This window comes from Hymenobacter duratus (genome assembly GCF_014698995.1).
GTDB classification, from domain to species: Bacteria; Bacteroidota; Bacteroidia; order Cytophagales; family Hymenobacteraceae; genus Hymenobacter; species Hymenobacter duratus.
In genome coordinates this window covers 343,532-401,202 of record NZ_JACWZZ010000003.1, presented here as the reverse complement: position 1 = coordinate 401,202, position 57,671 = coordinate 343,532, and the positions used below count along the sequence as shown (strand labels likewise).

At 59.3% G+C, this 57,671-nt stretch carries 46 protein-coding genes (2 of these 46 running past the window's edge); 24 read left to right on the top strand and 22 right to left on the bottom strand.

All coding sequences use genetic code 11. From position 1 onward, the window contains the following. A protein-coding gene (locus IC231_RS15180) for a DUF58 domain-containing protein (RefSeq protein WP_211539094.1) crosses the window boundary here: on the bottom strand, positions 1 to 550 show its 5' portion. Its footprint begins 347 nt before the window's first position; only the first 550 of its 897 coding nucleotides appear in the window; the start codon lies at positions 548 to 550; its stop codon lies off the left edge, out of view. Positions 551 to 624: 74 nt separating this feature from the next. Here IC231_RS15180 and IC231_RS15175 point away from each other — a divergent pair, with 74 nt between their 5' ends. Then, positions 625 to 996: a DUF4296 domain-containing protein gene (locus IC231_RS15175; RefSeq protein WP_190785342.1), complete on the top strand. Its 372-nt coding sequence runs from the start codon at positions 625 to 627 to the stop codon at positions 994 to 996. Between the two features lie 31 nt (positions 997 to 1,027). On the opposite strand, the gene IC231_RS15170 is transcribed toward IC231_RS15175, so the two are convergent. The 6 genes from IC231_RS15170 to egtB form a co-directional block, all read right to left on the bottom strand. Beyond that, complete coding sequence (locus IC231_RS15170) at positions 1,028 to 1,366, bottom strand: tRNA-binding protein (RefSeq protein WP_190785341.1); 339 nt, start codon at positions 1,364 to 1,366, stop codon at positions 1,028 to 1,030. A gap of 27 nt (positions 1,367 to 1,393) precedes the next feature. Continuing rightward, a complete protein-coding gene (locus tag IC231_RS15165; protein ID WP_190785340.1) occupies positions 1,394 to 1,951 on the bottom strand; it encodes a DUF922 domain-containing protein in 558 nt (185 codons plus the stop codon). Between the two features lie 92 nt (positions 1,952 to 2,043). Next, the gene (locus IC231_RS15160; RefSeq protein ID WP_190785339.1) at positions 2,044 to 3,417 is read right to left on the bottom strand and encodes an MATE family efflux transporter; all 1,374 of its coding nucleotides are present in this window, start codon (positions 3,415 to 3,417) and stop codon (positions 2,044 to 2,046) included. An 86-nt stretch (positions 3,418 to 3,503) separates the two neighbouring features. Further along, positions 3,504 to 4,586, bottom strand: a complete 1,083-nt coding sequence (locus IC231_RS15155; RefSeq protein WP_190785338.1) for an aminotransferase class I/II-fold pyridoxal phosphate-dependent enzyme — start codon at positions 4,584 to 4,586, stop codon at positions 3,504 to 3,506. Positions 4,587 to 4,598: 12 nt separating this feature from the next. Beyond that, the gene (egtD, locus tag IC231_RS15150; RefSeq protein ID WP_190785337.1) at positions 4,599 to 5,642 is read right to left on the bottom strand and encodes an L-histidine N(alpha)-methyltransferase; all 1,044 of its coding nucleotides are present in this window, start codon (positions 5,640 to 5,642) and stop codon (positions 4,599 to 4,601) included. A gap of 66 nt (positions 5,643 to 5,708) precedes the next feature. Beyond that, positions 5,709 to 7,034, bottom strand: a complete 1,326-nt coding sequence (egtB, locus tag IC231_RS15145) for an ergothioneine biosynthesis protein EgtB (protein WP_190785336.1) — start codon at positions 7,032 to 7,034, stop codon at positions 5,709 to 5,711. A 257-nt stretch (positions 7,035 to 7,291) separates the two neighbouring features. Here egtB and IC231_RS15140 point away from each other — a divergent pair, with 257 nt between their 5' ends. From IC231_RS15140 to IC231_RS15110, 7 genes are all read left to right on the top strand, one after another. Further along, the gene (locus tag IC231_RS15140) at positions 7,292 to 7,540 is read left to right on the top strand and encodes a KGG domain-containing protein (protein WP_190785335.1); all 249 of its coding nucleotides are present in this window, start codon (positions 7,292 to 7,294) and stop codon (positions 7,538 to 7,540) included. A gap of 136 nt (positions 7,541 to 7,676) precedes the next feature. Beyond that, entirely contained in the window at positions 7,677 to 8,765 is a 1,089-nt protein-coding gene (locus IC231_RS15135) for an o-succinylbenzoate synthase (protein ID WP_190785334.1), read from the top strand. Between the two features lie 191 nt (positions 8,766 to 8,956). Beyond that, entirely contained in the window at positions 8,957 to 10,126 is a 1,170-nt protein-coding gene (locus IC231_RS15130; protein WP_190785333.1) for an aspartyl protease family protein, read from the top strand. A 113-nt stretch (positions 10,127 to 10,239) separates the two neighbouring features. Beyond that, complete coding sequence (locus IC231_RS15125) at positions 10,240 to 11,403, top strand: lysophospholipid acyltransferase family protein (protein WP_190785332.1); 1,164 nt, start codon at positions 10,240 to 10,242, stop codon at positions 11,401 to 11,403. Positions 11,404 to 11,536: 133 nt separating this feature from the next. After that, positions 11,537 to 12,523 (top strand): alpha/beta hydrolase, encoded by a 987-nt coding sequence (locus IC231_RS15120; protein WP_190785331.1) that lies wholly within the window; start codon positions 11,537 to 11,539, stop codon positions 12,521 to 12,523. Between the two features lie 202 nt (positions 12,524 to 12,725). Then, entirely contained in the window at positions 12,726 to 13,235 is a 510-nt protein-coding gene (locus tag IC231_RS15115; RefSeq protein ID WP_190785330.1) for a phasin family protein, read from the top strand. Positions 13,236 to 13,427: 192 nt separating this feature from the next. Continuing rightward, positions 13,428 to 15,116: an ABC1 kinase family protein gene (locus IC231_RS15110; protein ID WP_190785329.1), complete on the top strand. Its 1,689-nt coding sequence runs from the start codon at positions 13,428 to 13,430 to the stop codon at positions 15,114 to 15,116. A gap of 51 nt (positions 15,117 to 15,167) precedes the next feature. Here IC231_RS15110 and IC231_RS15105 read toward each other — a convergent pair whose 3' ends face one another. From IC231_RS15105 to IC231_RS15055, 11 genes are all read right to left on the bottom strand, one after another. Further along, on the bottom strand, positions 15,168 to 15,680 hold the full coding sequence (locus IC231_RS15105; protein WP_190785328.1) for a hypothetical protein: 513 nt from the start codon (positions 15,678 to 15,680) through the stop codon (positions 15,168 to 15,170). A gap of 113 nt (positions 15,681 to 15,793) precedes the next feature. Beyond that, positions 15,794 to 16,294 carry a helix-turn-helix domain-containing protein gene (locus IC231_RS15100; RefSeq protein WP_190785327.1) on the bottom strand — a complete coding sequence of 167 codons (501 nt, stop codon included), beginning with the start codon at positions 16,292 to 16,294 and terminating at the stop codon, positions 15,794 to 15,796. 101 nt (positions 16,295 to 16,395) lie between these two features. After that, positions 16,396 to 17,262 (bottom strand): glycoside hydrolase family 16 protein, encoded by an 867-nt coding sequence (locus tag IC231_RS15095; protein ID WP_190785326.1) that lies wholly within the window; start codon positions 17,260 to 17,262, stop codon positions 16,396 to 16,398. An 83-nt stretch (positions 17,263 to 17,345) separates the two neighbouring features. After that, a complete protein-coding gene (locus IC231_RS15090) occupies positions 17,346 to 18,230 on the bottom strand; it encodes a glycoside hydrolase family 16 protein (RefSeq protein WP_190785325.1) in 885 nt (294 codons plus the stop codon). Positions 18,231 to 18,279: 49 nt separating this feature from the next. After that, on the bottom strand, positions 18,280 to 19,539 hold the full coding sequence (locus IC231_RS15085) for a PKD domain-containing protein (protein ID WP_190785324.1): 1,260 nt from the start codon (positions 19,537 to 19,539) through the stop codon (positions 18,280 to 18,282). A gap of 103 nt (positions 19,540 to 19,642) precedes the next feature. Further along, on the bottom strand, positions 19,643 to 21,133 hold the full coding sequence (locus IC231_RS15080) for a RagB/SusD family nutrient uptake outer membrane protein (protein WP_190785323.1): 1,491 nt from the start codon (positions 21,131 to 21,133) through the stop codon (positions 19,643 to 19,645). Positions 21,134 to 21,155: 22 nt separating this feature from the next. After that, entirely contained in the window at positions 21,156 to 24,323 is a 3,168-nt protein-coding gene (locus tag IC231_RS15075) for a SusC/RagA family TonB-linked outer membrane protein (RefSeq protein WP_190785322.1), read from the bottom strand. A gap of 587 nt (positions 24,324 to 24,910) precedes the next feature. Beyond that, entirely contained in the window at positions 24,911 to 26,998 is a 2,088-nt protein-coding gene (locus IC231_RS15070; protein WP_190785321.1) for a 7TM diverse intracellular signaling domain-containing protein, read from the bottom strand. 28 nt (positions 26,999 to 27,026) lie between these two features. Then, a complete protein-coding gene (locus IC231_RS15065; protein ID WP_190785320.1) occupies positions 27,027 to 28,895 on the bottom strand; it encodes a cellulase family glycosylhydrolase in 1,869 nt (622 codons plus the stop codon). Between the two features lie 404 nt (positions 28,896 to 29,299). After that, positions 29,300 to 29,845 (bottom strand): hypothetical protein, encoded by a 546-nt coding sequence (locus IC231_RS15060; RefSeq protein WP_190785319.1) that lies wholly within the window; start codon positions 29,843 to 29,845, stop codon positions 29,300 to 29,302. 80 nt (positions 29,846 to 29,925) lie between these two features. Further along, positions 29,926 to 31,662, bottom strand: a complete 1,737-nt coding sequence (locus tag IC231_RS15055; RefSeq protein ID WP_190785318.1) for a phospho-sugar mutase — start codon at positions 31,660 to 31,662, stop codon at positions 29,926 to 29,928. Positions 31,663 to 32,289: 627 nt separating this feature from the next. Here IC231_RS15055 and IC231_RS15050 point away from each other — a divergent pair. Beyond that, a complete protein-coding gene (locus IC231_RS15050) occupies positions 32,290 to 32,439 on the top strand; it encodes a hypothetical protein (protein WP_190785317.1) in 150 nt (49 codons plus the stop codon). A gap of 97 nt (positions 32,440 to 32,536) precedes the next feature. Here the strand turns inward: IC231_RS15050 and IC231_RS15045 are convergent, their stop codons facing one another. Then, positions 32,537 to 34,273, bottom strand: a complete 1,737-nt coding sequence (locus IC231_RS15045) for a T9SS type B sorting domain-containing protein (protein WP_190785316.1) — start codon at positions 34,271 to 34,273, stop codon at positions 32,537 to 32,539. A gap of 846 nt (positions 34,274 to 35,119) precedes the next feature. Further along, entirely contained in the window at positions 35,120 to 36,253 is a 1,134-nt protein-coding gene (gene hppD / locus IC231_RS15040) for a 4-hydroxyphenylpyruvate dioxygenase (RefSeq protein ID WP_190785315.1), read from the bottom strand. 241 nt (positions 36,254 to 36,494) lie between these two features. Between hppD and IC231_RS15035 the strand changes: the two genes are divergently transcribed. From IC231_RS15035 to IC231_RS15025, 3 genes are all read left to right on the top strand, one after another. Then, positions 36,495 to 36,896: a hypothetical protein gene (locus IC231_RS15035; RefSeq protein WP_211539092.1), complete on the top strand. Its 402-nt coding sequence runs from the start codon at positions 36,495 to 36,497 to the stop codon at positions 36,894 to 36,896. 98 nt (positions 36,897 to 36,994) lie between these two features. Continuing rightward, the gene (locus IC231_RS15030) at positions 36,995 to 37,342 is read left to right on the top strand and encodes a DUF952 domain-containing protein (protein ID WP_190785314.1); all 348 of its coding nucleotides are present in this window, start codon (positions 36,995 to 36,997) and stop codon (positions 37,340 to 37,342) included. A gap of 76 nt (positions 37,343 to 37,418) precedes the next feature. Further along, positions 37,419 to 38,192 carry a hypothetical protein gene (locus tag IC231_RS15025; protein ID WP_190785313.1) on the top strand — a complete coding sequence of 258 codons (774 nt, stop codon included), beginning with the start codon at positions 37,419 to 37,421 and terminating at the stop codon, positions 38,190 to 38,192. A 77-nt stretch (positions 38,193 to 38,269) separates the two neighbouring features. Here IC231_RS15025 and IC231_RS15020 read toward each other — a convergent pair whose 3' ends face one another. Together IC231_RS15020 and IC231_RS15015 are read right to left on the bottom strand one after the other, a co-directional pair. Beyond that, entirely contained in the window at positions 38,270 to 40,168 is a 1,899-nt protein-coding gene (locus tag IC231_RS15020; protein ID WP_190785312.1) for an ABC-F family ATP-binding cassette domain-containing protein, read from the bottom strand. 87 nt (positions 40,169 to 40,255) lie between these two features. Continuing rightward, a complete protein-coding gene (locus IC231_RS15015; protein WP_185889475.1) occupies positions 40,256 to 40,489 on the bottom strand; it encodes a hypothetical protein in 234 nt (77 codons plus the stop codon). 136 nt (positions 40,490 to 40,625) lie between these two features. On the opposite strand from IC231_RS15015, the gene murI reads away from it, so the two are divergent. From murI to IC231_RS14955, 12 genes are all read left to right on the top strand, one after another. Beyond that, on the top strand, positions 40,626 to 41,447 hold the full coding sequence (gene murI / locus IC231_RS15010; protein WP_190785311.1) for a glutamate racemase: 822 nt from the start codon (positions 40,626 to 40,628) through the stop codon (positions 41,445 to 41,447). 85 nt (positions 41,448 to 41,532) lie between these two features. Continuing rightward, positions 41,533 to 42,216 carry a hypothetical protein gene (locus tag IC231_RS15005; protein ID WP_190785310.1) on the top strand — a complete coding sequence of 228 codons (684 nt, stop codon included), beginning with the start codon at positions 41,533 to 41,535 and terminating at the stop codon, positions 42,214 to 42,216. 91 nt (positions 42,217 to 42,307) lie between these two features. Next, a complete protein-coding gene (locus IC231_RS15000; protein ID WP_190785309.1) occupies positions 42,308 to 43,483 on the top strand; it encodes a glutathionylspermidine synthase family protein in 1,176 nt (391 codons plus the stop codon). A 574-nt stretch (positions 43,484 to 44,057) separates the two neighbouring features. Beyond that, entirely contained in the window at positions 44,058 to 44,606 is a 549-nt protein-coding gene (locus tag IC231_RS14995; RefSeq protein WP_190785308.1) for a CsgE family curli-type amyloid fiber assembly protein, read from the top strand. Between the two features lie 49 nt (positions 44,607 to 44,655). Further along, on the top strand, positions 44,656 to 45,081 hold the full coding sequence (locus tag IC231_RS14990; RefSeq protein ID WP_190785307.1) for a curli production assembly/transport component CsgF: 426 nt from the start codon (positions 44,656 to 44,658) through the stop codon (positions 45,079 to 45,081). A 57-nt stretch (positions 45,082 to 45,138) separates the two neighbouring features. Further along, entirely contained in the window at positions 45,139 to 46,527 is a 1,389-nt protein-coding gene (locus IC231_RS14985; RefSeq protein ID WP_190785306.1) for a CsgG/HfaB family protein, read from the top strand. A gap of 242 nt (positions 46,528 to 46,769) precedes the next feature. Beyond that, entirely contained in the window at positions 46,770 to 47,522 is a 753-nt protein-coding gene (locus IC231_RS14980) for a hypothetical protein (protein ID WP_190785305.1), read from the top strand. A 128-nt stretch (positions 47,523 to 47,650) separates the two neighbouring features. Beyond that, positions 47,651 to 48,238, top strand: a complete 588-nt coding sequence (locus IC231_RS14975; RefSeq protein WP_190785304.1) for a hypothetical protein — start codon at positions 47,651 to 47,653, stop codon at positions 48,236 to 48,238. 193 nt (positions 48,239 to 48,431) lie between these two features. Next, positions 48,432 to 48,803 (top strand): curli-like amyloid fiber formation chaperone CsgH, encoded by a 372-nt coding sequence (gene csgH, locus IC231_RS14970; RefSeq protein WP_190785303.1) that lies wholly within the window; start codon positions 48,432 to 48,434, stop codon positions 48,801 to 48,803. Between the two features lie 154 nt (positions 48,804 to 48,957). Continuing rightward, complete coding sequence (locus IC231_RS14965; protein WP_190785302.1) at positions 48,958 to 50,508, top strand: carboxypeptidase regulatory-like domain-containing protein; 1,551 nt, start codon at positions 48,958 to 48,960, stop codon at positions 50,506 to 50,508. 631 nt (positions 50,509 to 51,139) lie between these two features. Beyond that, entirely contained in the window at positions 51,140 to 54,607 is a 3,468-nt protein-coding gene (locus IC231_RS14960; RefSeq protein WP_190785301.1) for a T9SS type A sorting domain-containing protein, read from the top strand. Between the two features lie 702 nt (positions 54,608 to 55,309). Continuing rightward, positions 55,310 to 57,671 carry the 5' portion of a choice-of-anchor D domain-containing protein gene (locus IC231_RS14955; RefSeq protein WP_190785300.1) on the top strand. Its footprint extends 1,373 nt past the window's final position, so 2,362 of the gene's 3,735 nt are visible here — the first part of the coding sequence; its start codon is at positions 55,310 to 55,312; its stop codon lies off the right edge, out of view.

Genomic DNA, 57,671 nt, shown 5'->3' with positions numbered 1-57,671 from the left:
GCAGCACGATACTGCGGCGCTTGAGCAGGCCCAGTGCCTGTTTGATGCCGGCTGCCACTCCCGTCTGTTTGGATTTGGGCGTCAGCTCAAACAGCCGTTTGATGAGGGAGTAAGCGTGCCGGATGCCCTTGCCCGCGGCCAAATACATTTCCTTCTGGTCGGAGAAGGCCAGAATGCCCAGCTGTGCATCCTGGCGGGCCGCAGCCAGCGCCAGAATGCCGCATATTTCGCGGCCAATATCCAGCTTACGGCGGCCAGCGGCCCCCACCTGCTGGGAGGCACTCACATCAAACAGCAGCAACACCTGCTGTTCCCGTTCTTCCTTGTAAGTCTTGATGAAGGTGCCGTGGCCTTTGCTCGATACCGCCCAGTCAATGGCCCGCACTTCGTCGCCGTACTGGTACAGGCGCACATCGTCGAATTCGAGGCCGGTGCCCTTGAATACGGAATGGAAATTGCCCTGCAGCTGCGCGTCCACTGCCTTCAGCATCCGGATTTCTACCTGCCGCAGCTTGCGCACGAGCTGTTGAAACGGAGTGGGCGTGGGCACGTTCATAATGGCTAAACTACGTGAATCATGGCATTATTGCGGCCGGGACAAAACGGAACCCTTACTTTTGCATCGTGAAACCCCTGCTACCTCGTGCTTTCCCGTTGGTACTCAGTCTGCTGCTGAGTGGCTTGTTTTCTGGCTGCCAGACTTCCGAGGAAGTGGTGCCGCCCCAGCCGCTCATGCCCCGGCAGCAGCTCGTGCGCGTGCTCGCCGACCTGCACACGCTCGAAGCCCGTGTAGAAGCCGCCGGCCTGACGCCCGACTCGGCGCGGGCTCTGTACCTGCAGCAGCAAAAGGCTATTCTGTGGCGCCGCGAAGTCAGCGACTCATTATTTCAGCAGAGCTACCGCTACTACGCCAGCCACGGCAAGGACCTGGATGAGATTTACAGTGTGGTGATTGATACGCTGGCCATGCGGCAGGTGCAGCTGGGCGCAAAGTGAGAAGCCCGCGCCGGCAGAGGTGCGCAACAGGTTATATCAACCGGCTGCCGTTGGGAACGGGACCAGCCAACGCAGCCAGGACAATGTCGCCGTGCGCGTCGGCGGCCCCCGTCACCAGCACTTCCGACATGAATTTGCCGATTTGCTTGGGCGGAAAGTTGACCACGCACAGCACTTGCCGGCCCACCAGCTCGTGTGGCTGATAGTGGCGCGTAATCTGGGCGCTGGAGCGTTTCTGGCCAAGCTCAGGGCCTAAGTCGATGAGCAACTGATAGGCCGGGCGGCGGGCTTCCGGAAACTCGCGGGCTTCCAGAACGGTGCCGACCCGTACATCAACCCGCTCAAAATCGGCCCAGGTAATGTGCTCCATATCAAATATCAGACGTGTACTGGACTATTATTTGGACGCAAACGACTCCAGCAAGGCCATGCGCTGCTGTACCTGGCTTTCCCAGAACTTCTGCTTGGCTTCGTTCAGGCCGTGGTTCGTTTCCTGGTCGTAGCGGCCTTCCTCGCGCTGCCAGGCCGTGAAGGCCAGTTTGGTGAAGTTGTTGAAGGCCGGGTTCAGCTTCTGGCAATCGAACTTCACTGTGGTGAGCTTCTGGCGCAGCATCCGCGCATGCAGTTCCGTTATGTCGAAGTGCAGCTGCTCGTGGCGCAGCAGCGCCGGCGAGGCCCGTTTGGCGTCGCGCACCCACGATTCCTGTGGCAGAAAAACCGCCTTGACGGTAGAGCGAAACACGAAGTCGGTGCAGCCCACCTGCACATCAATATTGCCGGCCGTGAGGGCCTCCAGGTGCTCAGACGGCATCGGCCGGCTCTTGAAATCGGCCCAAACCAAGGGCCGGTTAGCCGACCACGTTATCATTTCGGGTTGGGGCTTGGGGGAAGTCTGGGAAGGCGCGGGCGTCTGAAATGACAGCAGCAGTGGCAGAAGAAAGGAGCAGAAAGCCATGTTCAAATATAGGTGAGCCGGCCCATAAAAAGCCTTGGCTTAGCAGGTACACCAATTCCGGATGGCTCGTTCCCCGCACATAAGCACTAGGTTCAGCGGGCTGCCAGCGCAGCCGCTCGATCCTGCGCAACCGGAACTATACTGTGCTGGCGGAAACGCCACAGCAGCAGGCCCGCTACCAGCGAAAGGCCCGTCAGCAGGCCCAGCCACACGCCCAGACTTCCCATGTTCAGTATAAAACCCAGCCAGTACCCCAGCGGCAATGCTACCACCCAATAGGACAGCAGTGCCACCACCGAGGGCAGCTTTACATCTTCGAGGCCTCTCAGTGCGCCTAGCCCCACCACCTGCAGGCCATCGGAAATCTGGAAGGCAGCGGCCACCAGCAGCAAAGTGGCAGCCTGAACCACCACGGCAGCATCATGGTTGTAGAAGTGCGGGATAAAGTGCCGGAAAGCAACCAGCAGCAGGCCCATGGAACTCATAAACAGGAACGTGAGCAGATACGCCGCGAAACCCGCCTGCCGTGCGCCATGCGCGTCGCCGAGACCTCGCATATTGCCTACCCGGATGGTAGCTGCCGCCGCAATACCGCTAGCCGCCATATACGTTACCGAGGCCACGTTTATGGCAATCTGATGCGCAGCCAGCGAGGTGGCTCCCAGCCAGCCAATCATGATGGCTGAAAAGCTGAACGCGCCCATTTCAAACATCATCTGCACCCCAATGGGGGCGCCCAACCCCAGAAGGCGGCGCAGGGTAGCCCCGTCAGGCCGAAGCCAGTGGGTAGCGGCTTCGCGGTAGGGGCGTAGGCGTGCTGCCCGCAACACATAGGTGCCCATGAGCAGTGCCATCAGCACGCGGGCAATGAGCGTGGCCCAGGCGGCTCCCATCATGCCCAGCTTCGGGGCGCCAAGGTGGCCGAAAATGAAGGCGTAGCATAGGATGGCATTCACCACGTTGGCCAGCACCGAGAGGTACATGGCCTGCCGCGTAAGGCCCAGCCCTTCGGCAAACTGCTTGAACCCCTGGAACACCATGAGCGGCAGCAGCGACAGGAACAGCACCCGCACCCAGGGCGCGGCCAGGGCCACCACTTCTGCGGGCTGATGCAGGTGATTGAGCAGCGGCGCAATGAGCAGGCCGGCAGCCGCCAGCACCAAGCCAGCCACCGTGCTCATCCAGACTCCCGCCACCAGCAGCCGACCCAGTTGCGGCACGTCGCGTTTGCCATCGGCAGCGGCTACCAGCGGCGTAATACCCATTGAGAGGCCCATGCCCAGCACCATTACCACCGTGCCCACGCTCACGCCCAGGCTCACGGCGGCCAGTGGTACCTTGCCGGTCTGGCCTACCATCACGGAGTCGCAAACGTTTACCAGTACGTGGCCCAGCTGGCTGAGTACAACCGGAAAAGCGAGCTGAATGGTGGGTTTGAGGTGGGGACGAAGGGCAGTGAACGGCATGGCAAAAAGGCAAAACGAGCCGCAAAGGTACGGTAGTTATACCGGGGCCGGACCAGTGAGCCGAAAAGACCGGCTGCCCTGCCAGCTCAACGCAGCACGGTGGCCAGCCGCCTCAGTGCTTCCTGCAGATCCTCCGAAGCAACGGCATACGACATCCGCACGAAGCCGGGAGCCCCACAGCTGGTACCATCTACCACTTCCACCCCGGCCGACAGCAGGCGGCCCACCAGGTCAGTGGCGGCTTCAGGTAGCGGCAGGTGTGGCTGCAGATAAGCCCGCAGGTCAGGAAAGGCGTAGTAGGTACCCAGGGGGATGTGCGGCAAAGCCCCAGGCAGCGTCGCCAGAAAATCGAGCATCAGCTGGCGGTTGGGGGCCAGCTGCTGGCACAGAGCGGCACTAATGACAGGATTTTCAACCGTCTCCAGTGCCGCCAGTTGGCTAAGGACTGCCACCGCGCCCCCAGTGGCAAACAGACGAGCGGTGCAGGCCTCGGCTACCGAGCGCGGCGCCGCCAGATAGCCGATATTCCAGCCTGCCAACGCGTGCGACTTGGAGAAGCCGTTCACCACGATGTGCCTTGGCGCATCTGAACAGGAAAGGAAGGACGGCACCTCTTCTGCCTCAAACCGGATGCCGTCATATATTTCGTCGGCCAGCACGAATAGCTCCGGAAACTGCGCAGTTACGGCCAGCAGCGCCTCCAGCTCCGGCCGCGTATACAGGCGGCCGGTCGGGTTGTTGGGGTTAGAAAACAACAGCACCCGGGTGCGTGGCGTGAGAGCAGCGCGCACGGCTTCCGGCCGCAACGCATAGTTATCGGCGGGGCTGAGGGGCAATTCGCGCAGGAGGCCCCCGGCTTGCTTCACCAGCTCGGCAAAGCCGAACCAGTTGGGCGTGAGCAGCAATACTTCGTCGCCGGGCCGCAGCACGGCCGACAGGGCCAGGAACAGCGCGGCCTTGGTACCCGGCGTAACAACTATTTCGTGGGTTGCCTTTTCATCTGTCCGGAGCCCGGAATAGCGCAAGCGTAGCGCATCACGCAATTCCGGCAGGCCGGAGGTAGGACTAAGGGGCAGCGGCGGAGCCGCCAGATGCTGGTTCAGGCGCACCAAAACAGCGGGGGGAGTCGCGAAATTACCGTAGCCGGAAGCAAGGCTGATGGGTGTCATAGCAGGCTGCCGCTAAGCCGGGCGCAACACCACGTCGGCGAAATACTGCCGCTCATCGGTGAAGAACTCAGCCAGGGCCAGACCGGCATCAGCGGCAAGGCCTTCAATCAGAGGGCGCGTGAATTTGTAGGAGTTTTCGGTGTGTATCGGCTCCCAGGCAGCAAAGATGAACGTCTGCTTAAGGGCTGCCACGTGCACCTGCTGCGCCTGCGTGGGCATCAGGAACGAGCGCACGGCCCCGGAAAGCGGGTCATAGTCGGTGTAGTGCTGCCAAGTAGCAAGGTCGAAGTCCGCCTGCAATTCCCGGTTCAGGCGCGTAAGCAGGTTCAGATTGAAAGCAGCCGTCACGCCCTGCGCGTCATCGTACGCGGCCCGGATAAAACGCGGGTCTTTCTGCAGGTCAAACCCAATTAGGAGCCGGTCGTCGGCGGAAAGTGGAGCCGCCAGCTCGCGCAGAAACGCCTGCCGGTCGGCGGGCAGGAAGTTGCCGATGTTGGAACCCAGGAACAGGACGGCTTTGCGGCCGGGCCGGTCGGCCATCAGGCGCAGCGCCGTGCCGTAGTCGGCCACTATCGGTTCTACCCGTAGCTCCGGCAGCTCCTGGCGCAGGCTGCCGGCCAGCCCTTCTACCGCCGCCGCCGAAATATCAACGGGCACATACGTGAAGCGGGCCCCGGTATCCAGCAGGTGGCGCAGCAGGATCTTGGTTTTGAGTCCGTCGCCGGCACCCAGTTCCAGCAGAAAAAAGGGCTCCTCCGCTGCCGCAGGCCGCAGGGCCGCGCCCAGTGCTGCCTGATGATGGGTCAGCAGCGAAAATTCGGTGCGGGTGGGGTAGTACTCCGGCAGCGCCATAATCTGCTGGAACAGCCGGCTGCCCTCATCGTCGTAGAAATACATCGACGACAGGGTTTTGGGGGAGCGGCTAAGGCCCGCCGCGACATGCTTTTTCAGCTTTTCCAGCTCGTCCTGGCTTGGCACTGATTGAGAAGGAGCGGGCTGGGACGACGACTGGCGGGCAGCGGTAGCGGAAGACGCGGGAGAGGGCAGAGAGGGCATAGATAACGGGAAGTCAGAACAGCCAGGCAATCAGGCAGCAGGAGGCAATGGCAGGCGCCGGATGTTTCAGCGGGCCAGCCGGATGCCGGTAAACTGCCAGCGTTTGTCGGCGTGGAAGAAATTGCGGTAGGTGAGGCGGATGTGGCTGACCGGCGTGGCACACGAACCACCGCGCAGCACCATCTGGTTGATCATGAATTTGCCGTTGTACTCGCCCAGCGCTCCGGCCGCGCGCACATAGCCGGGGTACGGATGGTAGGCCGAGTACGTCCATTCCCAGGCGTCGCCGAGCAGCTGGTGGCAGCGCGTTGGGTCGGCATCGGCGGGCAGCGGCTGCGGGTCCAGCAGGTTGCTCTCGAGGAAGGTACCGGTGCTGGGGGTAGCTCCGAAATGTCGGGCTGCCACCTCCCATTCCGGCTCAGTCGGCAGGCGGGCTCCGGCCCAGTGGGCATAGGCATCGGCCTCGTAAAAGCTGATGTGCGTGACGGGTGCGGCCAGGTTCACGGGCTGCAGGCCGTGGTGCGTAAAACGGTGCCAGCGGCCTTCGTGCAGCATCCAGTAGAGCGGGGCCTCCCATTGCTGCGTCTGTACCAGGTCCCAGCCCTCGCCCAGCCAGTAGCGAAAATCCCGGTAGCCGCCGGCTTCCATAAAGTGCAGGTACTCTCCGTTGGTCACAAGCCGGTTCTGCAGCTCAAAATCCGCTGTCAGCACCTCGTGCGGTGCCTGCTCGTTGTCGAAGCAAAACCCCGTGCCTTCATAGCCGATCCGCGAAATACCGCCCGGCACCGGCAGCCAAGCCGCTTCCGGCAGGGCTGCCTCTTCCGGCTCAGCGGAGGCCGCGTCTGGTGGTGCCGATGTGGCCGGATTCAGATAGGCCGGGGCCAGCGGACTGGTGCTGAGAATATATTTGATGTCGGTAGCCAGCAGCTCCTGGTGCTGCTGCTCGTGCTGCAGGCCCAGCTCCATCAACTCATGGAAATCAGCCGGTAGCTCATCGGCCAAGGCCAGCAGCTGCTGCATCTGCTCGTCTACATGGGCGCGGTAGCAGTACACGTCGGCCAGCGCCGGCCGGGAGAGGGTGCCCCGGTCGGCACGGTTTACGCGGGAGCCCAGCGAGTTGTAGTAGGAGTTGAACAGGAAGGCATAATCCGGGTGGTATACCGTGTAGCCCGGCAGGTACTCTTTCAGAAGAAACGTCTCAAAAAACCAGGTGACGTGCGCCAGATGCCATTTCGGCGGACTCACATCAATCATCGGCTGCACCACCGTATCCTCGGGCAGTAGTGGCCTGCACAGGGTTTCGGTGCGCTGGCGCACCATCTGGTAGCGCTGGACCAGCGAGAAAACAGTGGCCGGAGCCGCCGTAGCAATAGCAGAAGTAGGGGAGGGCATGGCGTAGAGGGGGAGGCGTGTACAAGTAACTGGATTTTTCGCCCCGGGGTTTTTTACTTCCAGAAGTTCAGTTCGCGACAAGCCCACGAAGCTCCTCCGTATTTGCCGCAGCAGGGTAGGGGGAAATACGGGGAGCTCCTCCGTAGAAAGTGGTATTTTGGGCAAATAGGGCGCATTTCGGCGGGTTGATATCGGCCATTGTGCAGCGGGTTGCGTTTCTTCCGCCATACTCCGTTCCACATCTCAACTCCTTCGCTATGCAAACCAGCTCACCCACAGCCAAGCGCCCAGCCAACCGCACCAACGCTGCCGAAACCAAACCCAAGCGTGCCCGCGGCTTCGCCGCCATGGACCCCGAAACGCAGCGCCGCATTGCCAGCGAAGGCGGCAAAGCCTCGCACCAGAGCGGCCGGGGCCACCGGTTCACCTCGGAGGAAGCCCGGGCTGCCGGCCGCAAAGGCGGACAGGCCACGCGCCGGCCGCTGCAAACCAGCCAGGCCGCTTAGCCCCGCGCTTTTCCACACACTACGTAACTGCCCCATCCGGCTGCGCCCTGCCTTCTGGCAGCGCCCGGGTGGGGCAGTAGTGCGTCCGGGCAGCCGCTTTCCCCGATATTGCGGCCGTTATTCTGCTTCGGTTTCTATGCTCCAGCTGCACTACTCGCGCCGTACGCTGCGCTTCAATTTTCCGGCCCGCACGTCGCGCGGCGCACTTTCAGAGCATGTGGCCTGGTACCTGCACCTCACCGATACGCAACGCCCCGGTCTGGTAGGGCTGGGCGAGGCTGCGCCGCTGGCGGGGCTCAGCCCCGACCACCGGCCGGACTTTGAGCCTCAGCTGGCCGCAGTATGTGCGGCTCTGAATCGGGCCGCGTTACCCGCCGACACTGCTGCCGAACTGGTGCTGGAACTGGTGCCGCCGGAATGGCCGGCCCTGCGCTTTGGGCTGGAAACGGCCCTGCTCGACCTGCACAACGGCGGAGAGCGGGTGCTGTTTGAGAATGAGTTCAGTCGGGGTGAGGCCGGGGTGCCCATCAATGGCCTGATCTGGATGGGAGATGCCGCCTTCATGCGGGCCCAGATTCGCAAAAAGCTCACCGAAGGCTATTCCTGCCTCAAGCTGAAAATAGGCAGTCTGGATTTCGCCACGGAGCTGCAGCTGCTGGCCGAAATACGCGCCGAAGCCGGCCCGAGTGAGCTGACGCTGCGGGTAGATGCCAACGGTGCTTTTGCGCCCGCCGAAGCGCTGGGTAAGCTGGAGCAGCTGGCGCGCTTCGATTTGCACTCTATTGAGCAGCCCATCCGGGCCGGGCAGTGGGCTGCCATGGCCGATGTGTGCCGCCACTCGCCGGTGCCGGTAGCGCTGGACGAGGAGCTGATTGGCGTCACGGAGCCTGCCCGCCAGGCAGCGCTGCTCAGCGAAACCCGGCCCGCCTACATCATTCTCAAACCAACTCTGGTAGGGGGCATGGCGGCGGCGCTGGAATGGTGGCAGCTGGCCGAAGAGCACGGAATCAGCTGGTGGCTGACCTCGGCGCTGGAGTCCAATATCGGCCTGAATGCCATCAGCCAGCTGGCGGGCGAGTATGCGCTGCCCAACTTCCCGCAGGGCCTGGGTACCGGCAAGCTGTATCACAACAATCTGGAGGCCCCGCTGCATATCCGGCAGGGCCACCTGCATTTCGATCCGCTTGGGGGATGGCAGCTGCCGGTGCCCGGCCAGCTGGAGTAAGCAGGCGGCCGGAGAAGTGGCGGAAAGGTAGTTTTTTGGCTATATTTCCCAGCTCGCCTGTTCTCCCTATGCCCGCCTGCTGGTTTTGTGTTTTTCGTCTGTTCCGGTGCTTTCGGCCAGTAGTCTGGCTGCTGATTTGTGCCGCAGCCGGCGGGTGGCCGGCTACTGCTCAGGCCCAGCTGCAGACCCCGTTGCCATTTCGTTTCGCAAGCCCACGGCAGAAGCGGGCCCGCCTGCCGTTTGAGTTTCAGCGCAACCTCATCATCGTGCAGGCCTCGCTGAACGGGAAAGGACCGTTCAACTTTTTGCTCGATACAGGCGTCAGCATCTCCCTCATCACCGACCCCAACCTGGTAGCCCCTCTGAGCCTGCGCCGGGGCGAAACGTACCGGGTAGCAGGCGTGGGCGAGGAGGGCGCGCTGGAGGCATTCATGTCGGATAGCGTGCGCGTGGAAATGCCCGGAATCGTGGCCCCGGCGCTGTCGTTTCTGGTGTTGTCGGCTGATGTGCTCAACCTTTCGGGCTATGTGGGCATGCCCATACACGGCATTCTGGGGTATGACGTGTTCCGGAGCTTTGTGGTGGAAATAGAGCCAGACGCAACCTCGCTGCTGCTCCACACCCCGCTTTCCTACCGCCCCCCCAAGGGCCGCCGCTGGACCTCGGTGCCGCTGGAGATAGAAGCGCGCAAGCCGTATATCCGGGTGCCAGTCGGCCTCTCCGATTCGCTGCTGCTGCCCCTGAAACTGGTGCTGGACACCGGCGCCGGCCACGCCCTTTCCATCGAAACCGGCTCCGATGCCCGCCTGAGCCTGCCCCCAAACCGGCTGCGGGCGCAGCTCGGGCAGGGGCTGAGCGGCACTATCAATGGTTACATAGGCCGCGTGCAGAACATGCAACTGGGCCGCTACCGGCTCAACAGCCTGCTGACCTCCTTTCCTGACGCCGACAATGGCGCCCAACGGGCCGAAGTGCCGCGCAATGGCAATGTAGGGCTGGAGCTGCTCAAACGGTTCGATATGGTGGTGGATTACACGCATAACAAGCTGTGGCTGAAGCCGAACAGCCTGTTTCGTGACCCTTTTGAGCATGATATGTGCGGCATGGAGCTACTGGCCACGGGCCGCGACTACCGGCGCTACATTGTGCTGAAGATACAGCCCAATTCGCCGGCCTCCACCGCTGGCCTGACCCCCGGCGACGAGTTGATGTCCATCAATCTGCTGCCCGTATCTTCCTTTAGTCTCACCGAAATCAGTCGGATTTTTCACTCGGAGGATGGCAGGGTGTTGTTTCTGCTGTTTCAGCGGCCCGATGGCGAGTTGTACCCGACCCGGATCAAGCTGAAACGGCAGATTTAAGGTGGCTGCCGGGCAACGCAAACTTGCCCCAGAGGGTAAAATGTCTACATTAGAAGCCCGTCGGTACCCGGCGCACCCAGTTGCTCTCACCTTCCTGCCCACCTGCCTGCCCGATGTCCACGGCTTCCACGCCTCCTGCGCTACCTCAGCCGCCGCCCACTATTCGGGCCAACCAGCATATCTATTCCGACTATTTCGAAGAGGACTTTGTACATACGCTCGACAACAATATTCTGCAGCTGCTCGACCGGGTGTGGTTTCGGTCGCGCTTAGTTGGGTTCGAGAACTTTCCGGAGCGCAACAACCCCGAGCGGCCGCTCATCTTCGCGTCCAACCACTCGGGCATGGCTTTTCCCTGGGATGCCATTGTGGCGCTGGCCCACATGTGGCGCACGCTGCCTGCTCAGCAGGGCCTGCCCCGGCCGCTGTCGGCGCCGCTGCTCTCGCAGTCCACCCTGATGAATCCGTTTCAGGTGAAGGACTTCTGGAAGAAATGCGGCTGCGTGGATGCCACCACCCTCAACTTCGAGACGATGATGTACTATCAGGACCACAACCTGATGCTGTACCCCGAGGGCGTACCCGGCATCGGTAAGGGGTTCAACAAGAAGTACGAGTTGCAGCGGCTGGCCAGCAGCATGGTGCGCCACAGCATTGCGCACCGCACCGATGTGGTGCCGTTTTACACCATCAACGGCGAGTATCTCAACCCCTACGCCTACAGCTGGGAATGGCTCAATAACCTGAGCAAGAAAATCGGGATTCCCTTTATTCCGCTCGGGCCCATCGTGCTGCTGGTGTTGCTGCAGCCCTGGTCGTTTTATATGGCGTATCCGGCCCAGCTCACGTTCGTGCTGGGCTCCCGCATCCGGCCCTACGAAATGACCGACAAAACGCCTGCTGAGCTTACCCGCGAAGACTACACGGCCCTTTCGGAGCAGGTGCGCCAACGTATGCAGACGGAAATGGACGCGGCAGTGGCCAAATACGGGCAGCAGCCCTACCGCTGGCGCGAACTGTGGCAGCGGATGAAGGAGAACTGGCGCTATTTCCCGTTTTTTCTGCCCGTCGCGTGGCCGGCGCTGTTTCAGGAGTTCGAGCGCCAGTACGTACGCCATGGCCGCCGCAACTTCAAAATGCAGCTCGACAAGCCCGGCGCGTGGCTGCGGATGGTGTGGAACAACCCGTTCACGCTGGCCTTCTTCATCCCGATTCTGGGCTGGATTCCGATTGCCATTCGGGGCTACAGAGGCCACCGCATCGGCAAAAAGGTCTGAGTTTATTGCTCAGCCGCTCTGCCATCCGGCATCTTTTTCGCTCCAATACGTTATAAGCTAGCCCGTAAGGTCTTCGCCGTACGGGGTTAGTTGCTGCTCCGTTCTCATTCTGCCTTCCCACCAGTTCCTGTCCATGCCATCTGCTCAGCATTTGCTGCTCAAGCAGCTCCTCACCGCCGCTACCGGCCCGCTTGCCCGCCGGCGTCCTCAGCTGGCTGCCATGCGGCTGGCGGCTGAAGCGGCTTCCGTTTTCCAGTTTGTGCCCTGGAACGTATTTCTGGAAGACACCAGCGTGGAGGGCATGCCCGCCGAATGGCTGCGCCCGGCTGGGGCACCGGCCCACCGGGTGCTGCTCTACCTGCACGGGGGCGGCTATGTAATGGGCTCCCTGAATACGCACCGTGCCTTGGTTGGGGCATTGGCCCAAAGCTGCCAGCTGAATGCGCTGGCCATCAACTACCGCAAAGCGCCCGAGTATCCGTTCCCGGCTGCTCTCGACGATGCCCGCCTGGCGTATGACTGGCTGCTACGCAATGGCTACAAACCACAGGATGTCATGATTGCCGGCGACTCGGCCGGTGGGGGCTTGGCGCTGGCTCTGCTCATCAGCCTGCGCGATGCCGGACAGCCTTTACCTGCCGCCGCCATCTGCCTTTCTCCCTGGACTGATTTGGCCCTGCCGGTAGCAATGCTTCGCCAGATATGCCGCGAAGAAAGCCAGATTCTGGAAGCCCTAGAAATCAGAGGCTGGGGACCTTTGTATGCCCAGGGTACACCTCTCCGCCATCCGCTATTGTCGCCGGTGCAAGCAGCGCTCCACGGGTTGCCGCCGCTGCTCATCCAGATTTCCGACGCAGAGGTGCTGCACGACGATGTGCTGCATTTCAGCCGGAAGGCGCACGCTGCCGGAGTGCCGCTCACGCTGCAGGTGTTTGAAGGGCTGGTGCATTGGTGGCACCTGTTCTGGCGCTTTGTGCCGGAGGCCCGGCAAGCATTGGATCAAGCTGGTAGCTTCAGCCGTGGCGTGTGGGCCGCGCAGGCGTCGGCCAGGCTGGCCGTGCAGGTGGCGGGCCGCCGGGCTCGGCCGGCTTCCGGCAGTTCGTTGCGTGCCAGGCACTGAACTGGTTTACCCGTCCCGAAGCCCAACCTCTGAAACTTCGGCAATGGTCCAACGTAAAATTTCTATCCTCAGAGCCAACTATATAGCTGTCTTTTCGTAGGTTTGTGTCAAGTAGTCGGCTTGCATACTACTTTTCCCGGCGGGCGGGTCCGCAGTGCCGGTTTTGCTTACTCCACCTTCTTTTCCCAAACTCCACAGTCTCATGGAAGATCTATTTAAAAAGTTCGTCAACGCCGGTGTTGGCTTTGTTTCGCTCACTACTGATCGGATGCAGAAAACCATCGACTCACTGGTGAAGGAGAGCAAGCTGTCGGAGAAAGAAGGCGCCAAGATTATGGATGAGCTGAAGAAAAACGGCGAAACCAAGCGCAAGGAGCTGGAAAAGCAGTTCCAAGGTCTTGCTTCAAAGATGATGAAGTCGGTGGGAGTAGCGCCTAATTCGGAAGTAGAAGAACTGAAGCGTAGCGTGAAGGGTGGCTCAAAGTCGTCGGCTTCTTCTGCTTCGGCTACCAAGAGCAGTGCTAAGCCAGCCGCCAAAACCACGGCTGCGGCCAAAGGTGCAGCGGCCAGTGCAACCAGCAAAGCGGCCTCCACTGTGAAAAAAGCAGCTGACAAAACCAGCACTACGGCTGCCAAAACGCAGAAGTCGGCTGCCGGCTCGGCTGGCGCCGCCAAAAAAGAAGAGAACAAAGCGGCCGGTTCAGCGGCCTAATACAGCCGCCGCTGCCCTTTCGCAGTTGTAAGACTGATAAAACCCCCGCCCGTGTTTTTCGGGCGGGGGTTTTTACTCTTAGATTGTACGGATTTTGCTGCGCCCGGTGGCTCTTACCTCTACTTCAGTGCGGGCGCTACAGTGGCTGCCCGTGAAAATTCTTTCGGCAGCGCAAACCAGTAGTAGCAGTTCATGTTCAAGAACACGATTTCCAACCTGACCCGTATCCGACAAGTGGCGGAAGTGCTAATCCGCTACGGTTTTGAGGATGCCGTAACGACCACGCCGCTCCGGCGGCTGGTGCCGCGCAGCCGGCGGGTGTCGTGGCAGGAAGGGGAACAGGCCGTGTTTGAAACGACACGCTGGCAGCGTATCCGGATGATAATTGAGGAGCTGGGCCCCACTTTCATCAAGCTGGCGCAGGCCATGAGCAACCGGGCCGACCTGTTGCCCCAGCCCCTCATCGACGAGTTTGAGAAGCTGCAGAGTAATGTGCCGCCCTTCGATGTGCAGGTAGCCAAGGCCATTATTGAGCGGGAACTTGGCCAACCTATTGATGAGGTGTTTTCTGAGTTTGATGACGTGCCGCTGGGCTCGGCCAGCATTGGGCAGGTACATCGGGCACGGCTGCTGAGCGGTGAGGAGGTAGTAGTGAAAGTGCAGCGCCCCGATGTGCAGGAGAAAGTGCGCTCCGACTTGGCTTTGCTGCACGAGCTGGTGCGCCTTACGGCCGGTTTTCTGCGCAAACAGGGCCTTGCCAACCCCCAGGATGTGGTAGATGCTTTCGAGCGGAGCATGACCAAGGAACTGGACTATACCTCAGAAGCACGCTCTATGGAGCAGTTTCGCAAGCTCTACGAAAGCTACGAAACCTTCTACATCCCGAAGCCTTATCGGGAAATGAGTACCGCCAAAATCCTGGTGATTGAATTTGTAAGCGGCTGCAAAATCACGGATAAGCCACAACTGCTGAACTGGGGTCTGAGTCCGGAACAGGTAGCCGAAACCGGCATGGATATCTACCTAACCCAGATATTCGAGTTTGGTATCTTCCACGCCGACCCGCACCCCGGCAACGTACTGGTACGCCCCGATGGCACGCTGGTACTCATCGACTTCGGGATGGTGGGCAAGCTGACCAAGCAGCAGAAATATGCCTTCGCGGGCGTGTTTATTGGCATGGCACGGCAGGACCCGCGCAGCATGGCCCTGAGTTTCCGCCGGCTGGCCCTCACGTCGGATATTCCGGATATGCGGGCCTTCGAAACGTCGCTGAGTGAGCTAATAGAGGACTTTGCCACCCTCGACGTGAAAGATATGAGCATGTCGGATCTGGCCGATGCGCTGCAAAATGTTATCTATACCTACAAGCTGCAGGTGCCGGGCGCTGTGTTCCTGATTCTGCGGGCCCTCGTGATTCTGGAAGGCATTGGCAAGGTGCTGCACCCGCGCTTCAATACTTTTGAATTTGTGCGCCCCTATGGCGCGCGCATCATAGCAGAGCAGTATTCAGCGGATAATATTCTCAGCGAAGCCCAGTATACCGGCACGCAGCTGCTCGCCCTCATCCAGACGCTGCCCGCCGATATCCGGCAGATTATGCGCAAAGTCTCGCGCGGCGACCTGCGAGTGCGCGTGGAGCTAAGCGGTTATCAGCTGCTGCTGCGCAAAGCCGATCAGCTGGTGAGCCGGGGCATTCTGGCGGCCATTTCGGTAGCTCTGATTCTGTTCGCGGGCATGAGCCTGCTGGGCCGCTACCCCGCTGGCCAGATGCCCTACTTCCGGGGGCTACCCGTCGTGACGTGGTATAGCCTCGGGCTGGCCGCGTTCCTGCTGCTCATTCTCTTTATTCTGGGTACCAAGCGGGAGCGTCGGGAGTAGCTACTGCATAGCTAGTGCCAACAGTTTCGACGAGTGGCCTACCGGTTTAGGCTAAATCTGACCGTACACTTTAGCTTCCACCTGAAGTGCAGCAGCTAACGCATCGGTAAGGCCCAGAGCAGCTTCGTATTCCTCGCCCTGCTGAATCACAACTCCTTGGGGAGAGTTGGGGAGTGAAAACATGACAACGTAGCGCTTCGCTTGGTCAGTACGAATACGACCGGGCCTGCCAGAAGTAACGAGGTCTGAAAAGTACTTCATGGTGACGTGTTGGACCTCGGGCAACGGCTCCCAGTCACCCATCCTCAAGCCGAGGATAGATGTGTATAAGCGGTATTGGCGAGTCTTCAGGTCTAGCTCAATGCCTTTGTGTTCAGTGGCAGCAAGTATGGCGAGAATCAGTCCTCCACCTCCAGAAATAATGGCGCCTACATAGAGTAGATATGCTCCCCCTGATGCCAGAACGAGAGCTAACAAGGAGTTAGCAGTACGACGTAGGATAAATCTTGCTGAAGTAGGGGCCAGCGTAGTACTGGCTTTGGCTACCACAAGTGACTCTGACATAGAAGTAGAAAAATAAGAACAGCCCATCCTGATTAGCTAGGATGGGCTGTGTAAAGTAAATAGGAAAGCGTAGATCTTCTCACTAAGTAGGTGAGAGGACAACATCTATCACTTTAGAGCATAGAACCGGACACAACCTGTGAACGGGTGCTAGCGCTAGGTTCTGCCGTAAGAGACAGCAGCACCTGCAGCCGCTGCAGCGCTTTTCCCACCGTGACCGGGCAAATGGATTTGGCGTAACCCTTGTCGACTAGGTAAGTAGCCAGCTGGCGCAGGGTCCAGCGGCGGACGGGAGCCGCCGGCCGGCGCGACAGGAGTGCCAGCAAAGCGGCTTCAACGGCAGGCGTGAGCTTGGTGGGGGCGCCACCCTGGGGCTGCGTGTTCAGATAAAACGCGAGGCCCTGGCGCTGGAATGCCCGGCGCAGGGCATACACCCGGCCCTCGGTCATGGCCAGCCGTTGAGCGGTTTCGGCTGCTGAGTATCCTGCGTGCCAGTCCAGAATCGTTTGGGCCCGGTTGATCTGGCGGCGCACCAGCTGCTCCTGGCGCAGATAGTGCTGCAGTACCTGCTGCTCCGCCGCCGACAATCGGAAAAACTGTTTTTGACGGCCCATGATATGAGTTGATGAAGTACACTGCTCCCCAGGCGTGCTCCGTTGCCGGAGCCGTGGTAGAGTGTGCAACGTGTAGAAGTGAGGGTGTGACGCGGGGTGCGCTACTGCTGTTTCATCTTATAAAAACGCACGTAGTCAACCAGCATCTGCTGCGGAAAAGCTGCTTCGTCAATGCCTTTCTTGCCACCCCAGTCGCCACCTACGGCCACATTCAGCAGCAGATGAAACGGATGGTCCCAGGGCCAGGCTTCCCAGCCAGTATGCTCGTTGCGGCTCGTGAAGTAGAGCTTGCTATCAACGAAGACTGAAATGGTTTCCGGTGTCCATTCCATGGCATACACGTGGTAGGCCGTAGTGGCGGTGGGCACACTAATGGAGTCGGTTTTCTGGTTGTTGGTGCGGAAGTAATATTTTTTGCAGTGCGTGGACGCCTGCACAATGGCGGGCCGGTAGCCCACGTATTCCATGATGTCAATTTCGCCGTTGGCGGGCCAGCTTTTGTCGCCGTATTTCCACTCGTCGGGCAGCATCCAGATGGCCGGCCAGATGCCGCGGGCACTGGGCAGTTGCGCCCGTACCTCCACGCGGCCGTAGGTGAGGCTGCCGCCCCCTTTCGCGCGGGATACCAGTCGCGTGGAAGTGTAAGGGTTCTTTTCGTTCAGCGCTTCTTTGCGCGCTTCTATCACCAGATGGCCCTTCTCGACACGGGCATTTTCGCGCCGGGCTTTGGTGTAGAGCTGTAGCTCGTTGTTGCCCCAGCCCGTACCCCCTACATCGTAGGTCCACTTCACCGAGTCGGGTAGGCCGGTGTAGTTGAACTCGTCGCTCCAGAGCAGCTCCTTGAATGTGTAGCGGGGTGGCTTGGCCTGATCGGGCTTGAGAGAGCCGGGGGTGCTGGCCAGCAGGCCGGGCAGCAGGAGCAGGCCGGTTGTGGCGGCGAGGTAGCGCCGCTTCAAAGGGTGTTTCATAGCAAAAGACAGACGGGAGAGACCGAGCCGCAACCGGGCCCGCATACCAGGGTAGGCCGGGGGCGGAGCGGGTTATTGGTAGCTTATCGGTATTGGTAATACCGCACGTAGTCTACCTGCATCGACTGCGGAAAGACCGTTGTAGCATCGGGGTTGCCATCGAAGTTGCCGCCTACCGCCACGTTCAGGATCAGGAAGAACGGGTTGTTGAACGGGTACGGGCTGGCATCGGCCCCAGTGAAGGTGTAGTACGGCTGCGGATTCTCGTCCAGATAGAAGCGGATGAGGTCTTTGCTACGCACTACCGAGAAGACGTGGAAGTCGTCGGAGAGGTCGTCGGTGAGGGTTTTGGTAATGCCTTTATAACGGTGGTCGGCGGTGCTGTTGCCAAAGTGCATGGTCGAAATCAATTCCTTGGGCCGGCTGCCGCGCAGCTCCATAATGTCGATTTCGCCGCATTTGGGCCAGGTATTCTGGTCGATGTCGGCGCCTAGCATCCAGATGGCCGGCCATATGCCCTTGCCTTTCGGCACCTTCGCCCGCACATCCAGGCGCCCATACTGGAAGCTTTGCTTGCCCTTCGTGACCAGGCGGCCCGAGGTATAGGCATTGTTGCCAGACTGCTGCCGGCGGGCCTGAATAACTAAGCTGCCGCTACTACTCACGAAGACGTTGTCGCCGGAGTTGGTGTAGGCCTGCAACTCGTTGTTGCCCCAGCCGCCGCCACCCAGCTCATACACCCATTTGCTCTGGTCGAGCGGGCCGCTGGTGAATTCGTCGCTCCACTTCAGTTCGGTGTATTGGCCGTAGTCGCGCGGGTCCTCGTTCACTACCGGAGTAGTAGGCGTGGGTGTGGGAGTCGGGACGTTCTTTTCTTTGGTTTCGGTGCAGGAACTTACGCTCAGGGCCAGCAGCAGGCCAGCCCCAAGCAGTGCGTTGCGCCGTACCGGTACGGGTTGACTTTTCATGATCTTAAATTACTGATAAGCAGCAGAGAAATTTCTGACTGTGTCAGCCCTACTTAACCACCATCTTGATAGTGAATACGGTACCGCCATTCTGGCCGCTGCCGGCGCGCAGCACCATTCGCTGGTTGTCGATGCTCAGAATCCTGTAGACGCGCTCCGTAGGCGACGCATCGGTGGCCGCAATGAAGGCCCCGGCCCGCGTGAGTGTGAGCTGCGCCAGCCCGGCTCCGGCGGCCGGCCCGAATACGTAGGGCGATGTGCCCGACTGTGGCGCGGTGCAGACGTAGCCGGCTGCTGCCGAGAAGGTTTCGGCTTTGGCGTCGTACGTGAGGATGTCGTTGGTGGAGAAGGTATACTCGTCATCGGACTGGCAGGGCGGCAGCGCCCCGGCCAGCACGCCCGCGAAGTAGGAGGAAGGAGCGGCCTCGGTACCCACCACAATCGGCGCATCAACGGTGTTGTCAATCATCCAGGTGCGCGACGAGCCCCCCGTCAGCAACAGCTTGATGGGCGCCGTGGCATCGTAGGGCGCAAACGTCACGATGGTGCGGGTGCCGTCGGGGTTGGTACCGCGCAGGCGCAGGCGGGTGTCAGTAGCTTCCAGAATATCGTAGGTTTTGTTGGCTACGGAGTCGGGCAGGCCCAGGAAGGCGCCTTTGCCTTTCAGGACAATCTGGGGGTTGCCGGTGGCACTGGGCCGAAAAACAAAACTGCCGGAATGGTTGCGCGAACTGCCGCAGGCCCCGTTCTGGTACGTCTGGCCGGCGCTTTCATAGTTGATGGTAAACTCCTTTCCAATCGTAAACTGGTCGTCGAGCTGGCAGGCCGGCAGCGTAGTGGAGCTGGACAGCACGGTGCCCGTAGCCGACTCCCGCACAATGGCGCCCGGCGCATTGGAAAACGCCCAGACCCGAATGCCGCTGCCGGCACAGTCTACCAGCTTGCTGAACGAGGCGTTGCTGCAGGCATCGGCTATGTTCACGGTTTGCTTGGCCGAAATACCGGTGCCGCCGCGCCCGGCCGTAATCAGCTCTACCTGGTAGGCGCCCGGGCGGACGTAGGTGTGCTGCACCGGGCTGCCGGAGGCCAGCGTATTGTCGCCGAAATTCCACTGCGACAGGAATCCATCCTGCGCGGTGCTCGTGAAGGTCACGACCGTTGGAAACTCGGTGGTATTAGTCTGGAACGTAAACGTAGACTGAGGCACCGGGCCTTCCAGCTGAGCGTCGTCACCTACTTTTTCGCAGGAGGCCAGCAGCACTGGCGCCATCAGGAGGGCCAGCGCTGCTATACGTGCTATGTGTTTCATGGGAATTCAGTGGGAATGAAAGAGAGGATAAATAGCCGGCAGGCAGCTGCGAATGGCCGGTACCGGTTGTTGCAGCAACCTGCGCCGGCCACTCGGCACCAACTCAATAGCCGGGGTTTTGCGAGAGGCCAGGATTGACGTCGCGCTCTGCCTGCGGTATGGGCAGCAGCACGTTGAAGGGTTTCACGCCTTTGGCAATCAGCTGGGGAGAAGTAAGCAGCTCGCCGGTCCGCTTCATGTCAAACCACCGGTCGTTTTCGAAGGCCAGCTCGTATTTCCGCTCGCGCCACACAGCCGTTTTGAACGCCGTGGCGCTGATGCCCGCCGCAATGTCACGGGCGCTGGCCGTGCCGATGGGGAGCCCGAAGGCCCGGCGGCGCACTTTATTGATGGCCTCCAGACCCTCGGCATTCGGTCCGGCAGCCTCGGCCAGAATCAGGTACACCTCCGCCAGGCGCAGCACCGGAATGTTGAGCTCCGAGTCCCAGATGTTGGTGTTGATTTTGCCGACAAACCACTTTTTCACGCCGTAGCCATTGGGTGAGCCCGGCAGGAAGGCGGGCTGAGTGCGGCCATCCGGATACACGTCGCCGGGCTTCCAGATGGTCACGTCGCGGCGGGTGTCGCCGTTTTCGTAGCCCGCCACAAAGTCAGCTTCCGGAATATTGAAGCCGTAGCCGCCCTGCGGCACGATGCCCTGGCCGCGGGGACCGAAGAACTCGTTGCCGACAAAGCCCAGACCATCGAAAATATACTGGTTGCGGCCCGAAATGTACTGCACCTCAAACAGCGACTCCTGCCCATTCTCAGTCGATACCTTGAAGTTGTCGGCGTAGTTGGGCCACAGGCTTTTGCCGCTTGAGTTTATTACGGTGCGGGCCTGCTGGGCAGCCTCGGCCAGTTTGCCTTCCGTGAGATACACTTTGGCCAGCAGTGCCGCCGCCGCCCATTTGGTTGCCCGCCCGATGTCTTCGCCGCTGTACGAAACGGGTAGCTTACTAATGGCATCCAGCAGATCGGCTTCGATGAGGGCGTACACCTGGGCCTGGGCCGTGCGCGGCACGTTTACCTCGTCCAGCGTCTGCGGCGGTTTCGTGAGCAGCGGCACGTCGCCGTAGGCCCGTACCAGGTCGAAATAGTACTTGGCGCGCAGGAACTCGGCCTCGCCGATGCAGCGGGTCTGGATGGCCGGGTCAATCTGCATGGCCGGCACTTTCTGGAGCACAATGTTGGCCCGCCCGATGCCGATGTAACAGCCGCCCCACAGCCGTGTCGTGAGCGGGTTCGTGGAGGGGATGTTGAAGTTGTCTAGCTGCTGCTGCTCAATGCCGTCGCCGCCACCGCCACCGCCGGTCGAGGAGAGGTCGGAGCCAATGTCGCCGATGCCCCACAGGGCGTAGTTGTACTGCCCGCCTTTGCCCAGCTCGCTGTAGATGGCATTAGTGGCCTGAATGGCGTCGGTGGCGGTTTTGTAGAAGTTGGCGTCGGTTACTTGGTCGGTGGGCGTTTCTTCCAGAAACTTCTCCCCGCAGCCGGAAAGCAGGCCCAGCGTCAGCAGAAAGGCGCCACAAGTGGATGTAGTGATGCGTGACATCGTGTAGAGTAGTTAGGAGGATTTAGAAACCGATGTTGAGGCCGGCTAGGAACACGCGGGGCTGCGGATACACCCCCAGGTCCACACCGCGGGAGCCAACTTCGGGGTCGAAGCCGGTGTATTCGGTCAGGGTCAGCAGGTTCTGGGCACTCACGTACACGCGCAGCTGCTTGGCGGCCAGGCGCTCCTGCACCGATTTGGGCAGCGTATAGCCCAGGGTGAGGGTTTTGATGCGCAGGTAGGAGCCGTCTTCGAGGTAGTAGCTGCTCACGCGCAGGTTGTTGTTGGGGTCGCCGGCAATGGCACGGGGCACGTCGTTGCTGGTGCCGGGGCCGGTCCAGCGGCCCAGTACCCGGGTGCTGCCGTTGCTGTTGCCATACAGGGCGCTTTCCAGAATATAGCGGTTCTGGTTGTAGATGTCGTTGCCCTGCGAGCCCTGCACAAACACATTCAGGTCGAATCCCTGCCAGCTCAGCGTGTTGTTCACGCCGTAAGTGAAGTCGGGGTTGGGGTTGCCGATGTAGGTGCGGTCAGCGGCGTTGATAATGCCGTCCGGCACGCCGTCGGGGCCGCTGAGGTCCTTGAAGCGGATGTCGCCGGGGGCCGCGCCGTTCTGCGTGGCGTGGGCATCCACGTCGGCCTGGGTCTGGAACAGACCATCGGCCACGAAACCGTAGAACGAGCCAAACGCCTGACCCTCATCGTAGCGGACAATTACGCCGCTCAAACCGCTCACGCCGTCGTAGGGCTGGCCCACGCCCAACGATTCCAGCTGGGTCTTAAAGGCCGACACGTTCAGGGTGGTTGTCCAGTTCAGGCCTCGGTCGGTACCCTGGATGTTGCGCGAGGTGAAGGAGAAGTCGATTCCCCGGTTGTAGGCGGAAGCCGCGTTGCGGTTCACTGGCTCGTAGGTGCCCGACACCAAGGACACCGGCACCGGCGCAATCAGGTTCGGCGACTTGCGCTCATACAGATCAATAGTGGCCTCAAAGCGGTTGTCGAGGAAGCCCAGGTCAATACCGATGTTGGTTTGGTTGTTGGTTTCCCAGCGCAGCAGCGGGTTGGCCAGTCGGGTAGGGGCCGCGCCCGTCTGAATGGTGCCGTTTGGCCCGAACGGATACTGAATGCCCGAGTTGATGGCAAACAGGTAGGCAAAACGGCCGGCGTTGTTGGGGTTGCCTACTTTGCCGTAGCCTACCCGAAGCTTCAGGTTGCTGATGACGCTGTTATCCTTCATGAAGTCCTCCTCCGAAATCCGCCAGCCAGCGGATGCGCCGGGGAAGAAGCCAAATTTCTCGCCGGGCGGGAAGGCACTCACGCCGTCGTAGCGGGCAATCAGCTGAAACAGATACTTACCGGCAAACTCGTAGTTGAGACGCCCGAAGTAGCTGGCCAGCGTCTGGCGCGGCTGAATGGTGCCGGCGTTGGCCAGTTGAGTATTCACCGGGCCCGAGTTGATAACCTGTAAGTCGTTGCGCAGGTAGCCGGTCCGGTAGGCTTCCACATTCTGCGCGTCAATGATCTGGCCCGACTGCCCGAGCAACAGCGTTACCTGGTGCTTGTCGGCAAACAGGTGGTCGTAGGTGGCCGTGTTTTCAATCAGGTAGCTGGTATTGTAGTTCGAGGTGGCCGAGGCCCCCGCCAGGCTGTAGCGGGTCGAATACGTTTCGCTGCCGACCCTCAGTTCCGGTACGAAAGGCCGGAACGAGTTGAAGTTGTCAAAAATCAGGTCGGCCCCCACGTTGGTGCGCAGGCGCAGGCCTTTCACCGGCTCCAACTCGGCAAACAGGGTCGTCAGGGCGCGGTTCCGGACAAACTTCTGGTTATTGAGCGTAGCGGCAGCCACGGGGTTTTCCTCCACGAAGTTGTCCTGCTGGCCGCGCGGCTCATAGTAGTAGCCATCGGGGCGGTAGAGCGGAATGATGGCCGGAATCCGGATGGCCTGCTGCACGGTGCCATACTCGTTGTTGCGCGCCCCATCATTGCCGCCACCGGAGTTGATCTGCCGGTCGGAGAGGTGCGTGAGGGAGATGCTGTTGCCCAGCTTCAGAATCTTGTTTACCTGCACGTCGCCGTTGGCGCGCAGCGTAAACCGCTCGAAGTTGGAGCCTACAATGGTGCCATCCTGCTGGAAGTAGCTGCCCGATACGGCATACTGTGCCTTCTCGCTGCCGCCCGTTGCCGAGAGGCTGTAGTTCTGAATGGCCGCGCGGCGGAACACGGCGTCCTGCCAGTCGGTGCCTTCGCCCAGCGCCCGTGGGTCGCGGAGACGGTCTACCACTATCGGCTGGCCGGCAGCCAGGCGGTTTTCGTTGTTGATGACGGCATATTCTTCCGCGTTCAGCAGGTTCAGCTTGCGCCACACCTGTTGCACACCCCGGTACACATCCAGATTGATGGACGACACCCCGGCCTTGCCCCGCTTGGTGGTAATGATGACTACGCCGTTGGCGGCTCGCACGCCATAAATGGCCGTGGCCGAGGCATCCTTCAGAATGTCGATGGTTTCAATGTCGTTGGGGCTGATGGCGTTCAGCTGGTTTTCGCCGCCTTCCGGCAGCGGAAAACCATCCACCACATACAGCGGGTTGTTGTTGCCGGCCGACGTGATGCCGCGCACCCGGATAGAGGTGCCTGCTGCCCCGCCCGGTGCTCCTCCGTTCGAGGTGACCGTAACGCCGGCTGCCCGGCCCTGCAGTGCCTGTGTGGCATCGGCCACTGGCTGCGAAGCAATTTCCCGCGCCGATACCGACGATACGGCCCCCGTCACGCTGGTGCGCTCCTGCGTACCGTAGCCCACTACCACCACCTCACTGAGTGCCCGCTGGTCTTCCACCATCACAATGCTCAGGGAAGACGCCGCCCCGCTGATCCGCAGCTCTTGGCGCTGGAAGCCAATGGAGCTGAAAACCAGAGTGCTGCCCTCAGGGACGGTGAGTGAGAAAACCCCGTCGGAACTGGTGCTGGTGCCAAGCGTGGTGCCCTGCACAATAACCGTGACCCCCGGGAGCGGCTCGCCGTTGCGCTGCGTAATACGGCCTGAAACCGGTACGTCGGCCAGAGCGGCCAGAGTAGGTGACGGGGCCGCGCTTCGCGCCTCAGCGAGTGGCGCAGCCAGTGTCAGCAGCCCGCAGGCCGCCAGCGGCACCGCGCGCCGGAATCTCAAAAACGAGTAATGGTTGCGGTTCATGTGTGGGAATGGAGAAGAGTGTGGGAAGTAGAAAAGGCTAATCCAGCACCCGCCTGCGACGAGAGAAGACTAGAAGCGAAGCGTAGGCAAGACCAGAACCCAGAAGGCGTAGGCACACCATCCGTAAGCGAAGTCTGCCGCCACGAACGGTAGCGGCCACATATCCGGAATTTCGATGCTGGCCTGAACGTGTGGTCGTGCCAGGACACCAGCTTATAACAACTATTTAGGGACTACTCCAGAAGCAATGCCGGGCTTGCTATTCCGGGTGATGCACATTTTTATGCGGGTAGCACATGGTAGCAGCGTGCCTTCCTAGTGCGTATTCACTCACCTGCGGGGCTTGACTAAGCGAAGAGGCAGGATTGAGAAGTATTGGAATGACCAAATATACCGGTCATTTTCCTGAAAAATCAAGTGCGAATCTTCGTTTAAGGGCCTGTGCGGCTGGTTTTTCGCTTAGGTAGCACGTGGTACTGTACGCTTACGGCACCCAGTATTCAGATGCTTTTCCTAGTTGTTTGAGCGCAGTGCTTTATTTGACTGCGCTGGGCCGACGGGTAAAAAACAAGCAAAAAAAATGGGCCTCAGCCCACTTTTTTTTCGGTATTTTTTGCTTTGCCCGGCCACTTGTCTGTTCTGCGGTTGGCCGGCGGCGATAGGGCTACTTCCTCCTCGCCAGAATCGTCCGTGTCCGTGCCGGTATCGTCCAGCAGCAAATGAGTCCAGCTGTCGTCGGTGGGGTGTTCGGCGGCTTGCCGGCGCATGGCATCCGTTACTTTCTGGCTGAAGCTCCAGCAGGTAGCGCGTCGCAGATCCAGCACCCGGGAAAGCTCCTGAGCTGAATAGCCTCCTTTGTGCGTGTGCAACAGAAACACCGCATAAAATGCCTTGACGATAGAGAACTTACACTTCTGCAGCAGCGTGTAGGCCGTAGCCGACTCGACATAGCGGCAGCGGGTGCAGCGGCGCGAATGGGGCTCCCGCCCTTCGCAGTAGTTGTCGTGGCCGCATTTGCGGCACTGGTAGCCCTTGGCCCATTTCAGGTCCGCGAGGTAGGTCAGGCAGGCTTCCTTATCGGGGTAAATCTGGCTGAACTCGCCAAAGTCCACTTCCTGCGACAGTACCCGGGCCGTCTGGGCTTTCTGCAGGTCCTGCTGCAGGTCCGTGTTCAGCTTCTCAATGGCCGCCGACTGCAGGGCCAGCAGGCCGTTGGCCTGCAATAGCTCCCGGTTCTGCACCACAATGGTTTCGCTCTGCCGCCGAAGTTCGTCGGTGCGTTGCGCCACCAGGTTTTCCAACTCAGAATTAAGCTGGTCTTTGAGTTCTTCGTTCTGGCGCAGCTGCTCTACCAGCTGCCCTTGCACATCGTGTTTCTTGCGCAGCTGTTTCACCAGCCGGTGCTGGGCCTTGAGGGTAGCATCTTGGATAGCCTTCATTTTGCTGCCCAGCGCATAGGAAAGCACCACCACTTCCACCACAAACGCCGCATTCATGCTGTATACCGTGTAGGTGTTAGTGAAAGTGTTGATACCCAGTTTGCGCAGAATCAGGAACAGCACGCTCACGGCTACCAGCGAGTGGGCCAGCAGAATGAAACGAGCCGGCCGGAAGCCGTGCTGCCATACCCGTAGCGCGGCAAAAAACAGCATTCCGTAGGGTAGCAGGTACAGGCCCATGCCCATACCGGTTTTCCACCATAAGGCATCCAGCAGCAGGGCCGCCACACTCAGCAGCACTACGGCCCACAACCAACGGTCGAAGCGCGGGAGGCGCTGGGGTGTGTCCAGAAACTGCCGGACGTAGTAGCCAAACGTGAGCAGCAGCAGTGGGGCCGAGCCAATTTCCACGACTTGGTTGAGCCACGGATGTTGCGGCCACAGGTACTGGAACCCAAGGCCGTCTTCCGAAAGGAAGACCAGGCTGCAGCTGAACACATACAGCACATAGCGCAGGTAAGTCTGCTCCCCCGTAAAGAAAAACAGGCAGAAATTGTACACCAGCATAATGAGCAGCATGCCATAGAACGCGCCCAGCAGCCCGTACTCGGTCTGAAAATGCTCGGCCATGCCCTGCTCCGTGCGCATCTTCGACAGAAAACTCGTCCGGGAATTGGACTGCAGCCGCAGGTAGTAGGTGTGCGTTTCCCCGGCATTAACCGGCAGGCGCAGCAGGTAGTTTTTATAGCTGTGCGGCCGGGTCGTGAAAGGCCAGTCGGCCCCGGTATGAATGCGCCCCTGCTCAGTAGCGGCAGAAGGAAAGAAATGAATGTTATTGATGTGAGAATCAAACAGTTCCAGGTACCAGTGCTGGCGCTGGGGGCCAGCAGCCTCCACGGTAAGGCGCAACCAGTAGGCTGAGCCCGGATGCTCCATGTTGGTGGCTATCCGGGAACCGGGAACGAAGCGCGCCGCGTAGCGCGGCTGCTGCACATCGTGGAGGGTAAGCGTGCCGGAAGGGTCTTCCAGAACGCTGTAGTTGAGGGGATTGACGAATATTTCGGGCTGGCGGGTATCCAGCTGGAGGGGACGTTCCTGCAGCGGATCAAAAGGGGCAGCAGTGGCCGTTCTAGCCGGCAAAGCAGCCGCCAGCAGCCAGAGGAGCCATATCCGGGTCCAGATGGAGGGCAAAATCCAGTGAAAAGGGAGCGTAGGGTTGCGCATGGCAGTTTCCAAGATAAAGAAACTCCCGGTGCTCTGCTGCTTACTGGCCACTTGGCAGGGCGGACCCGGGAGTAGCGAACCGCAGCCAGTGTATTTCGGCTCCTGGCTGCTCCACGTAAAGCTGTAGCGTATGGATGCCGGCCGGCATGCTGGCCGTACCCACCGACAGCGTCTGCCAGCCTGTGGCGGGCTCCGCCGTAATGGTAGCAACAACGGATTTGCCGTTCAGTTTGAGCAGAAGCTTCGTGGGAGTTGGGGCCGTATTCCGAAGCCGGGTCTGCAGTTGGAAAGTGCCTTCCTGGGGTACGGTTACGGTGTAGTTTAGCCACTCGCCAGCCGCCATGTGGTTCACAGCAAAGCTCTTCGAAGAGGCCTCTGTTACTTCCTGAATATCTACGCCGTCGTTGCGGTAGGCATCTCCTAGGTTAGTAGGCGTGTGATTCGCAAAGTCGGTGCGAGCCGCGTACGTGTCGTAATAGGCGCTGCCGTTGCGGCCTAGGTCGTAGTCAGAAGCCTGAATGGTGCCGGGCAGCGTGTGGGCAGCAAATGGCCGGGGCGGACCAGTAGGCTGCATTAGAGCGGCTACCACATCTTTGTTGACCGTGCAGCTGCGGAACTCGCTGTTGCGCAACAAGGCGGTGCGGCCCTGTGGTGTCAGCAGGCTGCCGTACGCCGGAATGCGTAGCAGGCTGGTGCCGCCTTCTACCCGCTTATGCGTCCAGTGGCACCAGCCAAGACTGTGGGCGTTGAGCTCCTGCACCGCCGCCGAAAACCATTCGTTAGAGTTTTCTCCGGTTTCTCCCACCCAGACGGGTACTTTCCACTGGTCGCGGAAGGCAGCTAGGTTGCGGATAAGGTTGATTTGGTTCGGGTTTGGGTCGGTTGCCGTAGAAGTGTTCGGGCACCAGTAGCGGTGGGCATTGTAGACTAAGTTGCGTTTGTCTTTGCTACGGAGCCTATCAGGGGTGAGGTTGGTGTATTCGTTGCCGTAGCCGTTGCCTTCCAATAGCAGCAAATGCTGGTCGCCCTGCGCCCGCACTGCATCTATCAGGCGGCTGTACAGCACATTTAGCTCCGAGTTGTCACCTGCGAGGCCATTAGCTGTCGTCATACCATTGGGCTCGTTGATGAAGTCGTACATGGCTACCCGCGCGTCGTTTTTGTAGCGCGCCGACAGCTTCTCCCACAGCCGCACCGTGATATCCTGATAAATCAGGCGGCCTTTGGCGTCGCGGCGCTTCCATAGGTCCAGCGGCACGAGACAGTCACTGATGTTGCGGTCGGCACCCTGACCTCCAGGGGCTGCGTGCAGGTCCAGAATTACATACAGGTTATTCGCCGCGCACCAGTTCAGCACGTCATCCGTGATGCGAAATCCTTCCAAGTTTTTGGAGTCCGTGAACAACTGTTTCTGGTCGTACCAGGTGCTGAGCGCTTGGACGTACGCCTCCAGATTCGCAGGATTTTGCAGCGCCCTAGTACGGATGCGGCGCTGGGCAGCCGTCAGAAATAGATCGTAGTGAAAGGGCAGCCGTACGCAGTTGAAGCCCTGCTTTGCAATGAAGTCGATATCCGCTTTCGTAATGAAGCCCGCCCTAAACTGGCGGTAAAACTTCTCCACGGCCGCCTCGGGCATGGTGCGCAGTAGCGCCTGCTGAATACGGGCCTGCGAGTCGAGCGAATCGGTCTTGAGGATGTAGCTCTCCTGCAGCAGCCATCCCCCTACATTGATGCCCCGCAGCACTACCGGACGGTTGCTGGCATCGACTATGGCTGGGCCCTGAGCACGCAGCATGCTTAGCTTCTGCGCCGCCGCTTCGGTCGGTAGGCCGCCTGCACAGCAGAGCACCACGCAGAGGATGCGCAAAAAACGCCCCGCACTGGCACTGGAAACTGGAAGCTTGCTCATGGGTAGGAGGGTAGAGCCGGAAAGCAGCGAGAAACAGGACGGGGAGGCCCCATCCTGTTTGCCTCACTTTCTCACTCAAAAACCGAGGCGGGATATCCGCAAACCTCAAAGAAGGCCCGGTAACAGGGCATGCTTATTCGAAGGGACTAGGGAAGACACGTAGGCCTGAAGGGGCACCGAATCCAAGCTGATATTCAGCGGCTGATATACCCAAAGCTAGACGGGTACAATAGGATATGCAAGCGTACAAGCTGTGCCCAGAAGCTGGAAACGCGGTTCTGGGACACTAGGTGTACGCTTATTGCACACCATGGAGTAGCGATTTCGTGGCAGAAAGCTGCAGAAAAGCGTGAGGCATTGATGTGCCCCCAACGGCTAACAAACACTAAATAAATTTTGAATAATTATGCGTGAACAGTTGCCACCTCTAAACCGGTTACGGTAGCGAGCTTGTTAGCAATACATACTGCTTCTTCGTAGCCGGTATACGCGGCAATGATTCCGATAGGAGAATCTTTGACCTGCAGTAGCACCTGCCATTTATACTCTCTTGCTACCAAGCCCATTTGAGTAGTAGGCGCGGGGGTATTTAATCGAGTAATATTGGATTTGCCGGCGGTGGTAGGTAAGAAATGAGTAGTGATATAAGGCCTCAGCAAAAGGCCAGATACTGGTGGCAGCGGCTGCCATTTTCCGAAGCGCAAGCCAGCTACCCAGATATAGCTTCGGTATTGCTGAGTGGTAGTGTTCAAGGAGAATCCTTCCCGGTATGTAAGAACAGATAGTACTACTACACAACTGACGACTGATGCAACCCATACAGCGGCTTCAGTTCCCAGTTCAGCCCACGTAGCAACTGAAAATGCCGGCAGCCAAATAGCTAATGCAGCGACAAAACCTTTGTGCCAATGCTCAAATAGAAAAGGCCTGCGTAGAATTCCGTCGTACATGTTCATTTTGGGGGAGCTCTTCAACCAAACAGCCCGGCAGATCCTGCCGGGCTGTTTGATTTGCTGTCTGAAACAACGTTCTATTTCAATTGCATATCCTCGATGATGGCCTGAATCTTTTCGTTGGCCAGGCGCGAGGCCAAATCGAAGTCCACTACTGATTTCAGCGGCTGCTTTACGCTGAAATAGAACTTGATTTTGGGCTCGGTGCCGGAAGGACGGGCCGAAATCTTGCTGCCATCTTCCGTAATAAACTGCAGCACGTTGCTGCTTTCCAGGCCGGTGGGCAGCTCCAGCCCAGTGCGCAGGTTTTTGATAATGCCGGTTTTATAGTCACGCAACTCTACCACCGGCGAACCGGCAATAGTAGCAGGTGGCGTGGCCCGCAGGTCGCGCATCATTTCCTGGATTTCCTCGGCGCCGCGCTGCCCTTTTTTCGTGAGCGAAACCAAGTGCTCCTGGTAGAGGCCGAATTGCGCGTACATCTGGGTCATTTCCTGGTAGAGCGTGCGGCCGTTGTCTTTCGCTACGGCCGCCATTTCGGCCAGTAGCGCGCAGGCCGATACGGCGTCTTTGTCGCGCACGAAATCCCCGATCATGAAGCCGTAGCTTTCCTCACCCCCCCCGATGTAAGTCGCGTCGCCTTCCAGCTCCCGAATCAGCCCTGCTATGTACTTAAAGCCGGTCAGGGTCTGGTAGCTTTTCACGCCATAGGAGCGGGCAATGTCGCCGAGCACCTCGCTGGTCACGATGGTGTACACGATGAAGTCCCGGTCGGTCATCTTGCCCGCCTGCTGGCGCGCCGAGAGCAGGTAGTACGTGAGCAGCGCGGCCGTCTGGTTGCCGTTTACGAGCACCCACTCGCCCTGTATGTTCTTCACCGCAATGCCTACCCGGTCCGAGTCGGGGTCGGTGGCCAGTACCAGGTCGGCGTCGAGGGCTTTGGCCTGGTCGAGGGCCATCTGCATGGCTACCTTCTCCTCCGGGTTCGGCGAGAGTACGGTGGGGAAGTTGCCGTCGGGCGTGGCCTGGGCTTCTACTACAGACACATTGGTGAAACCCAACTGCGCCAGTGCCTTCGGTACCAGCGTGATGCCCGTACCGTGGATGGGCGTGAACACAATCTTCAAATCGTGCTGGCGCTGGATGGCGGCCGGATTGATGCTCAGCTCCTTCACCTTGGCCAGATACGCGGCATCTACTTCGGCCCCGATGAGGTGAATGCGCGACGCATCGGCCTGGAATTTCACTTCGTCAACGGACTGGATGGCTTCTACCTCACGAATAATGTTCTGGTCGTGCGGGGCCACTACTTGCGCGCCGTCGTTCCAGTATACTTTGAAGCCGTTGTACTCCTTGGGGTTGTGCGAAGCCGTGATGACGCAGCCGCTCTGGCAGCCTAGGTGGCGGATGGTAAACGATAGCTCTGGCGTGGGGCGAAGATCTTCAAACAAGTACACCGTCAGGCCGTTGGCTGAGAAGATATCCGACACCAACTGGGCAAAGGCGCGGGAGTTATTGCGCGAGTCGTGCGCCACGGCCACCTTGATTTCCTGGCCCGCAAACTGCTGGAGCAAATAATTACTCAGGCCCTGCGCCGCCATGCCCAGCGTGTAGCGGTTCATGCGGTTGGAGCCGGCTCCCATAATACCGCGCAGCCCACCCGTCCCGAATTCGAGGTTGCGGTAAAAAGCATCCGAGAGAAAATCGTCCTGGTTCTGCGTCTGCAGGTCCCGGATCTCGGCCTGGGTCTGCGCATCGTAGCCGCTGCCGAGCCACGTATTGATTTTCTGCTGAATGTCGGGCGTGAGGGCCATAGGAGGAGAGGAGTAAGAGGCGAACAGTATAAGAACGGGCGGCAAAGAAAACAGGTTTAGGCCAGACTCGGGCCACCCGGTAGTCGGGCCGGCCCCCGCCGCACCACCCGACAACGAAAAGCATCCCCCGGTAGCCCTTGAAAACCGTCTGATAGACCTGGCAAAGCCTCCGGTACTTCTTACAAAACCTCCGGTAGCTCTTACAAAGCTCCCGGTAGGTGGAGTAGGCGCGGCAGGGCACTAGACTAGGCCTTAAGCGGGGGGCAGTAGCTTGAGGCAGTCGTGTGTATTGTAGCTATTCAATAAAAATAACCAAATCGACGCCCTGCTGCGGCGCGACGAAGCCACCGCCGCCAGCCTGCTCCGGGACCAGCTCCGCCCCGCTCGAAGACTAATTGGGGCCGCTGCGTACCGCGCACGCCGCCAATTTGGCCCAGGCCCTCGAAATCACCGTGCTGGCCGAAGACCAGGACGACTCGGCCGCCGTGAAGGCCACGCCCAAGGCCCGGCTGCTGGCCCTGGGCGGGCGCTTGCAGGCCGCCCGCCAAAGCGACGTGGCCGGCTCTGCGGCCCGCCAGCTGCTGAAAGCGGCCCTGAAAGCCAATGCCCAGCTGATCCTGAAAAAAAATGCTCCAGCAACTGCGGCCCTACAAAGACTCGCCCACCCGCCACGATGTCTGGCTGCGGTCTCAGGGCTACACCAAATCCATCGTGCGCAACGGCGGCCAACCCGCCGACTCCGGCAACCAGTACACTCCGCAACATGCCATCCTCTAAAAAGCGCCCGCCGGATTCCGGCGGGCGCTTTTTAGAGGATGGAGTGCTCAAAGGAAGTCGGCCAGACTCTGCAAAGGGCCGGTAGTGGAAGGCTACGTCAGCGCATCACTTCCACCCAGCCCTTGCGTGGGGGCTGGCCGGGGCGGGCGAGTAGATAGTAGTAGAGGCCATCCGGCAAGCCCTGGGCCTTCCACTGCCCGCTCACGTAGTCGGCCTGCTCGTACACGAGTCGGCCCCAGCGGCTGAACACGCGCAGCGTCCAGACGCCAGGCTGCAGGCCCGGAATCTGCAGGCCGTCGTTTTTGCCGTCGCCGTTGGGCGTGATGATGTTGGGTAGCACCAACTGGTCGGCGCATTCCGTCTCCTGCACGCGCACCGTGCGCGTGATCGGGCAGCCCTGGGCCGTGGTCAGCAGCACGGCCACGGCGGGTGTGCCGGGCGGCACGGCGTAGGTGGGAGCCGTGCTGCCATCAGGCCAGCGCACAGCCAGCCCGGCCGGGGCGCGCAAGGTCAGGGGCGTGTCGAGGCAGCGCAGCGTGTCGGGGGGCAGGCCGGGCAGCGGGTCGGGCGGCAGCGGGGCGGCCCGTACCTGTACGGTGGCCGTGGCTGCGCAGCCACCGGCCCCGCTGGTGACGGTGAGCGAATAGGCGCCGGGCTGCACCACGGTGAGCGTGGGGGTGGTGGCACCGGTGCTCCAGCGGTAGCTCGTCACGTCGGGGCTGAGTTGGGGCGTGAGCAGCAGGGGTTGGCCGGGGCAGAGCAACGGGGGGGCGGGCAGGGCCACGGTGGGGATGGGGCGCACCGTCACCAGGCGCGAGAGCGTGTCGGTGGCACCGTCGTTGTAGTAGACCTGCACCCGGGCGCGGTAGGTGCCGGGCTGGGCGTAGCGGTGGGCAGCTGCGGGCCGGGTGGTGCTGGTGCCGCCGCCGGGCACGGCCGGGTCCTGGAAGCGCCAGCGCACCGAATCCAGGCGGGAGGCGTAGCGCAGCCGGAAACGGGCACTGTCGCCCACACATACGGCGGCGGTAGTAAAGTCGGCCAGGTACAGGTAGCTGCTGAGAAAGTGAGGGACGTTGGTAGACCCACGCCCGGTGCCAACTGGAGGTGGTAGCGGTGGCCCCATCCATATACCCCTGGGAACCAGCTCGCACGCTGCGCCCGCCCGGTTGGGGTACCGAACGAAAGCCATGGAATCGGTGCCGCTGGCTATGTAAAGTCGGCCATCCGGCCCTAGCTCCATATCATTGGGCTGGAAGAAAATATCGTTGGGTAGCAGTTCCTGCGCCGAGGCCGCAATGGCTGCCGCAGACCCGGCCCTTAGGTTGTATTGCACGAACTGATTGGCGTACCCTGCTACCGTGTCCGGGTCACCCGCAGACGTATACAGCTTGGTGCCGTCCGGGGAGAAAGCGCAATACGTGCCGCCCCGCCCGGTAACGGTCACGGGGTTGCTGACCCGGCCGGTGGCGGCGTCGAAATCCAGTAAATTAAATAGAGCCACACCGTTGATGTCTTTGCCACCCCGCGGCAAAAAAGTCAGGCGACGCCCGTCAGGAGACGCCCGCAGGTATGAATCATCGAGTCCTAGGTCACCGGAAGGGGGAATTTGGTACAAGGGGGAGGAGCCCCCGGCGCTAACTACCGGCATACTGCCCAGGCCGGCGGCCGTGACCGGATAGACCCGGTAGCGGCTGGCTCCGGCGTCGTGGGTTATCACCCAGTAGTCTCGGCCGTTCTGGTGGCGCACGGCGGCCAGCACCGGCGCGCATTTCAGGCGAAATACCTGACGGCGAAAGCTGGAACTCACGTCGCCGCTCCCCCCCCGCAAGCTCATGTCGATGAGCGATACCTGATAGCCCAGCGTGTCGCCAGCGAAATCTTCTTGCGAGAAAAGAAAGTAGTGACCGGGGCGCCCCGGCCAGGGAACCGACAGGCATACTCCTATACCGCTGTTACCACCTGCAACAAATGATATATTGATTCCATTCGGCATGCGCGTATGATTCCGGTCATACACTGAGCTCCCTTCGCTATAGAATAGAAGATTGCCCAGAGAGTCGGACATGGTGGTGGAGCATGATACTGCACGGGTAGAATTGCTGAGTAATGCCTGCGGCGGGCGGGTGCTAAAGTTGAGGGCGCAGCGAAAGCCAAAATACCAGTTGTTTGCCTCGCCCTGCCCGTAGCCAGGAATGCCAAGCAGGCACAGGCTGAGCAGACAGAAGCAAAAGCGTCGCAGGACAGAGAATAAGGAGTAGGGGTTTTCCATAGTCAGATATGAGTAGGCCCATTGCTTTCCTGGCCAACGAATGCCGACCGGGAAAGACGCAGGTGCTTATAGATCGGAAAGAAACTGGTATGCCAGCCGCTGCGAAAAGGGCGTCTGGCGCGCAGACCTACTCGCCGGCCCGAGCGGTCCGGTTGGTAGCAGTTGCCATAGGGGTAAGAATAGATAGGGCGGGTGAACGGAGTAGGAAAGCGGCTACTTCCCCGAGCACGCATGCGCTACAAGGGTACATACATATCCGGTAAGTAGCAAGAGGGAGGGAAGGTCAGACAACCAGGTAGTTGATGGCCCTTCGCTACTGCCTCGCCCGCCAAGTCTTAGCTTGGCCGACTATAAAAAAGCCCGCCCTGCCGACGGCAGAACGGGCTTTTTCAGCGCAGCTGTATCAGCCGCTTACAGGTTGCCGCGCAGGCCCTGCTCGCGCTCAATGGCTTCGAACAGGGCTTTGAAGTTGCCTTTGCCGAAGCTCTTGGCCCCTTTGCGCTGGATGATTTCAAAGAACACGGTGGGCCGGTCTTCCACGGGCTTCGTGAAAATCTGGAGTAGGTAGCCTTCCTCGTCGCGGTCCACGAGCAGGTTCAGGGCCTTCACCGATTCCAGGTCCTCATCAATGTGGCCGATGCGCTCCAGCAGGTCGTCGTAATAGGTGCCGGGTACCGACAGGAACTCCACGCCGCGGCGGCGCAGCTCCGTGACGGTTGTGCGAATGTCGTTGGTAATAAGGGCCATGTGCTGCACGCCGGGCGAGTGGTAGAAGTCGAGGTATTCCTCAATCTGACTCTTCTTCTTGCCTTCGGCGGGCTCGTTGATAGGGAATTTCACGAAGCCGTTGCCGTTGCTCACCACTTTGCTCATCAAGGCCGAATACTCGGTGCTGATGTCGTCGTCGTCGAAGGTGATAAGCAACTTGAAGCCCAGCACGTCCTCGTAGAACTTCACCCACTGGTTCATTTCGCCCCAGCCCACGTTGCCGACGCAGTGGTCTACCACCTCCAGGCCCACGGGGTTGCCCTGCGGCACGCCGCTGGTTTTGGCCACGAAGCCCGGCATAAAGGAGCCGCGGTAGTTGCTGCGCTCCACGAAGGTGTGCACGGTTTCGCCGTAGGTGTAGATGCCGGCCAGCGTCACGGAGCCGTTTTCGTCTTCGATGGTGTAGGGCTCGAAGGCCACTTTGGCGCCACGCTTGGTGGTTTCCTCAAACGATTTGCGGGCGTCGTCCACCCACAGCGCCATCACCTTCACGCCGTCACCGTGCTGGGCCACGTGCCGCGTGATGTCGGAATCGGGCAGGAGCGAGGTGGTGAGTACGAAGCGGATTTTGTTCTGCTGCAACACGTAGCTGGCCCGGTCGCGTACGCCGGTTTCGGGACCGGCATAGGCTACCAGCTCGAAGCCAAACGCCGCCTGATAATAGTAAGCCGACTGCTTGGCATTGCCGACATAAAACTCAATGTAATCGGTGCCGTTGAGGGGCAGGAAGTCCTGAGCGGGCTGGGCCTGCATGGCCGGCGAGGTCATGGTTTGCATGGGCGAAGAGGATGGGGTGGTACGTGTGGATGTGTGGGTAAAAATACTGTTTTGAGGGAAATGATTCCGATATGACGCTACATGTCTGTATTTACCGCCCCGCTGAAGATCTTATTGTAGGCCACACTACAACAGGAGTAGGACTCAGACCGGGAGTGCGACATTCTTCGTAAAATTGGGGCGGAAGCAGAAACTGCGCACGAAACTGCCGAATCCTCTCCACCTTTGTAGCCTAACCCCAATGCTTACCCTTATGAATCTGGAAGAGCTAAACCGCGCCCTCGTTACCCTGATTGAGAAAAAGCAGGTGCTGCACGATATGTCGTACGACGATACCCGCTACGACGACGTGGAGGAAGAGCTGCACGACCTGGAGGATGACTTCAACGAAGAGTACGGCTCGTTCTTGGAAGCCGCCCTCGACAAAGTGCATACCGAGCTCAACTCCGATACCGATGTGCTGCTGCCCACGGCCTATCTGCCCTCCAGCACCGGCGGCACGCCCTCACCCAAGGAAGGCGTGTGGGTAGACTCCGAGAAATACCCTGGCAAAGAAGCCCGCATCACGCTGATACCCAATCCTACGCGCATCATGCTGACGGTAGGCAAAGCCGTGCAGCAGGAGCTCTGGAAAGCCAGCTAGTACTGTCAGAACCTGAACTTGCCGGATTGCAGACCCCGTGCCGTACTGAGCTTTACTCAGCATGGTGCGGGGTTTTTACTGCCTTATTTCTTCCCTGTATGCTCTACCGTATTGCCGAACCCGATGACTGGGAGCAGGCCCAAAAAACCGGATTTTTCGCCAGCCCTGATCTGGCGGCGGAAGGATTTATTCACTGCTCAGAACCGCACCAGGTGCTGGAAACGGCGCAGCTTTACTATGCGGGCCGCAGCGGACTGCAGCTGCTGGAGCTGGATGAAGAGGCGCTGGCTACGGCTGGCGTGCGGGTAAAGCGGGAATGGGTGGAGCGCCGGCAGCAGCATTTCGCGCACGTGCTGGGGGCGGTGCCGCTGGCGGCCGTGCGGCGGGTGTGGGCTTTTGGCACAAAAGCTGTAGATGGAAAATTTAGTCTGCCCGACGGGCTTTAGACAGGAGGGTTTCTTCCGTCAGAGCTGATATCCGGCCGCTGAAATCCATTGTAAAATTCACTATCCATTACCACGTATGCGTCAATCTATACTCGCGGTTTCAGTACTCGTACTAAGTGGTCTGCTGGCCGGCTGTGGCCCTTCCTATTTGCTGACAATGGCTCCCAGCCACCCCAACGGACCCAGCATAAATGGCCATCCTACCAGCCTTAGCGCCCGCCCCGAAGACAGCGTGGAAGTGCGGCTGGGCTTCGTGCGCTACGAAGAAAAAGAGCTGGTATTTGAGGTGGAAGTCAACAACAACTCCAGCAAGCCGGTGCTGCTGGCGCCCGAAACGTTCTACTACACGCCGCTCTACACCGATACTCCGGATACCCTGTCGGCTTCGGCAACGGCTGCGGTGCTGGAACCGGCCCGCGTGCCCGCCCTCGACCCGGAAGCCCGCCTGCAGCAGTTGGCCAAGCGCCTCGATAAGCAGGCCAACAAGGCCCAGGGCGGCGGCTGGCTGGAACTCGTGACCAGCGCCACCCACATTGCGGAAAATGTATCCAGCATCAACAAAAAGGAAACCGACCAGCAAAGCGCGGAGCGTGAGCAGCGCCATGCTTCCGACGAAGCTTTCCTGGCAGACCAGCGCGAAGAGCACGCCCAAAAAGCCGATGTGCTCTACGACCAGAAACACAGCTTGGAAGCCGTGGCCCTGCGCAAAACACTGTTGCCTTCCCGCCAATACGTGACAGGCCAGGTGCATTTTCCCCGCACCGACGCCGCGCATCAGCTACGGATGGTGGTATTCTTCAATGAGCGGCCCGTGACGTTCACATTCGTACAGCGGCCGGGCGTATTGTAGGTGCTATACTGCCTCTGGAAAGCAGAAGCGGCCACCCGGATTCCGGGTGGCCGCTTCTGCTTTAGAAAAGCAACAGCTTACACGAGTTCGGCCAGCTCCAGCCACCGCTCCCCTTTGGTATCAAGGTCGGCGTCGGTGCGCTTGAGTTGGGCGGCCCAGTCGGCCAGCTCGGTGTGGGAGCCGGTGCCGGCGTTCAGTTTTCCGATGAGGTCCTGCTTGAGCGTTTCCAGTTGCTCCAGCTCCTTTTCCAACTGCTCGTATTCCTTCTTCTGCGCGAAGCTGGCTTTACGTTTGGCGGGTGCCGGGGCAGCCGGAGCGGTGGTAACCGACACTTGGTTTACGGATTTCAGAGCCTTCTCGGCGTCGCGGGCGGTGTTGTCGGCGGGCTGTTCCTGCAGCCATTCGCGGTAGTCGGTGTAGTTGCCGGGGAACTGCCGGATTTTGCCGCCGGGTTCCAGCGCAAACACCTGCTCCACCAGCGCATCCATGAAGTATCGGTCGTGGCTTACAATGATCAGGCAGCCCGTAAACTGGAGCAGGAACTCCTCCAGAATGTTGAGTGTGATGATGTCGAGGTCGTTGGTCGGTTCGTCAAGAATCAGGAAGTTGGGGTTCTTGATCAGCACGCGCAGCAGCTGCAGCCGCCGCTTTTCGCCGCCGCTCAGCTTGCTGACCAGCGTATACTGCTGGGCCGGCGGAAACTGGAAGTGCTGCAGAAACTGCGACGCCGTCACGACGCTGCCATCGGCCAGCTCAATCACCTCGGCTACTTCCTTCACAATGTCAATTACGCGTTGCGAGGGGTCGAACTGCAGCTCAGTCTGAGTGTAGTAGCCGAACACAGTAGTCTGGCCCGCGTCTACGGTGCCGGAATCGGGGGCGAGCTGCTTGGTGAGCATGTTGAGCAGCGTGGATTTGCCCGCGCCGTTGGGGCCCACCAGGCCAATCCGGTCCTTTTTCTTGAACACATAGCTGAAATCGTCGAGCACCACTTTGTCGCCGAACCGCTTGCTCAGATGCTCTACTTCGATGATTTTGCCGCCCTGGCGGGTGGTTTTCACCGACAGTTCCATGTCCGGGCCTTTGATTTTGGTGCGGGCCTTCTCCTGGGTTTCATAAAAAGCGTCGATGCGGGCTTTCTGCTTGGTGCCACGGGCCTGTGGCTGGCGGCGCATCCATTCCAGCTCCTTGCGCAGCAGGTTTCGAGCCTTCTCTACCTCGGCGGTTTCCATCTGCTCCCGCTCGGCTTTCTTCTCCACGAAGTAAGCGTAGTTGCCTTGGTAGCGGTGCACGCGCCCGCCATCCAGCTCCACAATTTCATTGGCTACCCGGTCTAGGAAGTACCGGTCGTGGGTCACCATGAGCAGCGTGAGGGAAGGAGAGGCCAGCCGGTTTTCCAGCCACTCAATAGTGGCTAGGTCCAAGTGGTTGGTGGGTTCGTCGAGAATGAGCACATCGGGCTCTTCAATCAGCACGCGGGCCAGGGCCACCCGCTTGCGCTGCCCGCCCGAAAGCTTGCTCACGTTGCGCTGCAGCAGCTCGCCCAGAATGCCCAGCTTACCCAGAATCTGCTGCACCTGCGACTCATAGTCCCAGGCGTTATAGGAGTCCATCAGCTCCATCACGCGCTGCAGGTCGGCAGGCTTGTGGTCGGGGTCATTCACTACATGCTCGTAGTCGCGGATGGCGGCCAGCGTGTCGTTCTGGCTGGCGAAGATGGTTTCCTCTACCGTCAGCGACTCATCAAATACCGGCTGCTGGCCCAGGAAGGCCACACGCGTGTCTTTGCGGGTGCTGACGCTGCCGGTATCCGGCGGCTCCAGTCCGGCCAGTATCTTAAGCAGCGTGGTTTTGCCAGAGCCGTTAATGCCTACCAGGCCCACGCGCTGGCCCTGGAGCAGGCCAAAGTTCAATTCCCGGAAAAGCCACCGGTCGGCATAGTTCTTCGAAAGATTCTCAGCAGACAGCAAATTCATACCCGCAAAGGTACGCCACAGGAATCAGCAGACAGAAGCCACCGGCAAGTAGTTGCGAGAAAAACCGGCGGGTGGCAGCTAGTGGCCTTATATCACCCGGATTCGGTCTACGTGCAGGTCGTCGCGCAGGATTTCGAGGCCTTTGTAGGCCAGGGGGCGGCCGGTGTTGTGGGTCAGCTCGCCGCCATCTGCGTGCAGATGAGCGACATCGAGGATGAGCTGCGTGTATTTTCGTTCGCCCAGCTCGATGGCAATAGGGCGGCCCTGGGAGGAATCGAAAGACGCCAGTGCGCGGTCAATTTCGGCCAGAATGTTACTCATAGCGGTGGGCAAAGGGGGCAGTGTAATAGCGGAAGATAGGAATTCGAGGGAATTGTAAAATTTTGACCGGGTTTTTTGCGCAGAAACCCGGCATTGCAAGACAGTTCCGCCGGTTCCTCGTTACTTGCCTCCCGATATGACTCCAGACCTCACCACCCGCCCCATCGGCGTATTCGACAGCGGCATCGGCGGCCTTACCGTAGCCCGGGCCGTAGCCCGTGTGCTGCCGCATGAGCGGCTCGTGTACTTCGGCGACACGGCCCACCTGCCCTACGGCGACAAAAGTACCGCTGCCATCCAGGCCTATTCAGTCAAAATATGCGACCTGCTGCTCAAGCAGCACTGTAAAGTCATTCTGATTGCCTGCAATTCGGCTTCGGCGGCAGCGTACGAACTGGTGCGCGAGTATGTCGGCTCCAAAGCGCGCGTCCTGAACGTCATCGACCCGATTGTGGCGCACGTGGGGCAGATGTACGCCGGCCGTACGGTCGGGCTTATCGGTACGAAGCAAACGGTGAACAGCAACGTTTACCGCAAAAAGATAGATGACCTCGACGCCGGTGTGCAGCTGCAAAGCCTGGCCACGCCGCTGCTGGCCCCTATGATTGAGGAAGGCTTTTTCGATAATTCCATTGCCGGCAACATCATCGAAACCTACCTCTCCAACCCACTGCTGGATGGCATAGAAGCGCTGGTGCTGGCCTGCACGCACTACCCCCTCATTAAGAAGCAGATTGCCGAGTATTATAAGGAGCGGGTAACGGTGCTGGACGCTTCCGACGTAGTAGCGGCCCATGTGCAGCACTACCTGCACGACAACCAGCTGGCCGCCAAACCCGGTAAAACAGCGCCCGTTCACCAGTTTTACGTTTCCGATTTCACCCGGTCGTTTGAAGAAAGTACGCGTATCTTCTTCGAGCAGGAAGTGCATCTGGAGCACTATCCGCTCTGGGAGTAATGTTTTGCGTCTGCCCGCTGTTCACCCTGAAAACAGTGGCACTAAACCCCACTAATACCCCACCACCTACACGCTCCTAGCTGCTATGAACAAACCGTATTACCGCTTCGGCGACTGGCGCCGCAATGTGCTGCTGGCCGCCGCCGCTACCAGCCTGGGCCTGATGCTGCCCGCCTGTTCCGGCGGTAGCTCCGACCCGGAGAATACTGCTGCCGAAGGCGACTGGAGCAGCGGCAATTCGTACTCGGAAGGCGTCGTCACGGAAATGACCGAAGTGCAGCCCGGCGAGTGGAAAATCACGGCGGAGCGGCCGGCCGGCAAAGAGGAAGTGGCCGCCGTGCTCAAGCATTTCGATGGCAAAGTGGACACGCTGCAAGGGCAGGCCCTGCAACGCCAGATGCAGGACTACACCCGCGCCAACCCGGAAAACCACATGGGCCGTACCGGTATGATGGACGTGCTGATGTGGGGTGGTATCGGGTACATGGCCGGGCGGTTTCTCACGCCCAACGTAGGGGCTTATGCCAACCCCGGCCTGGTGCAGCAGAACAACGGCTGGCGCAGCCGGGTAGCGCAGGAGCGAGGCCAGGGCCGAAGCTTTTTCGGCCGGGGCTTTTCCGGTACCCGCAGCAGCAGCGGTATCCGGCCCAGCACTACCGTCACGCGCAGCACCGGCTATGGCAGCCGCAGCAGCATCCGGAGTAGTGCCCCCAGCTCTGGACGGAGCAGCGGTTTCGGCAGCCGTGGTGGCCGTGGCTTTGGCGGTTAAGCCTGCGCCTGTATCAAGCACTCAGCTAGTCTGCACCTGTAGTGGGTGGGCTGCCTGAGTGCTTCTTCTTTTTCCTTCAGCATATACTTACATGATTACGCTGCTTCCGCTTTCTGGTGATATGGCGCCCGCCTTGCGCGGGTTGGGCTGGGACTGGGCCCTGGAAGATGCCTGCCAAAACTACGTGGCCCGTGAGGCCGTGCAACTGCCGGAAGCAGAAGCGGATGTCTTGCTGCAGGCTGCCGATACACTGTATCAGATGCTGGTGCAGTCTATTCCTGACCCCATTCCTGATTCATTGTTGAGCCAATTGGCTATTCCACCGCTACTCTGGCCCGCCGTGCGCCACTCCTGGAACGACGACCGGCACTGGCACCTCTACGGCCGCTTCGATTTGGCCCAGACGCCCGAAGGCCCCAAACTCCTCGAATTCAATGCCGACACGGCTACCAGCATTCCGGAAACCGCCGTGGTGCAGTGGGCCAGCCTGATGGCGGCCGGGCAGGCTGAGGAAGAGCTGCAGGCCAATGGCCTGTTTGAAGGTATTCAAAACCAGCTAACGGAATGGCTGCAGCGCAACGACGACCTGGAGCCTACGCTGCTGCTGGTACACCTGCCCGGTAGCGCCGAGGACGAGGCCAACTGCGCCGTAGTAGCCGAAGCCGCCCGCGAGGCCGGCTTCTCCGCCGTCCATATCTGCTCCGCCGATGCCATGCAGGTTGCCGTAGCAGGAGCGGAGCGGGGCGTCTGGGCCGAGGTGGAAGCGGGGCAATGGCAGCGCTTTGGGTTTCTGTTCAAGCTGGTGCCGTGGGAAATTCTGGTGGATGAGGAGCCGGCCCTGACAGCTGACCTCATTCAACTGCTCCAAAGCCGGGACGTAATCATTGCCAATCCTGCCTACACGCTGCTGTTTCAGAGCAAAGCTATTCTGGCGTGGCTCTGGCTGTGCTTCCCGCACCACCCGCTGCTACTGGAAACCTCCTTCCAGGACCTCAGTGGCCACTATGTGAGCAAGCCGTTGCTGGGCCGCGAGGGCCAGAACGTAACGGAAGTGATGAACGGACATCCTGGGCAACGGGTGGAGGGAGAGTTTGCGCATCAGCCGCACATCAGCCAGCGCTACGCGCAACTGCCACAGGATGCGCAGGGCCGCCTATATCAGGCTGGTGTGTTCTGGGCCGGCGCCGGGTGTGCCATTGGCTACCGGCGGGCTCCTGGCTTTATCACTAATCTGTCAGAGTTTGTGCCGCACGTGCTGGTTGGGTAACGCTGCGCATTGCTGGAGCATTGCTTTCCAAAGCGCAGGGGCTCCTGATACATTATCAGAGTTGACTCTGGCTCAAGGGCTCGGATGAGCTGAGTTGTGGCCCTTACGGATTGGCCCTGCTGTTTGGCGTTTGCCGCTCATGGAAGTGAAAAATGAGGAGGTGAGGTACCCGGCAGGAAGAATTCTGCTGCTGGGGAAGGCTTCGGCATGTCCTGTCACGGGCAGTCCGGCCGGCCTGGTGAAGTCGTCAGAAACCGCAACGCCCGGTGCTGCCCGTTTGGCTGCAAGGCTTGGCTGCGCAATCGTGTGAGAATGACTGTCTATTTTAACCTGCTGTTCATCAGGATACTAGTTAATTCGGTTAAGCTTAGCTGTAAGATAAATTTGTATTATTTCGCTTAATATTTAAATTTATGGTCTATAACGGTAAAAGTATCCTTGAATGGATGCAGATGAATGTTTTGGATTTGCTCAAGTCATTGTTAGCAGATTTATGTTTTGCTTCCCTCCATCGTTTGTGCGGGCCTCTCCGGTAAGGCGTACAGGTTTCGCCAGCAGCTTTTGCGGTGCTGTAATGTTTATAGTACTGTGTCTGCTGGCTACTTCAGCCGCTGGCCAGGGTGAGCGGCGCCGGCCGGCCCGCGAAAACACGAAGACCACAGACGCACAGCAAGCACCGGTTCGGGAGTCGAAAGCTGCCCCGTTGCCGGCCAACAAGCTGGAAGAAGCACTGCGCCTGCTGCTCAGGGCAACATCCGATTCTGCTGCCACCAATACTCAGCGTCAGAAGGCAGTAGAAATAGAAGGCCTGATCGTGGACCAGACCATAACCAAAGTAGGGCATGATTTCTACGACATCTTCTACACGCAGTTCGAGGCCCCGGCGGGGAGCGGTGAGTACGTAGTAACCATCACCGAAAAGCCGGCCCGCGGCACCAGCACACTTATTTCAGTGAACGTCAACGATACGGACTTACTGGAGATGCCTCTGCAACCCAAGCCAGAATATATTGAGGCCGCCGCCGCCGAAGCCGTCAGTACCGCAGTGGACCATTTGCAGCAATCCAACAGCCTGAGCCGGCAGTTGGAAAAAGGCGCAAAGCAGCCCCTGGAAACCTTTTAATGGCTATACACAACTTCCGTTTCTCCTCTCACTGCATATTCCACCGCGCATGAAACATCTCTTTACACTAAGCCTGCTGCTGTTGCTGGCCGGATTCAGCCATACTGTTGCCGCACAGGATATGGTTTACGAACCCAAAAACCCCAGCTTTGGTGGTGGCAACTCCTTCAACTACTCGTGGCTGCTGAGTAGTGCTACGTCCCAGGACACGTTCAAAGATCCGGCAACGCTGATACCCCGGGCAACAGAAGATCCGCTGACCAGCTTTGCCACCAACCTCAACCGGCAGCTGCTTAGCGAACTGACAAACCGCTTTATAAGTGAGCAGTTTGGCACTGGCACGGTCAAGGCGGGTACCTATGCAGTAGGCGGATACCAGATTCAGGTTACGCCCGGCAGCGCCGGAGTAGTCATCGTTATTGCTGATCCGGTTACCGGCAACCAAACTACCGTGACCATTCCAAACCTGCCCTAAGCGGCCCGCTCTCTGCCTGCTTCTCTTTCCAGCTCTTCACCCACCACGGTCCTTTTTATGCGCATTACCTCTTTACTATGTAGTACACTAATCGGCTTGTTGCTGGCAGGATGCTCCCCCTACTTCCACCAGCCTTTCAAAACCGAATCGGCACGCCTGGGAACGGAAGTGAATGCCAATGCCATATTGCGGGACTTGCCGACTCCCAGCGCCAAGACAGTAGTGGCCGTGTACAAATTCCGGGACCAGACCGGGCAGTACAAGCCACAGGCCAATGGCTCCAGCTTCTCAACCGCCGTTACGCAGGGCACTACCACCATTCTGCTGCGGGCCCTGGAAGAGTCCGGCTGGTTTGATCCTATCGAGCGGGAAAACCTTGGGAACTTGCTCAACGAGCGAAAAATCGTGCGCTCAACCCGCTCCGAATTCACGGAGCAGACTGGTGTGAAGCAGCCGGCACTGCCGCCGCTGCTTTTTGCCGGCGTGATTCTGGAAGGCGGCATCATCTCCTACGATGCCAACATCCTGACCGGTGGCGCGGGTATCCGGTACTTCGGTACGGGCGCGTCCGGGCAATACCGCCAGGACCGCGTAACCGTTTACCTGCGGGCCATCAGCACCAATAATGGCCGAATCCTGAAAACGGTTTACACGTCCAAAACCATCCTCTCGCAGCAGGTGGATGCTAGCTTATTCCGCTTCGTCAGCTTTAAGCGGCTACTCGAGACGGAAACAGGCTTTACTTATAATGAGCCGAGCGAAATGGCGGTGAAGGAAGCCATCGAGAAAGCCGTGCAGGCCCTGATATTTGAAGGAATGCGCGAAAACCTCTGGCAGCCGAAGGAAATAGCGGAGCTGACGGGCGAGAAAATGCTGAACTATGTGCGGGAGCGGGAATACGGCAAACAGTACGATGTACTGGGCCGGCAGGTAATGAACCGCCCGGATGCGCTGACCTTCACGGCAACGGCCGGCTTTCAGCGCTACGGCGGCGACTTTGCGGCTCCCCGTACCATGCCGCTGGCTTACGGCACCTTATCCTACCAGTTCAGGGGCGGCCGGTGGGCTCCCTTCGTAGGAGTAGGGCGGGGCCGCTTGGCCGCCCAGCAGTACTTCGACCAGACTATTTCCCTGGCCGAAGCCGGCCTGCAGATGAGAATTTTGCCAACCGACCGGTTTACCCCTTATATAAGAGCAGGTGGCGGCATTCTGAAGCACGGCGAGGGAAATGAGCCTGGCTTCCGTGGCACCATCCCCAGTATTGTGGCCGGGACCGGGCTTGAGTACCAGGCCAGCGTGAAATGGAGCCTCACGGCCGGGATTGATGCCCGGTTCCTGCTGGAAGACAACTTGGACGGAGCAGTAGTAGGGAAGTACAACGACAATTCTTTTGCCCTACGAGCCGGTTTTGTGTACCAACTGGCAACTCGGCCTAAGAGAAAGTAAATCAGTGCGATATAAAGCAACGAAAGAGGAGCTAGACAGTGTCTGGCTCCTCTTTTGGCATTTATATTTAATTATTCTAATATTTTTTTTCAAAAAAAAATGATGATAGTACTTGACACATAAATATTTTCATTTATATTTGTACAGTTCTTCCGGAGAGAGCAAATGAATAAGTGACAAGTACCTTAAAATTGTAGTACCCCCTTCCCCTTTCTAACCACCAACTTACCTTTCCCCACATCATGAAAAAATTACACATCCTCGTTGCTGCACTGCTCGTTTCTGGTTCGGCTTTCGCTCAGGGTCCTCAGGGCTTCACCGCTGTTAACGCCTGCGTAGGCTGCCCAGCTGTTACGCTGACGGAACTTACTCCTGCCGCTCTTTCGAGCTTGGAGCTCAACCCGAATAGCCTGCCTACCGGTGCTATCGATAACTGCTCTATTGTACAGCAGGGTGATGGTCTGGCCATGGATGACAACAACCGGGCAGTGGTAGACCAATCGGGTACCGGCAACTCGGCTGTTCTGCGCCAGCAGCAAGGCGGCTCTAACTACGGCCGTCAGGACCAGAATGGTACTGCTAACCGTGCCGCTACACAAGTATGGGGTAGCAACAACACGACTCTTCAGCTGCAGAATGGTACCGGCAACGTAGCTACCATCAACGTGGACGACGTAGTAGGTTCAGGTCCGGGTGCTGCTGTAAACGGCGACGGCAACTGGGCTCAGCAGCGTCAGAGCGGATCGGCTAACCGTGCCAAGATCGATCAGTACGGTGACTTCAACATTGCTTCGCAGGACCAGAGCGGTGATGGCAACTACGGCGTTATCCGTCAGGAGTCTGACCGCAGCCAGTCTGAGCAACTGCAGATTGGCAACAGCAACATCGCCTCCACCGACCAGGGCCGTGGCCGTGCTCTTGACAATGGCCAGCGCAGCTGCATCGAGCAGCGTGGCGACGGCAACTCGGCTATCGTTCGTCAGGACGTACGCTAAGTTGAGCGGGCCAACAGCCCTCTGCTAGCTAAGAACCCTCGCCGGGTACCCGCCTCCGCATGCGAGAGCAGGTACCCGGCTTTGGGCTTATCTTTCCACTTATTAAGAGGCATACCCCTCAGGATGCAATGAAACGAAACCTGTTTTTTATGCTGCTCAGCCTCCTGCTGATTAGCGGAAATCCGGCCTTCGCCCAGCAACTGGGGCGGAGCGAGGCAGCCACCGCCGAGCAGCGGCTGCTGGAGGACATCGGGCCGGGCTGGGTAGATACCAACCCTGCGCTAGTACCTAACGCGCAGAACGCCGCGACGATTGTGCAGCAGGGTAGCGCCAACCGTGCTACCAGCACCCAGAACAACCCGGGTACCAACCCGAACCTGACAGCCATTATGCAAGTCGGCGACCTTAACCAGGCGTACGTGGCGCAGCGGGGGAGTGGCAACACCACCACTGTAAAGCAAAACGGCGACAGAAACCTGGTCAACAGCACTGTAACCGGTGATAACAACACCACCAAGCTGGTGCAGAACGGTGACGGCAACGAGTTCATTCGCGACGCAATTACCAACAACACGGATGTGAGCATAACCCAGGACGGAGTAAATAACCGGCTGGTGCAGCAGGGCACTCAGACCCAGACCCCGCCACGCTACGAAGTTGAGATGCGCGGCAACGGAATCAACCTGACCATTGAGCAGGGGCGTATTGGGCAGTAGCAACAGCAGCTGGCATGAAGAGCAGGATTAGCCGACACGCTGGCTAGTCCTGCTTTTTGTTTGTTGGTAAGCTATATGATGTTGTTTTCTCTATAAACTTGCATTTGTAAATGTTTAAGGCAAAATAATTATTGGTATAATTAAATAAATCTCGCTACTTTTAGTGCTCCGAAAACCTTTTTGTACGACACTGATGATGAAAATTCTCTTAATCAGTTTGTTAGCATGTGCTATGACGCCGTATCAGGACAAGACCGTGACTGCCCCACAATGCACGGCTGAGCTGGTAGCAAGTAAAGCTGACGGCTTAACCACCATAACCGGCTATTGCAGTAGCCTGAGTTCCCAAACGCAGCGCTACACCTACACGCTGGAGCTAGCAAAACAAGGCGCCGGCGGGCAATCGAGCAATCGGCAGCAGGGAGGGTTTGAGCTGGCGCCAAGCCAGACCGTACGCTTGTCGCAGATCAGTATTGGCGCCGATGCCGGCACGCGCTTTAAGGGCCGGTTGCGTATACTTGATGCCAACGGCCAGCTGGTTGCCCAGGACTCTATAGCTCAATAACACGGCTGCTCTGGTGGCTTTCCCCTTGGTGGCGGCCAGCCTGGACTATACCCACTATAACCGATGTGGCGGCAAGAGAAGCACTGGGTACTTCCTCCCATAGCTTGTTTCGCTGCTGCCAGCCCTTTTCACGTTCCTCTACTTCCTCTCTCCTATGAAACCCGCCCATCTGCCAGTTCTTACGCGCAATTGGCTGCTTCGCTGTCTGTGGTTGCTGCTGCTGCCATTGGCGTCTTGCGAAGACACGGCCGTTATGCCGATTTTTTATGGCAACGTGCAGGGCATCCTGCGGGATGCCCGTACCAATCAGCCGCTGGCCAACGTGTCCATCAGTACCACGCCAGCTACCATGGCTCTCACCACCGATGCGCAGGGTATGTTTGAGCTGAACGACGTGCCCACCGGCCGGCTCACCATCACGGCCACGAAAGCCGATTATCAGCAGACTTCTACCGCGGTAACCATTGAAGACGGCAAAACCACCACCGTGGCCATACAGCTGACGCCGGCAGTAGCCGCTACTGCTCCCAACCCGCCCAACCGGCCCGTTCCCGCCGACCAAGCCGTGGACGTAGCTGTGCTGCCGAAGCTGGAATGGCATCCGGTAGGAGCCTTCCGCTCCGATTCGCTGCGCTACGACCTGATGCTCTATGAAGGCAATTCCACTACCAACCGCCGGCAGCTGCTCACTAGGTCCCGCGATACGGTCTACCAGTTTACGGCCCAGGATGTGCCGCTGCTCTACAATACGGTGTACTACTGGCAGGTGACAGTCTATAACAAGGCCGGTACTTCTGCCCGGTCCAGCCTGTGGTCGTTCCGGACGGCGCCTTTCCCCAACAATTTCTTCGTGTTTGTGCGGCGCACCAATGGCTTCCCCGATATATACTCCTCCAATGCTTCCGGTAGCACCACAGTGCGCCTCACCAACTCAAACGCTTTTGAGGTGGCCCCGCGTTTTAGTCCTGGATATGATAAAATAGCGTACACTTCCAACGGGGCTTCCGGACAACACCGGCTTTACACCATGAACCGGGACGGCTCCGACCAGCGCATGATATCCTCGCTGCCGGTGGAAGGCTACAATAATTTCGGGATAGGCTTCTGCTGGTCACCGTACGGCGACCAACTGCTGGTGGCCAGCTACGATAAGCTGTATCGGGTGAACCGCGACGGTTTCGGAGCGCCCACCCTGATTGCTACCGCTCCGGCCGGCCGCCACTTCCGGGAGTGTGACTGGAACGGGCAGAGCCGGAAGATTATCGTTCAGACGGTGGGAATAGATATTAACGACTCCGAGCTGTATATCATGAATGAGGATGGTAGCGGCATGACGCTGGCTGTCGGGAATGTGGCTGGCCGGCTGGATTCCCCTTCTTTCAATCTGGCGGGGACGCGCATTATGTATACCGTGGACGCGGCTGGCTTTATGGACCAGACCGGCCGCCAGATTGACGCACGCATCCGGACCCAGGCACTCGATGGCAGCGCAGTAGTGGATGTTTCTGCTTCGCCCGTAACTACCGGCGGAAAGCCAGCCGGATACAATGACCTGAATCCACGCTTTAGCGCGAACGGTGCCAAGATTGTATTCACACAAGCGGTTAACACAAACGCGCTGCCACCGGAAGTGTGGCAGATGGATGTGGATGGCCGCAACAGAACCCTATTGTTCCAGAACGCTGAGCAGCCGGACGCCATATAAGGTCCAGTCTCGGCAGAGCTCCTGCGCAGCAGACTGCCGCTGCCGAAACAGTATACGCCATCCGTTATAGCCGGAGCCAGAGTGCGAACCTGCACTGCGCCGATACTTCCGCCAGTCAATTAGGTAGAGACGTCACGCCGCCCCTGTTCGGCTGCCTCAGGCAGTGGAGCAGGGGCGGCGCCATGATAGGGTAGGGTGGGGTCAAAGCTGACGTCGGGCAACGAAACCGTCAGTTTTCCGGTAAAAGCACCAAGACTCAGCAGATGAGTGCTCCTGAAAGGTTTGCTTGCAGCGTTGTTATTAATCCGAAAAAACCACGCAAATTTGCATGTTCAAGTATAATATATGTAAAAGTATATATTGTAACTGTGCCATTTTCTGAATATTACACAAATCGGTTTAAAAAACCGGAGACGCAATACCAAGCTGGCATGGATTATGAAAGGCAGCCGCGTGCAATGGACCATCAATATCTGATGTGTTCTGATAAAAGTTAAATAATAACTGGAAAATGTAATAATCTTACCTGTTTTTTCTGCGTACTAGCCATCAGTTTCCACTGTAAAGCATGTTCTTTTTCAGCTCCGTAACGCCGTTTTTTCCTTCGTAACTCTTAATTTTTCATAGCACTATGACCAACACTTACCTGCGTACCATACGGCAGGCATTCCGACCTCACTACCATCTGCTCTTACTGCTGATGCTGGTTGTGCCCGGCCTGTCCCACGCTCAGAACTTCACGGAGACTTTTGGTACTGCTGTACCATTCGAGTCGCCGGCTAATGCGGATGCCAACGGCCGCTTCGACAACTCGGCTGCCTTCTCCTTCGGGGGCAACGCAGTAGTGGCTCCGAACAATGCTCCTTCCAACGGCTATAGCTTCACCAACGCTACGGGCGCTTCACAGGCTGCTTCGGGCGTTCCGGCTATTGTATTCGGACGTGAGAATCCTAACAACGCTGGTGCTGTACAGGTGCAGGCGGGTGTGACCTACCTGTTCAACATCGGCAACATCAATACTACGGGCATCAACAGCCGCCAGCGCATTTCCTTCGGGCTGCGCCTGACTGCCGCTGCCGCCGCTGCGGATCTGGTGCTGGAAGCACGGGACGGCAACGTAGCCGGCAGCTCGTTCACCGTGGTTCCCTTCACGTTCCCGACTCCTCCTGCCAACGGAGCCGACTGGTTCCTGGTATCGACTACGGCTTCGCTGCCGAGCACGACCAACCTGATTCTGCAGTTCCGCAAAAACTCTGGCAACAACGTCCAGTACCGGATTGACGACCTCACGCTGCGCGGCTTTGAGCCCACGCTGACGGCTTCTTTCTCTACGCCCTTCTTCCCCAACACGCCCGTTAACCAGCAGTCGATTGCACGCACGCTGACGGTAACGGGTTCTGACCTGCTTGGCAACGCAACGGTGACGGCTCCTGCCGGCTTCCTGCTGCGCCCGGCCGGCACGACGGCAGCTTACGCCCAGACGGCTACCATCACGCCTAATGCCAACGGTAATGCTTCGGCTCAGTTTGATGTAGTATTCGCGCCAACGCTGGCTTCGGCTCCCGGCCCGTATCCTCAGAACATCACCGCCGACTTCATTGTCAGCAGCCCAAGCGCTACCAGCGTTGCCGTAACGGCATCGGGCAACGCAACGGCTCCGCAGCCGGTGCTCACGGCCAATCCGAATTCACTGGCCTTCGGTGCCCAGACGGTTGGTACCAGCTCGGCTTCGCAGAGCTTCCAGCTCACAGGCCGCGACCTGACCGGCAACGTAACGGTAACGGCTCCGAATGGCTTTGAAATCCGGGTGGGCGGCAATGCCTTCTCGCCAAACCCTATCACGCTGGTTCCGACTGGCGGCAGCATCAACCAGCCGGTTGACGTGCGCTTCGTGCCCGGCACGACGGGTACTATCACCGGCAACGTAGTAGCTACCGGCAACGCCGGCTCGCAGGCTCTGGTAGCCGTTAGCGGCTCGGGTACGGCTGCTCCGGTTACGCCGACCATCAACTCGTCGACGACGAACATCGACTTCCAGACCGTAACGAACAGCGGCTCGGCGCAGACGCAGACCTTTACGGTAAGCGCTACCAACCTGAGTGGCCCGCTGACGCTGACGCCTTCGAACGCCAACATTGAGATTCGCAACGCTACTGCCGGTGGCAGCTTCACCAATGCGCCGCTTGCTATCAACCCGAACCCGTCGGGCAACGTGACCAACCAGATTATCGAGGTACGCCTCGTGCCGACGGTAGGTACCGGTAACTTCAACGGCAACATTGCCCTGACCAGCACCAACGCCCAAACGGTAAACGTAGCAGTGACTGCTACCAACCCGAGCGGCTCTATTTCCGACATCTCGCTGACGAACCCCATCCTGACGGAGTTCAGCACCTCACCCGGTGTGCCTTCGTCGGTGAAGTCGTACAACGTATCGGCGGACAACCTGCTGCAGGACCTGACCATCACGGCTCCTCAGTTCTTCCAGATTGCGCTGTCGGCCGACCCGAATGCTCCCGGCGGGTTCAACTCGCTGGGTGGCACTACCGGCAACTCGCTGGTACTGCCCCGCATCACGGGCTCTTCTGACCCGACGCTGAACGGCGACGTGGACCTGACGGCTATCTATGTACGCTACTTCCCTCCCGGACCGCAGACCAACCGCGGCCAGGTAGTATCGAACAGCAGCGCCCCGGCCCGTACGCAGTTCGTGACCGTGAACGGTTCGAGCGAGCCGGAGCTGGACGTTATCGGCTCTTTCGCGACGGTAGTAAACCTGGTGAAGTTTGAGAAGTCGGCTACGCAAACCCTGCTTCTGCGCGGTGCTCGTCTGGCCAGCCCAGTACTGGTGCGTGTGCCCCGCGACCCGGAGCCCGGCACTAACCCTTCGCCACTGAACCCGACCCGTACGCCGCAGTTCCAGATTTCGAAGTTCGCTGACTTCCGCGACATCAAGCCCGACGATGAGTTCCCCGGTACGAGCCTCATCTTCACGCCTGACGAAAATGACAGCCTGGCCCAGGTGCCGCTGTATGTGCGCTACGCTCCGACCCGTGTAGGCCAGGCCACCGCCGACCTGCTGTTCCGCACCCCCGACCTGTTCTCGAACGTAGAGTTCACGCGGGTTCCGAATGCTCGTCTGCGTGGCAATGCCATCGACGTGGAGCCAGTTCGTCAGTCGGCCGCTACGGTGACCCGCTCGGCTGATGGCCGTAGCGTAACCATCGTCTTCACGCAGGAAGATGGCTCGGCCTTCCCCGGCAACCCGGAAGCCGCTGGCTTCGGTGAAAACCGCCTGATCATCGCCAGCACCAGCAACACGCTGACGCCCGGCTTCTTCCCGTCGGATGCCACCCCATACGACCCCGGTAACAACGTATATGGCAACGGCTCGAACATCAACGGCAACTTCGTTGTATTCGCCAGCTCCGCTACCACCGCTGTTATCACGGGCCTGAACCCGAATGTGAACTACTTCTTCTTCGGCTTCGAGTACAACAACGACCAGGTACTGGGCGCTGAGAACTTCAAGACCCCGAACCTGCCCATCACGGTGCAGCTCCCGCTGCCAGTTGAGCTGGTGAGCTTCACGGCTCAGCTCCGCAACGGCAAGGTGAACCTAGAGTGGGTAACCGCTTCGGAGAAAAACAACCGTGGCTTTGAAGTACAGCGCAGCCAGAACGGCCAGCAGTTCTCGACGGTATCGTACAAGGAAGGCCGTGGCACTACCACTGCCCGCACTACCTACACCGACGTGGACAACCAGCCGCTGCCGGGCCTGAGCTACTACCGCCTGAAGCAGATTGACACCGACGGCAAGTTTGTGTACTCGCCAGCGGTGATTGTGAAGAACGCCGGCCTGACCGAGGCCAGCTTCTACCCGAACCCAACCTCGGGCAAGCTCACCATCCTGCTGCCACAGGCTGCCAACGCTGCCGCCCTGCGCGTGCAGATTCTGGACCTGACCGGCCGCCTGGTGCGCGAAGAGACGCTGCCCGTAACGGGTGAGCTGGACCTGAGCGCCCTGCAAGCCGGCACCTACATGGTGACGGTAGGCTCCGGCGACCAGAAAGTGACCCGCAAAGTGGTGAAGAACTAACTGTTCTTCAGACACTACACTGAAAAGCTCCCGGCCCTGGCCGGGAGCTTTTTTTGTGCCCGTTTGCTGGCGTAATCATTCGATAATGTGTAGTTTGTTGTACTTGGCCTCGAACAACTTGTATCTTTGCGGTCGGACCACCCCTTCGCACATCCTTTCACCCTCGTACCGTTCCGTATGCTGCACACCTTTACGCCGCCCCCTGTCTTACGCTCCGGCCCCTTGCTGCGGGTGCTGCTTGCTTTCCTGCTGCTCCTCCGCCCCATAGTAGGGTGGGGGCAGACGACTATTGTTAGCTGGGATTTTAATGACAGTAATGTCATTGCTGACGGAGGTATCAGTGCTAATAACACTAAGACTCTTACTGCTCCAGGTGCAGTAACATTTAGCTCTGGTCTAGGTGGCACCGGCCAATCAGCCAACTACAATATGTGGCAAAGTGGAAGCGGAAGTAAGTTTTGGCAGATTGAGTTTACCACTACTGGCTATACAGATATCAAAATTTCGTCTTTGCAACGTAGTTCCGATACTGGCCCTAGAGATTTTAAGCTTCAATATAGAATCGGAACTGGGACTTGGACTGACTTTAATCCTGGGGTCCCTGTAACAGTAGGCAACGACGATTTTGTAACAGGTGTTGTTGCGAATGCACCATTACCAGCTGTTGCTGCCAACGAAACCAGTGTTTCTGTTAGGTGGATAATGACGAGCAATATTCGTGTAACAGGTGGCTCATCTACTGTATCAAGTGGAGGTACCTCCCGCATCGAGAATATCGTAGTTACGGGCACCGCTGCTACTTCAACGCCTACTATTACTCTTTCCTCTGCGGCACAACTTACCTTCACGACTACCGAAGGAACGGCTTCCGCCGCGCAGAGCTACACCGTAGCGGGTTCTAACCTAACGGCTGACATCAGCATCACGGCACCTACTGGGTATGAGTTGGCGCTGGAAAATCCAGCCGGTTCCGGTACCCCCGGCACCTTCGCTGCTGCTCCCGCTGGCAGCCCGTTAGTGCTGGCCCGCACCGGGTCCAGTCCCACCATTGCCGCTACCCGCATTTTCGTTCGGCTGGCTAACACGACTACCGTTGCGGGAAGTCCCTACACTGGCAACCTAGTACATACCAGCACTGGCGCAACGCAAGTTGATAAACCAGTATCTGGCACCGTGACGGCGCCCGTAGCGGTGCCTACCATTACGAGCTTCGCGCCGGGCAATGGTCCGGTGGGCACTTCCGTAATCATCACGGGTACCAACCTCACCGGAGCTACTGTAACCTTCAACGGTACGGCCGCGCCCGGTGCTTCAGTAAACGGAGCCGGCACCCAAGTGACGGTTACGGTACCTGTAGGCGCTACTACCGGCACCATTGCTGTGACTACGCCCGGCGGCACGGCTACCAGCGCCACCAGCTTCGTAGTAGACCCCACCCCGAATCCGGTTCCGACCATTTCCCTGCTCAACCCGGCATCCATCACTGCCGGCAGCCCCGATTTCGTCCTGACCGTAGATGGCACCGGCTTTTTGGCCGGTTCGTCGGTGAGCTTCAACGGTACGCCCCGTGTCACGAGCTACTCCAGCCCCACACGGCTGACGGTTACCATCCTGGCTGCTGATGTAGCTACGGCCGGTACCTATGATGTAACGGTTACGAATCCGGCGCCGGGTGGCGGCACTTCGGCGGCAGCGCAGTTCACGGTAATAGCCGCGCCTACTGGCACTCCCTGCCTGACGGAAGGATTTGAGTCCACCACTTTCCCTCCTTCGGGATGGTTGGCTACTAGTGTAAGCCGTTCAACTGCAACTGGGGATATTAGGAATGGTGTAGGAAGTGCAATTTTTGGTTCCGCTACCGGACAGCTCACCACGCCCGTATTGGTTAGCCCCACTGCACTTACCTTCTATCTGGGACGTAGCACCAACAATACCGCTAGGACGCTGATAGTGGAAGTGGCTACGGATGGACAAACGGGTACTTTCACCCAAATTGCTTCATTTGATGTCAATAATGTACCAGGTGGGTCCTACGACCAGTATACGGTGCCGGTACCAGCACCTTACAATACAGCCGCGCAGGTTTGGGTTCGTTTCCGCAAGGCTAGCAGCACCACCGCACCCTGGCGTCTGGATGATGTAGCGGCGTACTGCGGCACTCCGGCCAACGCGCCGCAGGTATCCGTAACGCAGGGTGCTACCGCTATTCCCAGTGGCAGCGGCTCGTATTCGTTCGGGTCTACCACGGTAGCCGGTACGGGTACCAGCGCCACGTTTGCGCTCAACAACACGGGCAGCGCCGACCTGACCTTCGCGTCGGCTACTCCGGTTACCATTTCAGGTGCCAATGCCGCCGACTTCACCGTGACGCTACAACCTACCGGGCCAATTGCCGGTCCGGCCGGCACCGCCCCGTTCAGCATCAACTTTGTGCCGGGCGCCACAGGTCCTCGTACGGCCACGGTAACGATTACCAGCAACGCCGCCGTCTACACCTTCACGGTGCAGGGCACGGGCGCACTGCCACCCGCCAACAATGCGGCCGCCGGCCTCTTGCTGCTGGAAGACAACTTCAACTATGCAGTAGGGACCCCCCTGACTGCCAACGGCTGGACCGCGCATAGCGGCAATGCCACTGCTGTAGCAGAGGTAGTCGCTGGTAACCTGGCCCACCCGAACTACGCGCTGGGTTCACCGCAGGACGGCAACAAAGCCGACGTATTCGGGTCGAGCCAGGACGTGAACAAGCCGTTTACGCCTTCCGCTACCACCAACGTCACCTACATGGCCGCGCAGGTAGAGGTAGCAGAGGCCTTGAACGGTGACTACTTCCTGCATCTGATGAATACAGGCGGTTCAAACGTTTTCCGTGGGCGCATCTATACCCGCGAGTCGGGTGCCGGCTTCAATTTCGGCCTGAGTGTTTCCAGCGGTACTATTACGTACGCGCCTACCGTGTATAGCTTCGACCAGACCTACCTGCTGGTGCTGAAGTACGTGACCAACCCCGGCGGCAACGACGAAGCCAGCCTGTACGTGACCAGCGCGGCCGCCCCGTTGCTGG

What these genes read in the sequence shown, in the direction of transcription:
- IC231_RS14995 (WP_190785308.1), top strand. Translation starts at nt 44,058, where the DNA reads ATGTTTATAGTACTGTGTCTGCTGGCTACTTCAGCCGCTGGCCAGGGT.
- IC231_RS15020 (WP_190785312.1), bottom strand. Translation starts at nt 40,168, where the DNA reads ATGAATTTGCTGTCTGCTGAGAATCTTTCGAAGAACTATGCCGACCGG.
- IC231_RS15160 (WP_190785339.1), bottom strand. Translation starts at nt 3,417, where the DNA reads ATGCCGTTCACTGCCCTTCGTCCCCACCTCAAACCCACCATTCAGCTC.
- IC231_RS15015 (WP_185889475.1), bottom strand. Translation starts at nt 40,489, where the DNA reads ATGAGTAACATTCTGGCCGAAATTGACCGCGCACTGGCGTCTTTCGAT.
- IC231_RS15085 (WP_190785324.1), bottom strand. Translation starts at nt 19,539, where the DNA reads ATGAAACACATAGCACGTATAGCAGCGCTGGCCCTCCTGATGGCGCCA.
- IC231_RS14965 (WP_190785302.1), top strand. Translation starts at nt 48,958, where the DNA reads ATGAAACCCGCCCATCTGCCAGTTCTTACGCGCAATTGGCTGCTTCGC.
- IC231_RS15125 (WP_190785332.1), top strand. Translation starts at nt 10,240, where the DNA reads ATGTCCACGGCTTCCACGCCTCCTGCGCTACCTCAGCCGCCGCCCACT.
- IC231_RS15120 (WP_190785331.1), top strand. Translation starts at nt 11,537, where the DNA reads ATGCCATCTGCTCAGCATTTGCTGCTCAAGCAGCTCCTCACCGCCGCT.
- csgH (WP_190785303.1), top strand. Translation starts at nt 48,432, where the DNA reads ATGATGAAAATTCTCTTAATCAGTTTGTTAGCATGTGCTATGACGCCG.
- IC231_RS15050 (WP_190785317.1), top strand. Translation starts at nt 32,290, where the DNA reads ATGCTCCAGCAACTGCGGCCCTACAAAGACTCGCCCACCCGCCACGAT.
- IC231_RS15090 (WP_190785325.1), bottom strand. Translation starts at nt 18,230, where the DNA reads ATGAAAAGTCAACCCGTACCGGTACGGCGCAACGCACTGCTTGGGGCT.
- IC231_RS14990 (WP_190785307.1), top strand. Translation starts at nt 44,656, where the DNA reads ATGAAACATCTCTTTACACTAAGCCTGCTGCTGTTGCTGGCCGGATTC.
- IC231_RS15000 (WP_190785309.1), top strand. Translation starts at nt 42,308, where the DNA reads ATGATTACGCTGCTTCCGCTTTCTGGTGATATGGCGCCCGCCTTGCGC.
- IC231_RS14975 (WP_190785304.1), top strand. Translation starts at nt 47,651, where the DNA reads ATGAAACGAAACCTGTTTTTTATGCTGCTCAGCCTCCTGCTGATTAGC.
- IC231_RS15165 (WP_190785340.1), bottom strand. Translation starts at nt 1,951, where the DNA reads ATGGCTTTCTGCTCCTTTCTTCTGCCACTGCTGCTGTCATTTCAGACG.
- IC231_RS15045 (WP_190785316.1), bottom strand. Translation starts at nt 34,273, where the DNA reads ATGAGCTTGCGGGGGGGGAGCGGCGACGTGAGTTCCAGCTTTCGCCGT.
- IC231_RS15055 (WP_190785318.1), bottom strand. Translation starts at nt 31,662, where the DNA reads ATGGCCCTCACGCCCGACATTCAGCAGAAAATCAATACGTGGCTCGGC.
- IC231_RS15060 (WP_190785319.1), bottom strand. Translation starts at nt 29,845, where the DNA reads ATGTACGACGGAATTCTACGCAGGCCTTTTCTATTTGAGCATTGGCAC.
- IC231_RS15080 (WP_190785323.1), bottom strand. Translation starts at nt 21,133, where the DNA reads ATGTCACGCATCACTACATCCACTTGTGGCGCCTTTCTGCTGACGCTG.
- IC231_RS15140 (WP_190785335.1), top strand. Translation starts at nt 7,292, where the DNA reads ATGCAAACCAGCTCACCCACAGCCAAGCGCCCAGCCAACCGCACCAAC.
- murI (WP_190785311.1), top strand. Translation starts at nt 40,626, where the DNA reads ATGACTCCAGACCTCACCACCCGCCCCATCGGCGTATTCGACAGCGGC.
- IC231_RS15075 (WP_190785322.1), bottom strand. Translation starts at nt 24,323, where the DNA reads ATGAACCGCAACCATTACTCGTTTTTGAGATTCCGGCGCGCGGTGCCG.
- hppD (WP_190785315.1), bottom strand. Translation starts at nt 36,253, where the DNA reads ATGCAAACCATGACCTCGCCGGCCATGCAGGCCCAGCCCGCTCAGGAC.
- IC231_RS15115 (WP_190785330.1), top strand. Translation starts at nt 12,726, where the DNA reads ATGGAAGATCTATTTAAAAAGTTCGTCAACGCCGGTGTTGGCTTTGTT.
- IC231_RS15135 (WP_190785334.1), top strand. Translation starts at nt 7,677, where the DNA reads ATGCTCCAGCTGCACTACTCGCGCCGTACGCTGCGCTTCAATTTTCCG.
- IC231_RS15105 (WP_190785328.1), bottom strand. Translation starts at nt 15,680, where the DNA reads ATGTCAGAGTCACTTGTGGTAGCCAAAGCCAGTACTACGCTGGCCCCT.
- IC231_RS14960 (WP_190785301.1), top strand. Translation starts at nt 51,140, where the DNA reads ATGACCAACACTTACCTGCGTACCATACGGCAGGCATTCCGACCTCAC.
- IC231_RS15155 (WP_190785338.1), bottom strand. Translation starts at nt 4,586, where the DNA reads ATGACACCCATCAGCCTTGCTTCCGGCTACGGTAATTTCGCGACTCCC.
- IC231_RS15095 (WP_190785326.1), bottom strand. Translation starts at nt 17,262, where the DNA reads ATGAAACACCCTTTGAAGCGGCGCTACCTCGCCGCCACAACCGGCCTG.
- IC231_RS15030 (WP_190785314.1), top strand. Translation starts at nt 36,995, where the DNA reads ATGCTCTACCGTATTGCCGAACCCGATGACTGGGAGCAGGCCCAAAAA.
- IC231_RS15025 (WP_190785313.1), top strand. Translation starts at nt 37,419, where the DNA reads ATGCGTCAATCTATACTCGCGGTTTCAGTACTCGTACTAAGTGGTCTG.
- IC231_RS15110 (WP_190785329.1), top strand. Translation starts at nt 13,428, where the DNA reads ATGTTCAAGAACACGATTTCCAACCTGACCCGTATCCGACAAGTGGCG.
- IC231_RS15100 (WP_190785327.1), bottom strand. Translation starts at nt 16,294, where the DNA reads ATGGGCCGTCAAAAACAGTTTTTCCGATTGTCGGCGGCGGAGCAGCAG.
- egtD (WP_190785337.1), bottom strand. Translation starts at nt 5,642, where the DNA reads ATGCCCTCTCTGCCCTCTCCCGCGTCTTCCGCTACCGCTGCCCGCCAG.
- IC231_RS15170 (WP_190785341.1), bottom strand. Translation starts at nt 1,366, where the DNA reads ATGGAGCACATTACCTGGGCCGATTTTGAGCGGGTTGATGTACGGGTC.
- egtB (WP_190785336.1), bottom strand. Translation starts at nt 7,034, where the DNA reads ATGCCCTCCCCTACTTCTGCTATTGCTACGGCGGCTCCGGCCACTGTT.
- IC231_RS15065 (WP_190785320.1), bottom strand. Translation starts at nt 28,895, where the DNA reads ATGAGCAAGCTTCCAGTTTCCAGTGCCAGTGCGGGGCGTTTTTTGCGC.
- IC231_RS14985 (WP_190785306.1), top strand. Translation starts at nt 45,139, where the DNA reads ATGCGCATTACCTCTTTACTATGTAGTACACTAATCGGCTTGTTGCTG.
- IC231_RS14980 (WP_190785305.1), top strand. Translation starts at nt 46,770, where the DNA reads ATGAAAAAATTACACATCCTCGTTGCTGCACTGCTCGTTTCTGGTTCG.
- IC231_RS15035 (WP_211539092.1), top strand. Translation starts at nt 36,495, where the DNA reads ATGCTTACCCTTATGAATCTGGAAGAGCTAAACCGCGCCCTCGTTACC.
- IC231_RS15005 (WP_190785310.1), top strand. Translation starts at nt 41,533, where the DNA reads ATGAACAAACCGTATTACCGCTTCGGCGACTGGCGCCGCAATGTGCTG.